The organism is Citrobacter sp. Ct235 (assembly GCF_030332305.1).
GTDB lineage: Bacteria > Pseudomonadota > Gammaproteobacteria > Enterobacterales > Enterobacteriaceae > Citrobacter_A > Citrobacter_A telavivensis.
Genome location: NZ_JAOWIC010000049.1, coordinates 565,261 through 622,931, shown reverse-complemented (window position 1 = coordinate 622,931; position 57,671 = coordinate 565,261). Strand labels below are relative to the sequence as shown.

Below are 57,671 nucleotides of genomic sequence, written 5' to 3'. Positions count from 1 at the left end.
CTGCGTCATGATCGAAAAGTAGACGCCCTTAATTTTCGAGCGGAAGGCAAAATAGCCGAAGATGAGCGCCAGCCCCCCCGGAACCAGCACCACCAGCGCCATTGCCCACGCAAAATGCTGGGTTCCCCACCAGAACCACGGCAATTCACTCCACGAAAGAAAGGACATAAACGCCGGCAACCCTTCGCCGGAGGCCTGGCGCATCAGATACATCCCCATCGCATAGCCGCCAAGCGCGAAGAAAAGCCCGTGTCCCAGCGACAGCATTCCGGCATAGCCCCAGACGAGATCCAGCGCCACAGCAACGACCGCATAGCAGAGAATTTTCCCGGCAAGTTGAAGCGTCCACACAGAAATGGCCAGCGGATGATCGGCGGGCAGCAAGGTGAGAAACGGCAGGATAATCAGCGTCAGCAGGATAATCGCCCCCAGCGCCCGGCTGACGCGCGGCGCTTTACGCGCCAGTGTTAAGGTCATTGGCATCGTCATGATTCGGTAACCCTCCCTTTCAGGGCAAACAGTCCCTGGGGTCGTTTCTGAATAAACAAAATGATCAACACCAGAATCACTATCTTCCCGAGAACCGCCCCCATCTGCGGCTCAAGAATTTTGTTGAACACGCCCAGACCAAACGCCGCCGCCACGCTGCCGGCAAGTTGACCCACGCCGCCCAGTACCACCACCAGGAAGGAGTCGATGATATAGCCCTGACCCAGTTCCGGGCCGACGTTACCCAGTTGCGACAAGGCGACACCGCCGAGGCCCGCAATCCCCGAACCGAGTCCGAAGGCCAGCATGTCCACACGTCCGGTCGGCACGCCACAGCAAGCCGCCATACTGCGGTTCTGGGTGACCGCGCGTACCCGCATGCCCAGTCGCGTTTTGTTCAGCAGCAGCCAGGTGAAGAACAGCACCAGCAGCGTGAAACCCAGTACCACAATGCGGTTCCACGGGAGTACCAGACTGGCGTAGACCTGCACGCCGCCGGAAAGCCACGCCGGATTCGCCACCTCCAGGTTTTGCGCGCCAAAGGTCATCCGCACGAGCTGAATCAGCATGAGGCTTATCCCCCACGTCGCCAGCAGCGTTTCCAGCGGACGTCCGTAGAGATGGCGGATCACCCCGCGTTCCAGAATCATTCCCGCGCCTGCGGTAAACAGAAAGGCGACTGGCAAGGCAACCAGTGGATAAAAGGCCAACCACTGCGGCATGAACTGCGCCATCGCCTGTTGCACCATCCACGTACAGTACGCCCCGAGCATCAACATTTCGCCGTGCGCCATGTTGATAACCCCCAGCAGACCATAGGTGATCGCCAGCCCCAGCGCCGCCAGCAGCAGTACCGATCCCAGCGAGAGCCCCATAAACGCCTGTCCAAGCAGATCGCCAATCGCCATCCGCTGCTGAATGCGCGCCAGGCTATCACTGGCCGCCGCACGCACGCTGGCATCCGGTTCATGCGCCTTGTCAGTAAAAGGCTGCAGGCGCGCCTGCATTTCCGGATCGCTGGATTCCCCCAACAGCGCGATCGCCTCGCGACGAATCTCAGCGGATGGACTGGTCAGTTGCAGATTAGCCAGCACGCGGGTCAGATGTGTTTTCACTTCCGCATCCGTTTCCTGTGCCAGGCGCTGTTGGATAAAAGGCAGCATGGCTGGCTGTGCGTCGCGCTGAAGCGTACGGGTTGCTGCCAGCCTTTGTGTGACACTGTCACTAATAAGCTGATGTGTCGCCAGCGCGCCAGCGACAAGAATACGTAGTCGGTTGGTCAGGCGCAGCGGTTTTAGCGCGCCCGTTGGACTGCTGGCACTCCCCAGGGCGACGACCTGCGATCCCTCTCGGGTAAAAGCCTGTTTTGAGCCGTCAGTGAGCACCGCCTCCCGGCTCAGTGCCGTCAGCAGCGGCAAACGTTGTGTTTCAGGTGCCGCTGCCCACTGTTCGAGCAGTTGCGCCTGCTCGCTGCGACTGGCGGCAACGAACACATCGGCATCGCTCGCCTGAACGAACCATGGCAGAAGCCCGAACGCCAGCAGCAAGCCGCGAATAAAGCCCATGGCTTTCATGTCGTGATCTCCAGAAGTCACCCTCCGCTGGAGGGATAAGAACGTTGACAAACCTTGCGACGCGTTCGCCGGATGACGGCTTGCGCCTTATCCGGCCTACATCTGCTTCCCCCTGCTCTGTCCAGGCCCAATAAGCTTGCGCCATCGGGCATCACGGCGTCTGCGCCCGCAGGAGGGCTTAACGTTAGTTGCTGGCTGTTTTCACCGGTTGTTCAGATTTTTTGTCATTACCGGCAATGAACGGGCTCCACGGTTGGGCTCGAACCGGCTCTTCGGTCTGCCACACGACGTTGAACTGACCGTTGCCTTCAATCTCGCCAATCATCACCGGCTTATGCAGATGATGGTTGGTGGCATCCATCGTCAGGGTAAAGCCAGACGGAGCCTTGAAGGACTGTCCGGCCATCGCCGCACGGACTTTATCCACATCCGTCGTCCCGGCTTTTTCAACGGCCTGCGCCCACATATGCAGGCCAACGTATGTCGCCTCCATCGGGTCGTTAGTCACAACGGTGTCGGCATTTGGCAGCTTATGGGCTTTGGCGTATGCGCGATAATCGGCGACAAATTTCTGATTAGTGGCGTTATCAACCGATTCGAAGTAGTTCCAGGCGGCAAGGTTACCCACCAGTGGTTTGGTATCAATCCCACGCAGTTCCTCTTCGCCCACGGAAAACGCGACCACCGGAACATCGGTGGCTTTCAGCCCCTGGTTTGCCAGCTCTTTATAAAACGGGACGTTAGAATCGCCATTGATGGTCGACACCACGGCCGTTTTACCCCCGGCGGAGAACTTTTTGATGTTGGCGACAATGGTCTGATAATCACTGTGACCAAACGGCGTGTAGACTTCTTCAATATCTTTATCGGCAATCCCTTTTGAATGCAGGAACGCACGCAGAATTTTGTTGGTCGTACGCGGATAAACGTAATCGGTGCCCAGCAGGAAGAAGCGTTTGGCGCTTCCACCGTCCTCACTCAGCAGGTACTCAACCGCCGGGATCGCCTGCTGGTTGGGTGCCGCGCCGGTGTAGAAGACGTTCGGCGACATCTCTTCCCCCTCGTACTGGACGGGGTAGAACAACAGGCCGTTCAGCTCTTCAAAAACCGGCAACACCGACTTACGCGACACGGAGGTCCAGCAGCCAAACACCACCGCCACCTTATCCTGGCTCAGCAACTGTCGTGCTTTCTCGGCAAACAGCGGCCAGTTTGAAGCCGGGTCAACCACCACCGGTTCCAGCTTCTTGCCTAATACGCCCCCTTTGGCGTTGATCTCATCAATCGTCATCAGAGCCACATCTTTCAGCGGCGTTTCGGAGATAGCCATCGTGCCGGAAAGTGAGTGCATAATGCCCACTTTGATGGTATCGGCGGCCTGAACGCTAAAACTGAAGCCCATGGCGGCAACCGAGGCCGAGAGGGCAAACGCTTTGAGTAAGGTACGACGCTGCATAATTTCACTCCTGAAAATAAAAATGCTGTGAGTTCTGGTGCGACCCGACAAACAACACGGCGCAAAAATGAGTTCAGGAGGAATAAGGCAAAAAGGATGCCAGAACGGGGATGAAGAGGAAAAAGTGTTAAAACGCACGACCAGACGGGCTTAGCGCGGAGGATGCTCCATCATGAACCCGCGTTGCATTATTAGTGTGCAACGCGGTGTGCATTATTGAGGCAACTTACCAGACCTGTTGGGCTATTTCGGTGATAAGTTTAATTTTGTTCCACTGCTGGGCTTCCGTGAGGGTGTTCCCCTCTTCCGTCGAAGCAAAACCGCACTGCGGGCTGAGACAAATTTGCGCTTTGTCGACATAGTGTGCCGCTTCCTGCAGGCGCGCTTTTACTCCCTCCGGGTTTTCCAGTTCACCATTTTTGGTGGTCACCAGTCCCAGCACCACCTGCTGGTGGCCAGGGCGGATAAAGCGCAGCGGCGCAAAGTCGCCGGAGCGATCGTTGTCGTATTCCAGGAAAAAGGCATCGACGTTGACGCTGCCGAACAGGATCTCCGCAACCGGTTCATAGCCGCCTTCGGAGATCCAGGTTGAGCGGAAGTTGCCGCGGCAGACGTGCAGGCCCACCGTCAGATCGGCCGGTTTATCCGCCAGCGCCCGGTTGATAACATCGGCATAAATCCGCGCCAGTTCGTCAGGGGAGTCCCCACGCTCGCGAATTTGCTGACGCTGGGCATCAGAGCAGAGATACGCCCATACCGTGTCATCCAGTTGCAGATAGCGACAGCCTGCGGCGTAGAAAGCGTGGATAGCATCGCGCCAGGTCGTCGCCAGATCGTCAAAATAGGCCTCAAGATCCGGATACACTGAGGCATCGATATCCTTACGCCCGCCGCGAAAGTGCAGCACGCTGGGGCTGGGAATGGTCATCTTCGGTTGCGCGTTACCGCTGATGCTCTTCAGATAGCGGAAATCCTCCAGCATTGGATGATCGCCGAAAGCCAGTTTGCCGGTAACCCGCACACCGTGCGCTTTGGTCTGCACACCATTAAACTGAATGCCCTGCTGTGAGTCATAACGCTCCACCCCTTGCAGACCGTCGAAGAAATCAAAATGCCACCAGGCGCGGCGGAACTCACCGTCCGTGACAACGTGCAAACCGCAGGCGCACTGCTGTTCGACCACCCGGCGAATCGCGTCGTCTTCGACGGCGCGTAACTGCAGTGCGGTTAACTCACCGCGCGAAAACTGTTGGCGGGCAACTTTGATGTCGTCGGGACGTAAAAAGCTGCCAACGACTTCTGCACGAAATGGGGCCTGTTGTCTTTGCATGTGATCTCCTTCGTCGTCAGGCAAAGGTTGCCTGACGTGATAGTTTCTTATTTAAACATTTAGACTTCTGGATGTCCATGCGTCCAAATTGACATGCAAGGGTCGTTCAGGCAAACGAGATAAATTCATGGATGATGAAAAAAATTCATCTTCAGTCTGCGGGACAGGCAAACGCGTAGCCTTCGTCTGCCCATCCGGTGATACCGCCAATCATCACCTTCACCGGTATGCCCAGCCTTGCAAGCTTCAGCGCCGCGCGGTCGGCACCGTTACAGTGAGGCCCGGCGCAGTAAACCACAAACAGGGTATCCGCAGGCCATTGCGCCATCCGTTCGGCGGTCATCATGGCATGCGGCAGATGAATAGCGCCCGGAATATGGCGATGTGCAAACGTCTCCGGTCTTCCCACTACGTGGAGTAAGACGAAATCCGGCTCCCCGCTATGGATACTTTCATAAACATCGGCGCAATCTGTTTCCAGACTCAAACGCGACAGGAAATGGTTGACCGCAAGGGCGGATGCGGCGGCTGGAAACTCAGTGACATGACTCATTCTGCTTTCTCCTCAGGGACGATTGTGTTTACAATAATTTAACCATCCCTGACCTCACATACCGCCTTCAACTATGCCAAAAAACGCCAGGATTATGCCAAAAACACCGCGCCCGCTGGTGGTCGTGCTCGCCTATGACGGACTGTGCACCTTCGAGTTTGGCGTGGCGGTCGAAATCTTTGGCCTGCCGCGCCCGGAACTGGGTGCTGACTGGTATCGTTTTGCCGTTGCGTCTGTCGATCCCGGTCCACTCTGCGCGACCGGCGGCGTGCGGATGATGGTGGATGGAGGGCTGGAACTGCTGGCTGAGGCGGATACCATTGTTATTCCCGGCTGGCGGGACAGCGACGCGCCGGTGCCGGAAGCCTTGTGTGTCGCACTGCGCACCGCACAGGCGCGAGGTTGCCGCCTGCTGTCGATCTGTTCCGGCGTGTTTGTACTGGCGGCGACCGGGTTGTTGGATGGGCGCAAAGCCACCACCCACTGGCGCTACACTGAGAAACTCCAGCAGCGTTTCCCGGCGGTCGAGGTGCTTGATGACGTTCTCTACCATGATGCGGGACGGTTGCTGACCTCAGCGGGCAGCGCGGCGGGTATCGACCTTTGTCTCTACCTGGTCAGAGAGGACTACGGCCTCGAGGTTGCCAACAGCGTTGCCCGACGACTGGTGGTGCAACCCCATCGCGACGGCGCGCAACCACAGCAACTGCTACGCCCCGTTGCCCGGCAGCGTGAAAGCCAGACGCTCGGCCCGTTGTTTGATTTTCTGCATCAGAATCTGACGATGAATCATGACACCGCCTCGCTGGCCAAACGCGCCGGAATGAGTTCGCGCACATTTTTGCGGCGTTTCACCGACTGTACGGGCACCACGCCTGCGCGTTGGATCCTCAACGAACGTTTATTACGGGCGCGCGATTACCTGGAAAATTCACCGCTCAGCGTGGAAATGATCGCGGAACAAACCGGTTTTGGCAGTGCGGCGCTATTTCGTCACCATTTTCGCCACGCTTATTGTCTGTCCCCGTCACAATACCGAAAGAAATTTACTTTTAATGTTAAATAATCACCTAATTCAGCTTTTGTTTAGGTTAACGCTGCTATTATCTCTTTCACCAACCGAAATTAAGGTAAGCGAGGAAAAACACAACCCGTCAAAGGAGGTAATTATGCTGGGTAATATGAACGTTTTCATGGCCGTTCTGGGAATTATTTTATTTTCTGGATTCCTGGCCGCTTATTTCAGCCACAAATGGGATGACTAATGAACGGAGAAAGTCCTGAACCGATAAGGCCCCTTGTCGCAACACTGCACAAGGGGCCATTTTTTTATCTCCGACAGGCAAAAAAAAACCGCCGGATAACCGACGGTGAATGCTTGCATGGATAGATTTGTATTTTACTTTTTCTATCATCCTGCCAATCCCGGCAGAGACAATAGACAGCCAATACCTTACCACGCCAATTCTCAATGAATGTTAAACGACAGGAACTAAGATTCCGGCGCGTCTCGTTTCCACTCTTTCTTACTCTGGCAACATGCAGTACGGGAAGACCACGGTTCAGCGGAACGTGTATTCTGTAAATCTTGCGATTCAGGACGGGAATTCCAGCGTTTTCTCTGTAATTTCTTGCGCATCAACAGCTGCATATGACCTCCGGGTTTCACTGTTTTAGTCCATTAATCAACTTGTTGACAGGAATTTAGCATATCGAGTGCAGACTTATGTCAGCTAACGGCCTGTTTTGTAAAGACCGCGTGAACGGGGGCGACGTTTACCACGTTGGTCATTCGTTGGTTCTTATCGATAAACATACAACGGTTTCTTCCCGTCTGTTTCCCCTCATACATGGCTTTGTCGGCACGACCTAATACGGTATTCAGGGACTCGCCCGGCCAGCCGCGGGTGATTCCGCCTGTTGCTGTGATATCCAGAGTCCCGCCAGGATAGTGAATCGTTGTGCTCGCAATGGCCTGACAAATGCGTAAACCGGCCTGTCGGGCTTCTTCATCCGATTTTGCCCGGATGACAATCACAAATTCCTCGCCGCCATAGCGGTAAGCCGTTTCATCGCTGCGCGTCCAGGCCGTCAGATTCGTCGCCAGCATACGTAGTACGATGTCCCCCACCAGGTGACCATAGCCATCATTAATCGATTTAAATCGGTCAATATCCAGCAACAAGAGATATAACTCCAGCGGCGCGGCGTCTTTAAGTTGTCTGTCAAACGTTTCATCCAGCATCCGACGTCCAGGAAGACCGGTTAATATATCCATATTGCTTCGCAGATTGACCAGAGATATTTTATATTCCATCACTTTCGCGGTGAAGCTTAATAAGCTGTCCTGAAAATGGTCAAAATGGGCACCGCGCCAACGCTTTTCAATGACCGCCAACATTAATTCACGACCCGATTCATGCATTTTAGCGTGTGCATATTCCATTTCGCGAAAATGTTCCCACTCCTCGTGACTGTGCACGACATGATTTTTTAACCAGTGGCCAAAATGGCATAAACAATGTGCGTTAGTAGCAATAATATCTGCCTGCGACGCATCCTCTGTGACCACACAGTGGAACATTTTGACTAACCACTGATAATGCGTATCAATAGACTGATTAAGCTCTAAGAGGATAGCATCAATTTCTACTGTCTTTTTAATCATCGCCACTCCTTCGCATCTGTTCCATTTCGAAAAATAGTGTAACGAGATAAAAGCAAGGTTATGTCAATTTATTAATAGAAGAGGATGGGATCAACGGTTCAGAGCAATATGCTGATTTAACCCCGACATAACGCCCTCAGAATGGCATGTTCTCCTGTTTGTCCAATTTTGTAAGAATGGTATGCCCCAGATAATTACTCCAGTTAAAACTATTTTGCAGCACCACCACCGCATTCTGATTCCGTTTGTCAAAACCAATATAACTGGAATATCCGCCAATATACCCTACCTGCCAGGTTATCTGGCGATCGGCTAAGGTATCCGTCACCCACGCAATATTCGCCGCTTCTTTTTGACGATAAAACTGGATGCGGGAAACATCCGCAAACGCGCGGGCGAGCACGGCGTTGTCCCCTGGCGCAAAATGGGCCCGTGCGTAGCCCGCCAGATCGCGCGCGCTGCTGTATAAACTCGCCGCCCCGACCATGTTGTGGCGGAACGTCCAGTCCGGCGTCAGTTCGCCGCGTTGAATGAGCTTCGGCTGATCTCCCGCGTGGCCTAATGCGCGATACGGATAGGCTTTGAGCGACGTCGGCACAAAACTGCTGTTGCTCATCTGTAGTGGCTGGAAGATCAGACGACGGGCCAACGCCGGGATCGACTCACCGGTTTGACGTTGCACGATGTAGCCAAGCAGCGCGTAACCGATATTGGAATAGCGCGGCACGCGCGCTTCAGGCGCGGTGAAGTCGGAGAGAAATGTCAGCACCGTGTCGTTATCCAGTTGGGTATAAAAATTTTCACCCGTACTGAAATAGTGCAGAAGATTTTCCAGAGTCAGCAAATCCATCGGTTGTCTGGGTAAACCGGAAGTATGCGTCGCCAGTTGCAGCAGGGTAATTTTTCTGGCGTCCTCGCTTAGCGGCGTACTGGCCGGTAGCAGTTGCGCCAGCGTGTCGTTCCACTGAAGCACGCCCTGATTCACCAGAACGGTAGTGACTTCCGCGGTCACCCCTTTACTCAGCGACCCCAGCGCAAATAGCGTGTCCGGCGTGATCGGATAACGATGCCTGCTGTCGGTCACACCGTAACTGTGGAACTCCACCGGCCCGTTGTGCTGAATAACCGCCACCACCATCCCGGGCACCTGCTTTTCCTGCATATACTGGCGGATCATCGGATCGATGCCGCGCGCGTAGTAACCCACCACCGCCTGCGCACGCTGTTCAGCCGGCATATTCATCTGCGATAAGGTGCTGTTGCCACAACCGGCCAGTAGCAGGACAGAGGAAAGAAGGAGGGGTGCGGATCCTTTCATGGGATGAAAATCACCTGAAGGGTATCAGCGCAGAAAGGGAGGAAAACAGGCATGTGCAATCGCGGACTCCGAAAAAAAGAAGTCCGCATTGTACATCAAGTTACCCGTATTGAGTTGTCAATCGTCTTATCCCGCCAGGCCACGGTGTCTGAGCATGTGGTCGATCTGCGGTTCATTTCCTCGCCAGGCCGGGTAAAGATGCTCTAAATCTTTACTGTTGCCCCGCGATAAGATCGCCTCGCGGAAACGCTGACCGTTCTCGCGCGTCAGCCCGCCCTGCTCCACAAACCACTGAAAGCCGTCATCCGCCAGCATCTGCGTCCAGAGATAGGCGTAATAGCCTGCCGCGTAACCCCCGCCAAAAATATGCGCAAAATAGCTGCTGCGATAGCGCGGCGGTACCGCCGGAAGACTGAGTTGCTCTGCCGCCAGCAGTTGCTTTTCAAACGACTCGACCGGCTGGCTCGATGCTTCAACAGACAGCCTGTGCCAGCCCATATCCAGCAGCGCGGCGCCGAGCAGTTCGCTCATGTCATAGCCTTTATTGAACAGGCTTGCCTTACGCATTTTGTCCTGTAGAGCCTCTGGCATTTTCTCGCCGGTAGCATAATGGCGGGCGTAGCGCCCAAATACCGCCGGGTGGCTCGCCCAGTGTTCGTTGATCTGCGATGGAAATTCAACGAAATCACGCGGCGTATTGGTGCCGGAGAGCGTGGCATAACGCTGTGAGGCAAACAGCCCGTGCAAGGTATGACCGAACTCATGGAACAGCGTGATGACATCATCCCAGAGTAACAGCGCGGGCTGTCCCGCCGCGGGCTTCTGATAATTGCAGACGTTGTAGATAACCGGTTGGGTTTCGTTGAGCGTCGACTGCTCGACAAAATTGCCCATCCAGGCACCGCCGCTTTTCGAATCACGGGCAAAGAAATCACCGTAATAAAGCGCCAGTCCGACGCCGTTATGATCGAAGATTTCCCAGACGCGCACATCCGGATGGTAGACCGGAATATCAAAGCGCTCGATGAATTTGATGCCAAAGAGTTGGTTGGCGGTCCAGAACACCCCTTCGTGCAGAACGGTATCCAGTTCAAAATAAGGTTTTAGCTGTGACTCATCTAACGCATATTTCGCGCGACGCACCTGCTCGGCATAAAACGACCAGTCCCAGGCCTGCGCGCTAAACCCGCCCTGTTCGTCATCAATGACCTGCTGAATATCGGCCAGTTCATTCAACGCCCGCTGACGTGCGGCAGGAACGATTGCGCGCATAAACGCCAGTGCGGCGTCTGGCGTTTTTGCCATCTGATCGGCGATTTTCCACGACGCGTAATCCGCAAAGCCCAACAGTTGCGCCTGACGGGCCCGAAGGGTGACCAGTCGCTGAATCAGCGCTCGCGTGTCATTGTCGTCCCCTTTCTCCGCGCGACGCCACCCGGCGTTAAACAGATTCTCCCGCGTCTGACGATCGCGCAGCACGCTTAACGCCGGCTGTTGGGTCGTATTCAGTAGCGGAATGAGCCATCCTTCGGCTAGCCCTTTTTCACTCGCCGCCTGACGCGCGCTGGCTACCTCTTCCGCACTGAGTCCCTCCAGCTGATGGGCATAGTCCACCACCAGACCACCGGATTTATTCGCCGCCAGCAGGCGCTGGTTAAACTGGCTGGTGAGCGTCGCCGCTTCGGTATTAAGTGCCCGGAGCTGCATTTTGTCGGCGTCGCTCAGCTGCGCACCAGCAAGGACAAAGCGCTGATGCGTCACCTCAATCAGACGCACGGATTCGCTGTCGAGCCCCAGCGCATCGCGATGCTGCCAGACGTGGTCGACGCGGGAAAATAGCGCACTGTTAAGCCAGATATCATTCGCCAGTTCCGCGAGCTCGGCGGAAAACGCCTCATCGAGACGCTGAAGTTGCTCATTGGTATGCGCGGCGGTCATGGCAAAGAAGACACTGGTAACGCGGGTCAACAGTTCACCGCTTTTCTCCAGCGCGAGAACGGTATTGGTAAAATCCGGCGCATCGCGGTTAGCGATAATCACGGCGATGTCCTCCCGCTTTTGCTTCATCCCTTCATCAAATGCGGGACGATAATGACTGACTTCAATCAGATCAAAACGGGGTGCCTGATACGGTAACAGGCTGTGGCTAAAGAACGGATTCGTTAACGACATCTTTCACTCCTGAAAACGATTTGTTCAATAGAGTAGGCTTCAGGGTAAAAGACCGCAATCCTGTAAAACCAGGATTACCCGCGTTGGCGGATCGCGTGCTATGGTAGTTAAACGTAAAAAGCGTTGAGGAACAGTGAGATGATCGTTTTAGTAACCGGAGCAACAGCAGGTTTTGGTGAATGCATTACACGTCGTTTTGTTGAGAACGGGCATAAAGTCATTGCCACTGGCCGTCGCCAGGAACGCCTGCAAGAGTTAAAAGCGTCGCTGGGTGATAACGTGCTGACCGCGCAACTGGATGTCCGCAACCGCGCGGCCATTGAGGAGATGCTGGCGTCATTGCCTGCCGGGTGGCGTGATATCGACCTGCTGGTCAATAACGCCGGTCTGGCGCTGGGCCTGGAACCTGCGCATAAAGCCAGTGTGGAAGACTGGGAAACCATGATCGATACCAACAACAAAGGGCTGGTTTACATGACCCGCGCCGTCCTGCCGGGCATGGTAGAGCGTAACCGGGGTCATATCATCAATATTGGCTCTACGGCAGGCAGTTGGCCTTATGCCGGCGGTAACGTCTATGGCGCGACCAAAGCGTTTGTTCGTCAGTTTAGCCTGAATCTGCGTACCGATCTGCACGGTACGGCGGTTCGCGTCACGGATATCGAACCGGGTCTGGTGGGCGGTACTGAGTTTTCCAACGTGCGCTTTAAAGGCGATGACAACAAAGCGGGCAAAACCTATGAGAACACCACGGCGCTGACGCCGGAAGATGTGACCGAAGCAGTCTGGTGGGTTGCCACCCTGCCTGCCCATGTGAACATCAATACGGTAGAAATGATGCCTGTGACGCAGTCATTTGCCGGACTGAGCGTTCACCGCGGTTAATTTTGCCTCCCGGCCTGCGGGCCGGGTATAGCTCGCGATAAAAAAGTGGTAGAATTTGTGGGTTAACTTTTTAAAAAGTAAGAGCGAATGACCGTCGAAACGCAACTCAACCCTACACAGCCCGTAAATCAGCAGATTTATCGCATTCTTCGCCGTGACATCGTGCACTGCCTCATTGCGCCAGGTACGCCGCTGTCCGAAAAAGAGGTGTCTGTTCGCTTCGATGTCTCTCGTCAACCGGTGCGCGAAGCGTTTATTAAGCTCGCGGAAAACGGATTGATCCAGATCCGTCCGCAGCGCGGCAGCTACGTCAACAAGATCTCCCTCTCGCAGGTGCGAAACGGCTGTTTTGTCCGTCAGGCTATCGAATGCGCAGTGGCGCGGCGGGCCGCAGCCCAAATCACCGACAGTCAGTGCTATCAGCTTGAGCAGAATCTCAATCAACAACGGATTGCCATTGAACGCAAACAGCTGAACGATTTCTTCGAGCTGGATGACAATTTCCACCAGAAGCTGGCAACCATTGCCGACTGTCAGCTGGCATGGGACACCATCGAAAATATCAAGGCCACTATCGACCGCGTGCGTTACATGAGCCTTGATCACGTTTCCCCGCCGGAAATGTTACTCCGTCAGCACCTCGATATTTTTGCCGCGCTGGAAAAGCACGACGCCGCTGCCGTCGAGCAGGCAATGACCCAACATCTGCAAGAAATTGGCGAATCGGTCCTGTTAATCCGCCAGGAAAACAGTGACTGGTTCAGCGAAGAGTAATTCCCCCACCTCATCTCCTGTGAGATGAGGTTTCCTCGTTTTCTTCCCTGCATGTCCGCATCAAAAAAGATGTGAGATTGATCAAAAACAAAAAAATTCCTGACTGATAAGCGTATTTATATAGCGCCCGTTACGTGGGACCTGAGCCCACGGGCTTTGACGGTAAGTTAGAAAGGAGAAAATACCATGATGACATACGATCGTAACCGTAACGCAATCACCACAGGTAGCCGTGTGATGATCAGTGGCACCGGCCATACCGGTCGCATCAAAGCGATTGATACCGAGGGCCGGGATGCGGCGCAAATTCGTCGTGAAAAAACAGTCGAAGTGGAAGGCTGTGAAGGCAAATTTGCCCCGGTAGAACTGATTCGGCTCGGCATGAACTAATGGTGTGAGTGCCGGATAATGCCTTGATTATCCGGCAGTCCTGAGGCAGTTACTTCACTTTTGCCGCATATTTTGCCACGGTGGCTTTCGCCCCATCCGCCAACAACGTCCGATACGCCTCTTTCACCGCCTGCGTGAACAACGCCACTTGCGGCAGTTCGTTACCAAAGATCGCGTCAATACCCAGCAGTGCCTCAACGCGGCTTTCACCTTCCGCACTGTTTTGTACCGCCTTTTGGATCACCGGCAGAAGCGGATCGTTCACTTCAATGGCATTTCCCTGCTCGTCCACGCCGCCGACATAGCGCATCCAGCCCGCCACGCCCAGCGCCAGTAAATCAAAACGGCTGTTATGCGCCAGATGCCAGCGCACAGAATCCAACATCCGCTGAGGTAATTTCTGGCTACCGTCCATCGCAATCTGCCAGGTACGGTGACGCAGCGCCGGGTTGCTGTAGCGTTCGATGAGGAGATCGGCATAATGCGTGAGATCCACCCCCTGCACTTTCAGCGTCGGCGCCTGCTCGTTAAGCATCAGCGCGCGGGCCGCCACGCGGTAATTTTCATCCCCCATGCAGTCGTTGATATGCTGATACCCTGCAAGATAACCCAGATAAGCGAGGAATGAGTGGCTGCCGTTAAGCATACGCAGTTTCATCTCTTCAAACGGGATCACGTCAGAGACCAGTTCTGCCCCCGCTTTTTCCCACTGCGGGCGACCGGCAACAAAATTATCTTCAATCACCCACTGGCGGAACGGCTCGCAGGCCACGCCCGCCGGATCGCGCACACCGGTCAGTTTTTCGATTTTATCCAGCGTGTCGGCGGTGACGGCCGGAACGATACGGTCAACCATCGTCGACGGGAACGTGACGTGTTGTTCGATCCAGGCGGCCAGTTCGGCATCCACTGCGCGTGCATAGGCGGTGACCACGTTACGCATCACGTGACCGTTTTCCGGCATGTTGTCGCAGGACATCACGGTAAAGGCCGCTAAACCCGCGGCTTTACGACGCGCCAGCGCTTCAACCACCACGCCTGGCGCAGATTTCGGCTGATGAGGGTTTTGCAGATCGGCGGCGATCATTGGATGATCCAGCATCAGTTGTCCGGTTGCCGGGGAGTGGCAATACCCTTTCTCAGTAATCGTCAGTGAAACAATGGCAACCTGCGGTTCACACATCGCCGCCAGCACGCTCTCCAGCCCATCAACCTGAGCATGCAGCGCCTTTTTCACCACGCCCACGACTCTTGCCGTCCAGGCATCGGCAGACATTTCCGCCACGGTATAGAGATTATCCTGCTGCTTGAGATCGGCGATTTGTTGCTCGCCGCCGATTAGGTTTACTTCGCAGTATCCCCAGTCGCTGTTGTGCTCTGCTGCCAGAATATCGGTATAGACGCCCTGGTGCGCACGGTGGAAAGCACCAAAACCAAGATGAACAATACGCGGGATCAGTCGGTTGCGATCGTAGTCAGGAAGCGTCGCCTTTGCCGTTAAGAGCTTGTTTTGCATTGTATGACCTACTTTGAATGAAATCAGGACGGTCCCAGAGTAACGCCTGTATGGTTGTATGTTTTGATTTGAATTAATATTTTGCTAATTGGTATAACATCATTTAGAAGTTATGTGACAGGATGTCTTTCCTGATACCGGAGCAGACGCCCTGGTTGAGATCCGTGGGCTGAAAGTTGGCTGCATCCATGCAGCCATTCCGGGAGGACTCGTTTCTTAATCGTGTTTATGCCACTCCTGATATTCACGTTTGAGTCGCAGAGGTGCCGTTTCAGGCATCATGAGCAAGCCGATAATAGAAATGATGCCGAGAACAATCACATAGCTTGCTAACCCGTAGTAGTGCCCACCGGTCATCTGCAAAATCTTCACTGCCACCAGTCCCAGCACCCCGCTGCCAATCAGTGAACCCAATTGCCAGATTAAGGCGATGCCACTGCAACGAATGTGCGTTGGGAACAGTTCCGGGAAGAATGATGCCTGCGGTGCATAGCACATGCTGTGACCAAAGCTAATGACGATAATCATCACTAGTTGTGTCAACCAGAAATTGTCCTGATTAATGGCCAGGAAGAACGGAATAATCATAATGACCTGAATCAGCGCCCCCATGATATACACCGGCTTGCGACCAATTTTGTCGCAGAGCGCCCCCATCATTGGTATGGCAAAGACTTCTATCACCACTGCAATAATCATGGTTTCCATTAAGATATTGGCGTCCAGATTATTGGCTTTGCCATATGCCAGGACAATCACTGTGAACATCGCGAAAGTACAGGCTTCAATCAGTTTTGCGCAGACGCCTTTCACCACAATGCCAGGAAAATCACGGATGACTTCAATCAATGGACGGGATTCTTCCGCTTTCGTCTCGCGAATCTGTGCAAAGACAGGAGACTCATCGATTCTCAGGCGAATGAACAGACCGACGATTACCAGCAACAGACTGAGCAGGAATGGAATACGCCAGCCGTAATCCATCATCGCTTCAGGGGATAAAGTGGCATTAAGCAGCGCAAACAGCGCCATTGGTAACAGGAAGCCGACCGGCGCCCCGATTTGCACCCAACTGGCAAAGAATCCCCGACGTTTAGGTTCTGCATATTCAGCCGTCATCAATACAGCCCCGGCCTGCTCACCGCCGACACCAAATCCCTGGAGTACGCGAATGAAGATCAACAGAACAGGTGCCCAAACACCGATTTTTTCGTACGTCGGTAATAAGCCAATACAGAATGTCCCGAGCCCGACAATCAGGATCGTGATAACCAGCGCTTTTTTACGACCCACTTTATCGCCGATATGACCAAAGACAATTCCGCCCAGCGGCCTTGCCAGGAAGCCCACGGCATAGGTGGCAAATGCCGCCAGCGTACTAATTAGCGGATCGTCACTGGGGAAGAACAGATGTCCAAAAAATAGTACCGCCGCGGTGCCATAGGCAAAAAAGTCATAGTATTCGGCTGCCGTACCAATCGCCGAGGCAGAAGCGACACGACGAACTACAGGTTTGCTATCAACATCATTTTTAATATCAACGGAACTAACCATAAATAATTACCTTCGTTGGTTCAGAGGTGAACAACATCCATGTCGTATAAATTTTAACTTACCAATTCCACAAGGTGCCATCTTCAAGCCGGGCAACCGGCAAATAGGCGGGGTCATAGGGATATTTCGCGGCCAGCTTTTCATCGAACTCGATACCCAGTCCCGGCTTCTCGCCCGGATGCATATAGCCGTTGTCAAAGGTCCAGTTGTGCGGGAACACTTCCAGCATCTGCTCGGAATAGCCCATGTACTCCTGAACGCCAAAGTTCGGAACCCACAGGTCAAAGTGCAGCGCAGCGGCCATACAGACCGGAGAAAGATCGGACGGTCCGTGCGATCCTGTACGTACCTGATACAGGGAGGCGAAGTCGGCGATACGACGCATGCCGGTAATCCCGCCCGCGTGGGTGATCGTGGCCCGGATGTAATCGATGAGCTGTTCTTCAATAAGCTGCTTGCAGTCCCAGATGCTGTTAAAGACTTCACCGACGGCAATCGGGGTCACCGTATGCTGACGAATCAGTCGGAAGCACTCCTGATTCTCAGCAGGCGTCGGATCTTCCATCCAGAAAAGACGATAATCTTCGATGCTTTTCCCAAAGCGCGCCGCTTCTATGGGCGTCAGACGGTGGTGCATGTCGTGCAACAGGTGTTCGTTAAAGCCGAACGTATTGCGCACCGCCTCGAACAGTTTCGGCGTGAAATCGAGATATTTTTCGGTTGACCACAGTTGTTCTTCCGGCCACTGCCCTTTAGTCGCCGGTTCATAAGCCTGCCCTTTCCCCTTCGCCATGCCGTAGGTGGTTTTCATGCCCGGCACGCCGCACTGTACGCGAATGGCTTTGAATCCCATCTCTTTGTGACGCGCATAGTCTTCCAGCACATCATCAACGGTATGACCCGTGGTGTGGCAGTAAACCATCACGCCTTCGCGCGATGCGCCACCGAGCAACTGATACAGCGGCATGTTGGCGGCTTTGGCTTTGATATCCCACAGCGCCATGTCGACGGCGGAGATGGCAGACATGGTCACCGGTCCGCGACGCCAGTACGCCCCCTTATAAAAGAACTGCCAGATATCTTCGATGCGATGGGCATCACGGCCGATTAACTGCGGGCAAAGATGATCTTTCAGGTACGACGCGACGGACAGCTCACGTCCATTCAGCGTTGCGTCTCCCAAACCGGTGATGCCGTCCTCGGTCGTAATCTTCAACGTGACAAAGTTACGCCCCGGACAGGTGATAAAAACCTCAGCCCCTACAATCTTCATTTTTTCTTCCTGGTTCTGTGTGGTGATGGAGAGAATCTACGCAATTCACATACTACCATACAAGTATAAATGATCTGTTTTTCTGAGCAGATCACAAAACTCGCGGGTTATGTCATGGAATGCTGAATTCAGAAAGGGTGAAAAGACGGCCCTGAAGGACAGGAACCGTCACTATTTAAGGAGGTCAGACGCGACTGGCTGTCGCAGAACGCCGTTTCCCGGTCACCGACTGCGCGGCGTCTTCCGGTATCCGCAAATCGCGGTCGCACACTTCTGGCATCAGGAATGCAGAGAGCAGACCAATCAGGGAATAAATCACGATCATCACCAGAATTGGCAGCCAGTTTCCCGTCATGTTGCAGAAAATCCCTGCCAGCACCGGTCCAAAGCCGACCGCCACCAGTCCCCCTGCTTCTTTGGCGATTGCCATGCGGGTAAAGCGATTACGTGAGCCAAATATTTCAGCCATCGTAATGTTTTCCAGAGCAAATAATCCCAGTACCGCGACGTTATGAATGACGATCAGAGCCGTCATAATCACGCCCGGTTGGTAAGCGTTATCCACCACGATGGATAACATTGGGTATGCGAGAATAATCGCCGAGATATTCAGCACGATATACGGTAAACGACGGCCAAATTTGTCGGATAACCATCCCAGTAGCGGGATAGTGATAAAACCAATCACCGAACTTATCATCAGCGCATCCGTCGGGATGGCCTTATTGAACAGCAGCGTCTGCACCAGATATCCGGCAAGAAACGTCTGGATCAGCCCCGAGTTACCGGCCTGACCAAAGCGTAATCCCGTTGCCAGCCAGAAAGATTTACTGGTAAACATCGTTCCTACTGAAATCGCCTCTTGTGAGGCTGTCGCCGGTGCGTCCCCTTCATTGACCTGCTCGAAGACGGGACTTTCTTTCAGATTCAACCGCAGCCAGATCGCAAAAATCATGACGACGACGCTCGCCAGAAATGGGATACGCCAACCCCATGCCAGCAAGGCTTCACGATCGAGCGCAAAGAACATCACCGCCCAAATCGCGGTCGCGCTGAGCGTGCCGCAGTTTGTTCCCATAGCGACCAGTGATGAAATAATTCCCCGCCTACCGACTGGCGCATATTCTGCGAGCATGGTTCCGGCTCCGGATATTTCCGCCCCGGCCCCGAGTCCCTGAATAATACGTAATGTCACCAACAGCACGGGTGCAAAAATGCCTATCTGCGCATAAGTCGGAAGTATACCGATTAAGGTCGTACACATTCCCATTAACGTGATGGTAATAAACAGCACCTTCTTACGCCCGATCCTGTCCCCCATTTTGCCAAAAAAGAAGGCCCCGATAATGCGGGCGATATAGCCTGCGCCGTAAGTTCCCATTGCGAGAATTAACGCCATTGCCGCCGATTGCTCCGGGAAAAATATTTCATGGAAAACCAGTGCGGCACCCAGAGAATATAACTGAAAGTCCATAAATTCTAATGCGGTGCCTAACCAACCGGAAACCGCGGCGCGCACCAGATCCCGGGTGCTTCTTTCATGCTTTGTTGTATTCATATCGTCTGTCTCTACAGAGTAAATGCGTACCACGGAATACCCGAATCGTCAGGCATCCATCGCATGAATTAATTTTAAGCGGAAAAGGTGAGCAATACTTTACAACAGCTCTGCTGATCGGTTTCGAATAGCGTTATTGCGTCGATGACCTGTCGATAGTCAAACTGATGCGTGATTAATTTATCAGGGTCGATTAATTTATTTTGCATCCACTCAATAACGGTTGGAAATTTATGCGCGTTCAGTCGGGATGAGAAAATCGTGAGCTCTTTTCCGGTAATCCCCTGTTGGATTATCTGACAAGGGTCACTGGAAAAACCCATTATCACAATACGCGCCGCAGGTGATGCCAGGCCAATGGCTTCAGACAGAATGGTGGGATGGCAGGCCGCATCGATAATCAGCGTCGGTCTGATGCCCTTCTGTGCCAGATATTCCGCTAATGACCGCCGGGCATTATTCATCGTTTCATCGGCCCCGCACGCTTTCGCCATTGCCAGGCGCGCGTCAATCCGGTCAACAACAATCACCGTTTTGACCTGATATACCCCTTTAAGCGCCTGGACGGTGGTTAACCCCATCGGACCGGCGCCGTAAATTAAGGCAATATCATTTTCTGTTGGCGCAATCTGCCCCGTGACATTCGCGGCAATCGTAAAGGGTTCAACCATTACCGCCTGTCGGTCGCTAATCGAATCCGGAATACAATAAACATTACTTTCCGGAACCGTGACATATTCACTGAAGCCACCATCCCGATGAACACCTAATACCGTTAAAGAGGTACAAACATTGGGTTTGCCAACAGTGCAGGGATAGCAGACACCGCAACTTATTACGGGATCCACCACCACACGTTCGCCAGCGCGTTTATTCTCCACGCCCTCGCCGACTGCATCAATAATGCCATAGAACTCATGACCAATGACGCGAGGATATTGCGCAAAAGGATTATGTCCACGATATATATGACTATCCGACCCGCAGATCCCTGCTATTTTTACCTTAATCCTCACGTCTCCAGGTTTTGGTAAAGGTAATGGCCGCTGTTCAATGCATAATTTATTTGGCTGTTGAATCACTATACTTTCCATGCGTTTTCCTTACATCAAATTAGTGATGCAAGAAATTTATTCTCTCTATAACTACCATACAAGTATAATGATCAAAAAATCACCAGGCGATCACAAAAAAGAGACGCTTATCCGCGTCCCCATCCCGCCACAATAATCAGCATTCCGCTGAGCGCGATGAGCGCCCCGCTCCAGTCATACACGCTGAGCTTTACGCCATCCACCACGCGCAGCCAGATAAGCGCAGTACAAACATAAACGCCGCCATACGCAGCATACACCCGACCACTGGCGGCAGGATGCAGCGTCAACAGCCAGACAAACAGCGCCAGCGCAACGCCCGCGGGTAACAGCAGCCAGGCGGTAGCCCCCCGCTTTAGCCAGAGCCAGGGGAGAAAGCAGCCGATAATTTCGCAAAGTGCGGTGGAAAAAAAAAGCAGCGTCGTTTTGATCATCTGTATCGTTCATTTACCTGAGGTTAAGGCATGATACGTCATAATTGCCCGAACTTATCCATAACCTTCCGGCGGGTATGCCCTGTGCGAGGAATGGTGTAGAATTTGCCTGTCAATGATGCTTTTTGCGTCGCTCATAAAAGGAACTTGCCATGAACATTACGCTTCGCAAACGCCTGTGCCTGACGGCAATGCTGCTGCTGAGTGCCGTCGTCTACACCGCGACCGCGCAGGCTGAGACCAGTCGACTGGTGATCGAATCCGGTGACAGCGCCCTGAGCCGTCAGCAGGCAGCCATGCAAAAAGAGCAATGGGATGACACACGTAGCCTGCGTCAGAAAATTAACAAGCGCGCGGAAAAAGAGTGGGATAAAGCGGATGCCGCTTTTGATAACCGCGATAGCTGCGAACAGAGTGCCAATCTGAATGCGTACTGGGAGCCGAACACCCTGCGCTGTCTGGATCGTCGCACCGGTCGCGTGGTTGCCCCCTGATACAGAGAACTAAACGAGACGTTAAGGATTTGGTATGACAAGCGCCCTCAGTGTCAAGCTACGCCCGCTGGAGCGTGAAGATTTACGTTTTGTCCATCAACTCGATAACAATGCCAGCGTGATGCGCTACTGGTTTGAAGAGCCTTATGAGGCCTTCGTCGAGTTGTCCGATCTTTACGATAAGCACATTCACGATCAGAGCGAACGCCGTTTCGTTGTCGAATGCGACGGTGAAAAAGCGGGACTGGTCGAACTGGTTGAAATCAACCATGTCCATCGTCGGGCCGAATTTCAGATCATTATTTCCCCGGAGTATCAGGGAAAAGGTCTCGCCTCACGTGCCGCCAGGCTGGCGATGGACTACGGATTTACCGTACTTAACCTCTATAAGCTGTACCTCATCGTTGATAAAGAGAACGAAAAAGCGATCCACATCTACCGCAAGCTGGGCTTTATGGTTGAAGGTGAACTGATTCATGAATTCTTTATTAACGGTGAATACCGCAATACTATCCGGATGTGTATCTTCCAGCATCAGTACCTGGCGGAACATCGGTCGCCCGGTACGGCGATGTTGAAACCTACCGCGCAGTAATCGCTGCGCGGTCATCTTAGTAGTAATCGATGGTATTTTTGATCGTGTAATTGTGCTCGACCGCGGGCTTGACGCTTTCATCAACGATCACCAGCGTACAGTCCGTGGGATTGGCATGACGGTCATAATCACAGGTTTGCTTAACGTTCCCCAGAGGGCGATCGTTAAGCAGACTTACCGCCGTATAATCAAGCTTCTTACGCGGATCGGTTGAGGGTTTTGCGCTGACGGATAGCGTCTGGTCCTTGCTGACGGTGGTCTTGCCGAGCGGATAACCTTCGGCATCATAGCGATACTGGACTTTCATCTCTTTTCCGGTCGCCGCGATCACAAAGCCATTATCATCGGTATCCCAGACGACGCCGGCTGAAGGCAGTTCCGCGAGCTGACATTTCCCCTGCAGGCGCACCTTTTTCTCCAGCGTTTCGGCATCACGATAAAAATTCGCGTCCAGCACCAGCGCCACGCCGGTATTGTTTTCAAGATCGTGCAGCTCCAGCGAGTCAAAACAGCCTTCCTCAGACAGCGTACCGTTGACGCGCTTCGCCACTTCGCCCTTCTCATTGAGCAACGTCTGGCTGAAGTCCTTAACCGGCCCGCGCAAAGGGTCAAAATCAAACTCATTAGAGAAACTGGCCATTTCCGGCGTAAAGGAGAGCGGTACCGTACCGTTGTCACATCCCACCAGCAAAGTACCGAGCACGAAAAGAAATATCTGTTTTTTCACAGCTTCCCCGAAAGAAAAGGATGATCTCCAGTCATATTAGCAAAGACTGTCGTTTACACGACAGCAAAGCAAAAAAAACCGTTGAGTGCCAACGGGCACATAGCGTCTGGTGGCAAACTTCTACGCAAAACGCGCCCGGACTTTACTTATCTCAACTGCGAGGTTTGATCGAAATCAAGCTATCATGTATTAGATTTCCGCAAATGTCCTAAATCACCACGCTCACGCATTTAAGCAATGATTGCCTGACAAATGACTAGCAGGTTAGTCATTCGCTCTATAATAAAAATCACTCATCCTCCACGCCTATTATCTCATTGTATAAGGGAAATTATTTGCACTAATCCTAATATTTTAAATGGCCTTAATAAGATACATTGCTGGCAAAAAAAACACTTAAGATCTTATATAAGAAAATTAAAGATATATTAAATAGATGAAACCTATTGAACAACACAATAATTAGTAGATAAAACCATTTCTCAATTTAAAATCATGCAATAAAATACGCCTTAAGAAAAAATTTATTTTTACAAATTGTATTTTTGTTCATCACCATGCACTAAGGGATTGTTCTTCAATACAAAATTTATTTCGTACACCAGGCACTCTCTTATGGAAGAGACAATTATGAATATTAAAAAATCGCACTACCCAAAATCAATACTGGCAATCGCTATTGCCTTCGCAGTACAAACTGCCGCCGCAGCGAATGTGGATAATATCAATCTGTTAACCGTGACGCCTCCGACGGACATCACGAGCGATCTCATTATCGATAATAATGACTCTCTCACCCTTTCCTCAACCGAAAATACCGGCAGTAACTGGAATCAGGTTCGCGCAGCAAGCGTTGGGAGTACCGGCGTCGGTACATTGATTATTGATGGCCGGGATATCCTCGTTGCCGAAGGGGCTATCATTGGTTACGGGGGGACCGGTATCGTTACCTTGACCAATGGCGCCACCTGGAGAACGAATAACTGGCATATCCAGCTTGGAATGGGTAATGGTTCCGGCACGCTGAATGTGCTTAACGGCAGTAAAATAACTGGACTTGATAATTTGCGCATTGGTGAAGCATACGAAGATGCCCAGGGAGTGGTAAACATTGACGGCGCTAATTCTTCAATTGAAACCAGTTGGACCGTCGTCGGCGATCAGGGACATGGTCAATTATTCATTACCAACGGCGGTAAGCTCTCAACGACCAGTCACATGAGTATTGGCCTCGTCGGAGTGACGGTTAATACCGATGCTAAAGGCTTTGGTGAAACCCGGGTCGATGGGGCTAATTCAATGCTGGACGTTGCTGCGGCCATCAATCTGGGCGGGTTCTTAACCGTAAATAATACCGCCAAAGGGATCCTCACCGTCAGCAATGGCGCAACCGTTAAGTCCGGCACGTTGATCCGCCTGGCCTATGGCAACGGCAGTACCGGGATTTTAAATATCGGCGGCGCGCAGGGAGAAGCCGAACAGGCGGCAGGCAACATTGAGGCGTCACGAATTTATCTGATGAATAACAGCGGTCAGAACACCGCCATTCTGAACTTCAACCATTCCAGTCAGGACTTCGTGCTGGCATCGCGAATTTACGGCAATGGTGAAGTCAACCACGTTGGTTCGGGGGTGACCACGCTGACGGGAGCCAATACCTACAGCGGCAACACGCTTGTCTCCAGAGGGACGCTTCGTGCCGGCGCGGAAAATACCTTTAGCGACGCGTCAGATTACATCGTCAACGACGGTGCCAGTCTGGATCTTAATGGCTATTCGCAAACCCTGAACTCGCTGGAACTGGCAGGCACGACGACGCTCTCCTCCCCACCGCGAGTGAAAGCGGCCTTTAGCCCGACCACGTTAACCATCAACGGCAATTACACGGGCAACAACGGTCTGCTGGCCTTACGCACCGTATTAGGCGATGACCTTTCGGCGACCGATAAGCTGGTTGTTCGTGGTGATACCAGCGGCACCACGCGTGTCAGCGTCACCAACGCTGGCGGCGGCGGTTCGCAGACGGTAGAAGGCATCCCGGTTGTGGAAGTGGAAGGTGCCTCTAACGGTACCTTTGTAAAAGAAGGCCGTATCGTCGCAGGCGCTTACGACTACAGCATCATCAAAAAGAACAACCAGAACTGGCATCTGACCAGCGAGGTAATTCCCGATCCGTTACCGCCAGATGAGCCCGCGCCAGCATCACCGGAACAGCCGGTTCCGGAGACTCCTGCCGCCCCGGAAGGTAAACACCAGTATCGCCCGGAAACCGGCAGCTATCTGGCAAACACCCTTGCCGCCAACACGCTGTTTACCACCCGCCTCCACGATCGTCTGGGTGAAACGCAGTATACCGACGCGTTAACCGGCGAACAGAAGGTAACTAGTCTGTGGATGCGCCACATCGGCGGCCATAACCGCTTCAAGGACGGTTCCGGGCAGATAAGCACCCAGAGCAACCGCTATGTGATGCAACTGGGCGGCGACATTGCGCAATGGAGCACCGACGGTCTGGATCGCTGGCATCTGGGTCTGATGGCCGGTTACGCCAACAGCAAGAGCCGCAGCCATTCCAGTCTGACCGGATACACCTCTCGTGGGGAAATCAGCGGCTACAGCGCCGGTCTGTACGGCACCTGGTATGCCAACGACGCCGATAAAACCGGGGCTTATGTTGATGGCTGGATGCTTTACAACTGGTTTGACAACACCGTCTCCGGACAGGGACTGGCCTCCGAAGAGTATGACTCAGACGGGATCACCGCCTCTGTCGAAACGGGTTATACCTGGAAACTGGCTGAATTCAGCGAACGTAACGCGCTGTACATTCAACCTAAAGTCCAGGTGACCTGGATGGACGTGCAGGCCGATACCCACATCGAGAAAAACGGTACCCGGGTGGTGGATAAAACCGACGGCAATCTGCAAACCCGCCTGGGTGTGAAAGCGTACCTGCAGGGGCATAACGCGATGGATGACGGTAAAGACCGCACCTTCCAGCCGTTTGTCGAAGCCAACTGGATCCACAACACGCAGAATTACAGCGTGCAGATGGATGACATCAACAGCGAAGTGAAAGGCAGCCGCAACATAGCTGAACTGAAAGCCGGTGTTGAAGGTCAACTGACGAAAAATGTCACCCTGTGGGGCAACGTCGCCCAACAGATTGGCGACAATGGCTACAGCGATACGCAAGGTATGCTGGGGCTGAAATACAGCTTCTGACCCTTCCTCCCGTGGCAACACGGGGGATTTCTCATAAACCCTGACACCGTCGGGGTTTTTGCTTTTGGGGAAAAGAGAGAGCTTTCCGATTCTTCAACAGGTTGCTGGCAATGACAATTGCTTACACTAGCAATGCTATGCTTATTCTGTGCATCTCAACAATGGAGCTGATGATGAAATTTTCCCGAGGAATACTGACATGTGTACTGCTGAGCGCCTCCCCGCTGGTGTTCGCCGTCCCTGACTCCTGCGAACGTGTCAGGAGTGATATTGAGCAGCGCATCATCAATAACGGCGTGCCGGAGGCCAATTTCACCCTGAGCATCGTGCCAAACGATCAGGCCGATCAGCCTGACTCACAGGTTGTCGGTCACTGTGCCAACGACACGCATAAAATTCTCTACACCCGAACCAGCAGTGGTAATGCACCTACCAGCACCACGCCTTCTCAGGAAGGTGCCAACACCGAGCCGCAGTAATTCCGCCTGTTTTTCGCCCTCCGGCAACGGAGGGTTTCCCTCACTTTGATATGGATTAATAACCCCTACTCATTAAGGGGTAAAATTCATTCCTCTTTAATATGTCTCTGATATCGCTATAGAAATAAATATACAACGATCTGTTTAACGGTGTGGCATAAGCACAACACCGCCTGCACCACACCGTTCAATACGGAAAACAAAGGAATGGCTGTTCCCGAAAACAGGGACGCAACCAGGTCAGTTTTTGACATTAGCAAAGTGAGCAACCATGAAAATCACCACGCCTGAGGCCCTCATGACGGCCAATATCAGTCGCCGTAGTCTGGTGAAATCATCCGCTATTGGCAGCCTTGCGCTTGCCAGCAGCGCTTTCACCCTCCCTTTCACCCGAATCGCGCGCGCCGCAGACGGCATGACGCCTGCGCCAGTCGAAGAAAAAGCGGTCTGGAGTTCCTGTACCGTTAACTGCGGAAGCCGTTGCCTTCTGCGTCTGCACGTCAAAGATGACACAGTTTATTGGGTGGAGTCTGACACCACCGGCAACGATGAGTATGGCAACCATCAGGTTCGCGCCTGCTTGCGCGGTCGCTCGATACGTCGACGCATGAATCACCCGGACAGGCTGAAATACCCGATGAAACGCGTCGGCAAACGCGGTGAAGGCAAGTTTGAACGCATCACCTGGGACGAAGCGCTGGATATCGTCGGCGACAACCTGAAGCGGATCCTCAAAGAGTATGGCAACGAGGCGGTCCACGTGCTGTACGGCACCGGCGTCGACGGCGGAAACATTACCAACTCCAATGTCCCTTACCGTCTGATGAACTCCTGCGGCGGCTACCTTAGCCGTTACGGCAGTTACAGCACCGCGCAGATCAGCGCCGCCATGAGCTACATGTTTGGCAGCAACGATGGCAACAGCCCTGATGACATTGCTAATACGAAACTGGTGGTGATGTTTGGTAACAACCCTGCGGAAACCCGTATGAGCGGCGGCGGCGTCACTTACTACGTCGAACAGGCGCGTGAACGTTCCAATGCGCGAATGATCGTTATCGATCCGCGTTATAACGACACCGCCGCCGGACGCGAAGATGAATGGCTGCCCATCCGTCCCGGCACGGACGGCGCGCTGGCGGCAGCAATCGCCTGGGTGTTGATTACTGAAGATCTGGTCGATAAGCCGTTTCTCGACAAATATTGCGTCGGTTACGATGAAAGCACCCTGCCTGCCGGTGCGCCACGTAACGCGCACTACAAGGCGTACATCCTCGGCGAAGGTCCGGACGGCATAGCCAAAACCCCGGAGTGGGCGTCCCGCATCACCAGTATTCCGGCGGATAAAATCATCCAGTTGGCCCGTGAAATTGGCTCGGCGAAACCGGCCTATATTTGCCAGGGCTGGGGACCTCAGCGTCACTCCAACGGCGAGCAAACTGCACGGGCTATCGCCATGCTGTCGGTGCTCACCGGCAACGTCGGCATCAACGGCGGTAACTCAGGCGTACGTGAAGGCTCCTGGGATCTCGGCGTGGAGTGGTTTTCGATGCTCGATAACCCGGTGAAAACGCAAATCTCCGTGTTCACCTGGACTGACGCTATCGATCATGGCACCGAAATGACCGCCACGCGCGACGGCATACGCGGCAAAGAGAAACTGGATGTTCCTATCAAGTTCATGTGGTGCTACGCCAGTAATACGCTGATTAACCAGCACGGGAATATCGCCCATACTCATGAGGTGCTACAGGACGACAGCAAGTGCGAAATGATTGTCGGCATTGAACATTTCATGACGGCCTCGGCGAAGTACTGCGACATCCTGCTGCCAGATTTAATGCCAACGGAGCAGGAAGATCTGATCTCCCACGAATCTGCGGGCAACATGGGCTATGTAATCCTCGGCCAGCCCGCGACCTCAGCGAAATTTGAAAGAAAGCCTATTTACTGGATGCTCAGCGAAATCGCCCGCCGACTTGGGCCTGACGTATACCAGACGTTCACCGAAGGACGCTCGCAGCATGAATGGGTGAAATACCTGCATGCGAAAACCAAAGAGCGCAATCCGGAAATGCCGGATTACGAAGAGATGAAGCAAACCGGTATCTTCAAGAAAAAATGTCCGGAAGAGCACTACGTCGCCTTCCGCGCGTTCCGTGAAGATCCAAACGCTAACCCGCTGAAAACGCCGTCAGGGAAAATTGAAATTTACTCTGCGCGGCTGGCCACTCTCGCCGAGACCTGGGAACTGAAGGCGGATGAGGTAATCCATCCTCTGCCCGCCTATGCTCCCGGTTTTGACGGCTGGGACGATCCGATCCGCAAAACATACCCGCTGCAACTCACCGGATTCCACTATAAGGCGCGCACCCACTCCAGCTATGGCAACATTGACGTCCTGCAACAGGCCTGCCCGCAGGAGATCTGGATTAACCCGATTGATGCCAACGTGCGCGGGATTCAACACGGTGACACCGTCCGGGTATTTAACAATAACGGTCAGATGCTGATCCCCGCCAAGGTAACGCCACGCATTCTGCCCGGCGTCACGGCCATCGGTCAGGGGGCGTGGCTCAAGGCCGATATGTTTGGCGACCAGGTAGACCACGGTGGCTCCATCAACATCCTGACGTCACACCGCCCTTCGCCGTTGGCAAAAGGGAATCCTTCGCACAGTAATCTCGTTCAGGTTGAAAAGGTTTAAGGAGTAACCGATGACAACTCAGTATGGATTTTTTATCGATTCCAGCCGTTGCACCGGGTGCAAAACCTGCGAACTGGCCTGCAAGGACTACAAGGATTTAACCCCGGATGTCAGCTTTCGCCGCATTTATGAATACGCGGGCGGAGACTGGCAGGAAGACAACGGCGTCTGGCATCAGAACGTTTTTGCCTACTATCTCTCTATTGCCTGCAACCACTGCGAAGATCCGGCCTGTACCAGGGTCTGCCCGAGCGGAGCGATGCACAAGCGGGAAGACGGTTTTGTCGTCGTGGATGAAGATATCTGCATCGGCTGCCGCTACTGCCATATGGCCTGCCCGTACGGCGCGCCACAGTACAATGCCGCTAAGGGTCACATGACCAAGTGCGATGGCTGTCATGACCGCGTGGCAGAGGGTAAGAAACCGATCTGTGTCGAATCTTGTCCACTGCGCGCGCTGGATTTCGGCCCCATCGACGAACTGCGTAAGAAACACGGTGAACTGGCTGCCGTTGCGCCACTGCCGGGTGCGCACTTCACGAAGCCGAGTATTGTGATCAAACCGAATGCCAACAGCCGTCCGACCGGGGATACCACCGGTTATCTGGCAAATCCGAAGGAGGTATAAAATGGGAAGTGGATGGCATGAATGGCCGCTGGTGCTGTTTACGGTACTCGGCCAGTGCGTCGTGGGCGCGCTGATTGTCAGTGGGCTTGGCTGGTTTGCGATGAAAGACGATGCCGCCGCCCGGCAACGCCTGGTTCGCAGCATGTTTTTCATCTGGCTGGTGATGGGGCTGGGATTCCTGGCGTCGATCGTGCATCTCGGGTCGCCGATGCGGGCATTCAACTCACTCAACCGCATTGGCGCATCCGGGTTGAGCAATGAAATCGCCGCTGGCTCAGTCTTTTTCGCCGTGGGTGGTATCTGGTGGCTGGTCGCCGTACTGGGTAAAATGCCGCCCGCGCTGGGAAAACTCTGGCTGCTGATCGGCATGGTGCTGGGGATCGTCTTCGTCTGGGCAATGACCCGTGTTTACCTGATCGATACCGTACCGACCTGGTATACTGGCTATACGACGCTGGCGTTCTTCATGACGGTATTGCTCAGCGGCCCCCTGTTCGCGGCATTACTGCTGCGGGCGTCCCGCGTCACCTTTAGCGGAACCGTGTTCGCCAGTATCAGCGTACTGGCGCTGCTGGTCAGCGTGGGTGTCATTGTCCTGCAAGGCATGTCGCTGGCGACGATTCACAGTTCGGTTCAGCAGGCCTCTGCGCTGGTGCCGGATTATGCCTCCCTGCAGGTATGGCGTGTGGTGTTGCTTGCCGCCGGACTGGGCTGCTGGATCTGCCCGCTGGTACGCCGTAAAGAGCCGCATGTCGCCGGGTTGCTACTGGGGTTACTCCTCGTGCTTGGTGGCGAAATAATAGGTCGTGGCCTGTTTTATGGCCTGCATATGACCGTCGGTATGGCGGTAGCAGGTTAACAAATCCGTGCGGGGAAACCCGCACTTTTCAGGATGTTTCAGATGACTGATTTTACTCAACGTGATGATTTTGCGATGACGGCACGCGTGCTGGGGGCCCTGTTTTATTACGCGCCCGACAGCGCCGAGGCCGCCCCTCTGGTATCAGCGTTAACCGCAGATGACTGGCAGACTCAGTGGCCGCTGGCAGCGGAAATACTGGCTCCGCTGGCGACGGATTTTAAACGCGTCAGCGATGAATCACTTCCCGAGGCGTTTCAGCGCCTGTTCGTGGGGCCGTATGCGTTACCGTCGCCACCCTGGGGTTCCGTCTGGTTAGATCGCGAAAATGTCCTGTTTGGCGAGTCCACTCTGGCCCTGCGTCAGTGGATGCGCGACAACGGCATTCACGTCGAGGCAACGCAAAATGAACCCGAAGATCATTTCGGTTCGTTATTGCTGATGGCGGCGTGGCTGGCTGAAAGTGGCCGACACACTGAATGCGAACAGCTGCTGGCGTGGCATCTGTTCCCGTGGTCATCCCGCTTCCTGGACATATTTATTGATAACGCCGGTCATCCTTTTTATCGGGCTCTCGGCGAACTGGCCCGCCACACCCTGGCGCAGTGGCAGTCTCAGTTACTGACTCCGGTCGCGGAAAAACCGTTATTCCGCTAACCCTCTGAAGGCAGGTTTTTCCTGCCTTTTCTGATACCTGCATTTTTCTTTGTTGTTACAGTGTCACTTCCGATTAGCGTTTTTAAGACAATTCTTTACATACCCTGCTTATCCTTTACGGCATAAGGCCAAATCGCGTTTAGCGATTAATAGTCTGCGAATCTAATTTGCCTTCACGCTGGAATCCTTCCCACCCTGTTGCTATAGCTCAAAACACCCTGCCGATACATGGCATAACAACATGCGACGATTATTCGCCGCCATAACGCATGCAAACAGGGAGACACACTGCAATGCACACTTCCACGTTAAAACACGTGCTGGGCTTTAGTTTCGTCATCATTGTGCTACTGGCACTGCTGATCTGGGGAATTGGCGTCGAAACGCTCAAATCACGTCAGGTCGATTTGCTCTATCTCGGCCAACAGCACCTGATTTTAGTCCTTACCTCAATGTTCTTCGCCCTGCTGGTCGGTATTCCAAGCGGTATCCTGCTCAGCCGCCCCGCAGCAAAGGGGATTGCTGAATATGCCATGCAGATCTTCAACATTGGCAACACGCTACCTCCGCTGGCCGTTCTCGCGCTGGCGATGGTCATTATCGGCATTGGCGACCTGCCCGCTATTGTTGCGCTGTTTCTGGCGTCACTGTTGCCGATTGTGCGTAACACCTATGCCGGACTGATTTCTGTCCCACCGTCGCTGATTGAAGCGGCAAACGGCATCGGTATGACGAAATGGCAGCGGCTTCGTCAGGTGGAAATCCCCAACGCCTGGCCGGTGATGCTTTCCGGGATCCGCATTGCCACAGCGATTAACGTCGGGACCGCCCCGCTGGCGTTTCTGATTGGCGCCAGCAGCTACGGCGAGCTGATTTTCCCCGGCATCTATCTTAACGACTTCCCGACATTGATTTTGGGGGCGACCGCCACCGCACTTTTCGCCCTGATCCTCGACAGTCTGCTCGCCTGGATTGGGCGCGCCCTGAGCCCGCACACGGCCTGATGACAATGATAAAAACAAGGAGCGCTAAATGAATCTCAAGAATACATGGCTGGGATGGCTCGCCGCCGCGCTGTTGATGAGCACGCAGGCCCAGGCCGCCCCCATTATCCTCGCCACCAAGAGCTTTACCGAACAGCACATTCTCTCGGCCATGACCGTTCAGTATCTGCAAAAAAAGGGATTTCAGGTTCAGCCGCAGACCAATATCGCCACGGTCATCTCACGGAATGCGATGATCAATAAACAGATTGATATGACATGGGAATACACCGGTACCTCGTTGATTATTTTCAACCATATCAATGAGCGCATGAGCCCGCAGGCGTCGTATGACACGGTGAAGCGCCTTGATGCCAGGCTGGGGCTGGTATGGCTGAAACCGGCAGATATGAACAACACCTACGCGTTCGCCATGCAACGTAAGCGCGCCGAAGCGGAAAACATCAACACCATGTCGGAGATGGTGGCGAAAATTGAGCACATCCGCCAGACCGATCCCGACAACAACTGGTTGCTGGGGCTCGACCTGGAATTTGCCGGGCGCAGCGACGGAATGAAGCCGCTACAGCAGGCCTATCAGATGGAGCTTGACCGACCGCAAATCCGCCAGATGGATCCCGGACTGGTCTACAACGCCGTGCGTGATGGCTTTGTTGACGCCGGCCTTATCTATACCACTGACGGTCGTGTGAAGGGTTTTGATCTCAAGGTGCTGGAAGATGATAAGGGCTTCTTCCCAAGTTACGCTGTCACGCCTGTGGTGCGTAAAGATACGCTGGAGGCCAACCCAGGGCTTGCCGAGGCGCTCAATACCCTCTCGGAGCAGTTAAATAATGACGTGATCAGTTCATTGAATGCGAAGGTTGATATCGATCACCAGTCACCTCAGCAGGTTGCTCGTGAATTCCTGCAACAAAAGAACCTGCTGTAAGGAGCGCATATGGATACGATTCACTACATGATCGATAACGCAGGTTATCTGGCGACGCTCACTTTTCAGCATCTGTGGCTGGTGGCGCTGGCGGTTGGTCTGGCGATTGTGACTGGCGTACCGCTCGGGATCCTGATTGTCCGCCACAAATGGCTGGCAACGCCCGTACTGAGCGCCGCCACGCTGCTATTGACGATTCCATCTATTGCCCTCTTCGGGCTGATGATCCCTCTGTTTTCGCTGATCGGTCACGGAATTGGCGCACTGCCCGCCATTACCGCCGTGTTCCTCTACTCGCTGCTGCCTATCGTGCGCAACACCCATACCGCGCTGGACAGCATCCCACCGGGCTTACGCGAAGCGGGTCGCGGGATAGGCATGACGTTCTGGCAGCGTTTGCGCTGGGTTGAGATCCCAATGGCTTTACCGGTGATTTTCGGCGGGATCCGCACCGCCGTGGTCATGAACATCGGCGTGATGGCGATTGCCGCAGTGATTGGCGCAGGCGGCCTGGGATTACTGTTACTGAATGGTATCGGCGGCAGCGACATTCGCATGCTGATTGCCGGCGCATTGATGATTTGTCTTTTAGCGATTGTACTTGACTGGCTGTTACACCGCCTGCAAGTCGTCCTGACACCGAAGGGGATACGATAATGATAAAACTGGAAAACCTCACCAAACAATTTTCGCAGAAAAACGGTCAGCCGCTTAAGGCCGTCGATAACGTCAATCTGAACGTGCCAGAGGGAGAAATGTGCGTTCTGCTGGGGCCGTCGGGCTGCGGCAAGACCACTACCCTGAAGATGATTAACCGCCTGATTACCCCGAGCAGCGGCAACATCCTGATTAACGGTGAAAATACCGGCGAGATGGATACCGTGACCCTGCGCCGCAACATTGGCTATGTGATCCAGCAGATTGGTCTGTTCCCTAACATGACGATTGAAGAAAACATTACGGTCGTCCCCCGCATGCTGGGCTGGGATAAAGCCCGCTGTAAAAGCCGTGCCGAAGAGTTGATGGAGATGGTAGCAATGGATGCGAAGAAGTTTCTGCATCGCTATCCAAAAGAGATGTCCGGCGGCCAGCAACAGCGTATTGGCGTCATTCGCGCCCTGGCGGCGGATCCGCCGGTTCTGCTGATGGATGAACCGTTTGGCGCCGTCGACCCAATCAACCGCGAAGTGATCCAGAACCAGTTCCTCGACATGCAGCGCGCGTTGAAGAAAACGGTGATGTTGGTAAGTCATGATATTGATGAAGCGTTGAAACTCGGCGATCGTATTGCCGTATTCCGCCAGGGACGCATTGTCCAGTGCGCCAGCCCGGATGAATTGTTGGCCAAACCGGCCAACGACTTTGTCGGTTCATTCGTCGGTCAGGACCGTACGCTCAAGCGCCTGCTGCTGGTCTCGGCGGGCGACGTGACCGACCAGCAGCCAACGCTGACCGCGCAACCGTCTACGTCGCTGAATGAAGCCTTTGGCATTATGGATGACAACGACATTCGTGCGATTACGGTGGTGGATGGCGAAGGTAAACCGCTGGGCTTTGTGAAACGTCGCGAGGCGCGTCAGGCCACCGGCACCTGCGCAGACATCATTCATCCCTTCCGTATTACCGGCAAGGCCGAAGACAACCTGCGTATTGTACTGTCCAAGCTGTATGAAAGTAATACCAGTTGGATGCCGATTGTGGACGAGGATGGTCGCTACAACGGCGAGATCTCACAGGATTACATCGCCGATTATCTCAGTTCTGGACGTACCCGCCGGGCGCTGAACATTCACGAAATCAGCTAAGACCGGTTTTGACGGTATAAAAAAACCGGGGAGCGCGTTGGCTCCCCGGTTTCATCATTATGATGTGTAAGGTCGTGAATCAGGCCATGATTCTATCGACTGACAGCACGCTACCCAGCATTGACAGGCGAATGTACTGTCCAAGATCGCGCTGCTCGGCGCGCGGTAAATAAGGCAGTTCGCCGATCAACGGCGCAGGCAATTTTTTGCTCAGGACATCGATAATTTCCGCATAGTGTGCCAGACCCGGATTGATACGGTTGGCGACCCAACCGATCAGCGGTAAGCCGTCGTTGGCGATCGCCTGAGCAGTCAGCAGCGCATGGTTAATACAGCCTTCCTGAATGCCTACCACCATCAGTACCGGTAACTGCTCCTGCACCACCCATTCAGACAACGGACGCAGATCGTTCATCAGACTGCGCCAGCCGCCGGTGCCTTCAACCACCACGTGATCGACTTTCTCTGACAGGCTCGCCAGACCGTTAGAAAGTAAGGTGTAATTGATCGGGCAACTGTGGGCCACACTACTTTCATCTTCGCTCAGGGCGATGGGGTTAACGGCCTCATAGGGCAATTCCAGCGTCGATACGCTTTGCAGCACCAGTGCATCCCGGTTGCGCAACCCTTCAGGGGTCTCTTTGCTGCTCTTCGCGACCGGTTTATATCCCGCAACGCTTTTACCCCCCGACGCTAACGCTTGTAGCAATGCGCGGGAAACAACCGTCTTCCCAACAGAAGTGTCTGTACCTGTAATAAAGAAACGCTTCAGCATCACCAACTCCACCGTTATGCTTCGAAAATATAAGCCAGGAAAATAATACAGTAGAGAAAGTCTAAGGTATGCCAGGTAGAATCAGCTTGAGTTAGCGCAATTTTTGGTAGAACAGTTAAAAAATGTTAACCCTGTAATAGACGAATCAACAAAGAACCATTATACATCGCGTCTTTTGCCAGCGCGGCCCCCGCCATTGTCCCCTGATTAGAAAACTGCGTGCTCTCAACGACCATATTTTTGCTGTAGGCCGGTAGCGCCTGCTGGCGAATGCTGTCCGCAATCGCCGGGAACAACACGTCCGCCGCTTTACTGAGCGGCGATCCGATCAGTATTTTTTGCGGGTTAAACAGATTGACCATAATGGCGAGGATACGACCAACGTGAGTTCCCACGCCGCTGATAATGTCTTTAGCCAGCAGATCGCCCTGCATCGCCGCCTGACACAACGAATCAACCGTCAGCGGCTGGCCATGTAGCGACGAGCTCATGGATTGCGCCAGCCGCAGTTGCGCCAGTTCCAGCACACTTTCGACGCTGGCAATGGTTTCCAGACAGCCGTGGTTGCCGCAGTAACAGCGTTTACCGTAAGGATCAACCTGGGTGTGGCCAATCTCCACCAGGCTGCTGCTGCCCGCATGCAGTAAGTGACCGTCGGTAATCACCCCGGCCCCAACGTTATGATCGATAACCACCTGAATCACATCACGCGCCCCACGGGACGCGCCAAACAGCGCCTCTGCCATTGTCCAGGCGCTGATATCATGCTGAATGTAGACCGGTACACCGGTGTGCTGCGACAGCGTATCGCCAAGTGGCATCTCTTTCACATCGGCATAAAACGGCATGCGATGCACGATCCCATTCTCGGTATCGATAATACCGGGTAAGGTAATGGCGATGGAGGTCAGACGTTCGAGCTTCTGCTGATGGCGAATAAAAAACTGATCGACCAGCGTGACAATCCGCGCCAGCAGCGGCGTTTCATCGTTCAGCGGCAACTCAAGACACTCTTCCACCACCAGTTTGCTGCTGAGATCGCGCAGGGCGAGAAATATTTCCCCACGACTGATACGAAGAGACAAATAGTGCCAGGCTTCTGTTTCCACCACCAGTCCCACCGCAGGGCGTCCGCGACTACCGGCTTCTTTAATTTCCAGTTCCTGGACCAGGTGCGCTTCAAGCATTTCGCGCACTATCTTCGTGATACTGGCAGGCGCCAGCTGCGCAAGACGCGAAAGATCAATACGCGATACCGGCCCCAACTGATCAATCAGGCGATAAACTGCACCCGCATTGGTCTGCTTTATTTGATCGATGTGCCCAGGCTGACTATCAGCAACCACCTCTGACTCCCTTTATTTTCGCGCTCCGAAATAATCTGCGGGCTATGGTGAAGTACTTCAATACACGACGTCAACTTTTTACTTAGCCGTGTGATTAACTGCACATTTTCAGCCGTTATTAAATTAATTTAAGCGCTCCTGACGGCCTGAATTAACTGCTGACGAAAGCGTAGCGCCGCCTGGCTCTGTTCATGATGTGCCGACCAGACCAGCCACATTTCCGAGACCGCATCCTCTTCCGCAATCGGCACCCAACACATCTCATTGAGCTGCACTTTTTTAAAGGATGCCGGAAGTATCGACACGCCTAAGCCGGCAGCGACCAGCCCAATGATCGTCATTGCCTCGCCGACCTCCTGGGTAATCACAGGCGACAACTGGTAACGACGCATCATGCCGAGGATATCGTCGTAAAGACCGGTTCCGACGTGGGGGTCAAAGAAAACAAACGGTTCTTTCGCCAGTTCAGCCAGCGTCACTACCGGCTTTTGCGCCAGCGGGTACACCCGGGGGATCATCGCCATCAGCGGTTCATGCAAGATAACCGCATGATGTAAGCTCTCCGGCAACGGGGTATTGCGCATCAGACCCAGATCCAGCGCCCCTTCACTCAGCGGTGCCAGTTGTTCGCGGGTATTCATCTCGCGGGTCTGCAAATGCATATCCGGGTAATTCTGCCGGAACAACGACAGCGTATCGGAGACCGCGCGTATAAACGGCGCCGACGAGGTAAAGCCGATGCGCAGTTCACCGGCCTCCCCCAGGTGCAGACGCTCCGCGCGGGCGGCGGCATCATTAACCAGCCCGAGGATCTGCCGACTGTCGGCAAGAAATTGCTTGCCTGCGGCGGTCAGCGCGACGCTACGGTTCGTTCGCGCGAGCAGGCGCGCGCCGACCTGTTGCTCAAGCATCTGAATTTGCTGGCTCAACGGCGGCTGCGAAATGTTCAGTCGGGCCGCAGCACGCCCAAAATGCAGTTCTTCCGCTACGGCAACAAAGTAGCGAAGATGACGAAGTTCAATATTCATATTTTTAAAGTATTATTTGAGACTATTAATATATTAGACAGAATAATGAGTTTTTCCTACTCTACTCAACAAGGTTATGCCCGTCCCCTCAAAACACGGGTTTGTTGCGCAAGGATTTCCAGTGAGTCGTACTACTACAGTCAATGACGCGACGGCGAGCGATATTGACGACCAACGCATTTCTCAGCCGGTTCAGTTTATTCAACGCGGTACCTCTGCCTTCATGCGCGTCACGCTGGCGCTATTTTCCGCCGGACTGGCGACCTTCGCCCTGCTGTACTGCGTCCAGCCTATTCTGCCAGTGCTGTCCCATGAATTTGGCGTATCGCCTGCCAGTAGCAGTATTTCATTGTCGATTTCCACAGGAATGTTAGCCGTTGGCCTGCTGTTTACCGGCCCGCTGTCGGATGCCATCGGCCGCAAGCCGGTGATGGTGACCGCGCTGCTGCTCGCCTCCTGCTGTACGTTGCTTTCGACGATGATGACCAGTTGGCACGGTATACTGGTGATGCGCGCGCTGATTGGCCTCTCGCTCAGCGGCGTAGCGGCCGTCGGAATGACCTATCTGAGCGAGGAAATCCACCCCAGCTTTGTCGCGTTCTCAATGGGGCTGTATATCAGCGGCAACTCGATTGGCGGAATGAGCGGACGTCTGATTAGCGGCGTGTTTACTGATTTCTTTAGCTGGCGCATTGCGCTGGCGGCCATTGGCTGCTTCGCACTGGCGTCGGCCCTGATGTTCTGGAAAATTCTGCCTGAATCACGCCACTTCCGTCCCACGTCGCTGCGCCCCAAAACGTTGTTCATTAACTTTCGACTCCACTGGCGCGACCAGGGGCTGCCGCTGTTGTTTGCGGAAGGTTTTCTGCTGATGGGGTCGTTCGTCACGCTGTTTAACTACATCGGTTATCGCCTGATGCTTTCACCGTGGGAGCTCAGCCAGGCGGTGGTCGGCCTGCTTTCCGTCGCCTATCTGACCGGGACCTGGAGTTCACCGAAAGCCGGTTCGATGACGGTGCGCTACGGGCGCGGCCCGGTGATGCTCTTCTCTACCGCCGTGATGCTTGTCGGTCTGCTAATGACCCTATTCAGCTCGCTATGGCTGATTTTCACCGGCATGCTGCTCTTCTCGGCGGGATTCTTTGGCGCCCACTCCGTCGCCAGTAGCTGGATCGGCCCGCGCGCGCGGCGCGCCAAAGGCCAGGCCTCTTCGCTGTATCTGTTCAGCTACTATCTGGGATCCAGTATCGCCGGTACGCTCGGCGGCGTGTTCTGGCATAACTATGGCTGGAATGGCGTGGGGGGATTTATCGCGATTATGCTGATACTGGCCATTCTGGTCGGCACACGACTGCATCATCGTCTTCACGTCTAGTCTGAAAGAAAAGCCCGGGTTTCACCGGGCTTCTCGCCTCTCGACCAACAGTGGTTACCAAATTCCTAAGATTGATGAATACCCCATCAATTCTCTGACGGCATCCAGTGCCAGAAGAGCAAAGACAACCCAGTGAAGTGGATTCATTTTGCTGTGTGTGTTTATTGTTATTGGACGGGCACGATGTTCCCGGCAGCTACTATAAAAAAGGTCATCGACAAACATAACTACCCATTATGGTGGGGCATTAGCGAATGTCATCACCCGTCTGCTGGGCAGCGCTATGAGCAGAGATAGCGCCCCATAAATAACTGCCCGCAGTCGTAGAACGTTTACGCGACGTTGAGTGAATATACCGCAGGCACCGCTCCAGCCGAACTCACCAACTCAATCATGATTTTTGAAATCCTCATGGGTCTCTCCAGCGTATGCTGACAGACTGAGTGGTGATTGTTTTCCACCTCAGCAATCAGCACATCATCCATCCACAGACGATAGTGAGTGGCGCAATGCGGCGTAAGGGCTTCGATGTGCCCCATCTGCACCGTTTCCATCGCGTTATCAAAGTCGTTATCCAGCATTAGGGTCAGTGATTGCACAATCTGTGGCGTATCCCATTCCCAGGTCAGCCGCGGCGCGGCATCATCGAGTGCGGGAGCCCAGCCGTTAATCTGCTGTTCCGGACGCAGGCGACCGTTAAGCAGATTCTGCACATCGTAACAGCGCAGCGGCGTGGCGAAGCGTACCGCCGGCATCACCTGGTATGGGCGTCGTCGCGGTACCCAGAAGTCAAATTCCTCAACGCCGAAGTCACCATCCGCCACCTGCCGTGGATGCTTCGTCACGCGAGCATTCTGGCTATTGAATACCGTCATCACGCCAGGCAGGGCCAGGTCGCTCAACGCGATTTCGACTTCGCTATTGCTCTCAAAGGCGATAAACAGATAGCGATCGGTGTCGCTCAGCCAGTCAAATTCAACCCGGTACTCACCAGCCTCTTGCACCGTCAGGGTCCGCTTGTCGAGCATTGTGTCGGCGCAGTAATTAGTGGCTTTCTGGCTGCTCAACACGCTTATGCTCACGGGCTGAGCGGTGGCGGCGCGCAGGGTAAAATGCATGGCTGGCAAAGCTTCCCCCGCCTTCACTGGCAGTAATAGTGCCATCCGTTCGTCCAGCGACATCCAGCGACCGCTGGCAGGCAGGACGCTCAGCGCCAGTTCGCTACTGGCAGAGACGCGTGCGCCATACGCCGGATCGTGCAATTTCTGGCGAGGAATATAGCAGCCGTTGTGCTGTAAATGCTGTTGTAGCTTACTGATATGCTCCGCCTGCGCCAGTTGCGGTGCGTTCAGTCGGTTCTTCTGACACAGGGCTGCCGCCCGGCCCACCACCTCGCCGAGCAGGCCGCAGGTACACATAACGCGGGCGCTGCCGAAAGCAACGTGCGAGGCGGAAATCAGACGACCGGTTAGGAACAGATTCTCCAGTGAGCGACTGTAAAGACTGCGATAAGGAATGGTGTAGGTCCCTTTGCTGTGAAACTGGCGACAACCATCATGCTTACTGTAGACGCCGTCCGCCGGGTGCAGGTCAATAGACCAACCGCCGTAGCCCACAGCATCGTAATGGTCGCGCTGTTCGATAATGTCCTGCTGGCAGAGCAGATGCTCGCCGATAAAACGGCGGCTCTCACGCTTACCTGGAATCGACCCGACCCATTCAATGGTCAGATTCTCAGCCTCCGGAAATTCGCCAGAATTTTTAATGTAATTCCAGACGCCCCACACAATTTTCCACAGTTCCCATTTGATCTGCTCGCTGTCATGCACCGTGTCGAGGCGGCCACCCCATTCCAGCCACCACAGATCACAACCGTTGAGCGTCGACGTCAGACGCTTATAGCGTGGAATGGTTTCAATATTCTGCAAGGCAAACGAAGGCGGCACGAAATTCACCGGCTTGCTGCTCTTGCGGGTATAGAAGTAGATCGAGTGACCAAGCTTGTGCCCGAAGTTGTCGCCAGGGGCCATTTTTTCCCCCCGTTCTTCTGCATCCTCCGCGCCAACGCGATACTCGGCTCCTGCCAGATATCCCAGCACACCGTCCCCCGTCGCGTCGCAAAACTGTTCAGCCTGGATATGGTAGAAGGTCTCGTTAACCGCGTTAAAACCGGTCGCTTGCGTAATGCGCAAACCTTCCCGGTTGACTGCGTAGATGGCCGTGTTCAGCAACAGGGTGAGATTCTTTTCGCACTGCGCCATATCCAGCAGCAGCAGGTCGAACAACATCGGGTTGCCCTCTTTATTACGCCACAGATTCTCTTCGAGGATCTCGCCCATAATGCCACCCTCGCGTGACCAGCGGTTGTTGTTACCCATATGCGAAGTAGCGCCGTTGGCCCACAGGCGTACTTCACTGGATGCGTTACCGCCCAATACCGGGCGGTCCTGCACCAGCACGACCTGCAAACCGTCACGGGCGGCAGCAAGCGCGGCACATAGCCCCGCCAGACCGCCACCGGCGACCAGCAGATCGGTTTGCAGGGCCTGGTGAGGAAAATCACGTTCATGAGTTTGCTGAAAAATTTGCATAAATTGTAATTCCTGCCTTTCTGGCGATAAAATAATGCTCTTTAAAAACGGGAGCCCGCTATGTCGTCTCAACCTAATCAAAGCCTTATCGACGGTATTCGCTGCCTGCAATATCTGGTGTCCAGCGATCGGGCTATCGGTTGTCGCGAACTGGCGCGCCTGATGGATATCAACCCCACCCGCGTTAACCGACTGCTGATGACCATGGCGGCCATCGGTTTGACCACGCAGGATGAGCAGCGTCGCTACCTGCCTGGCCCCGGTATCCACGCGCTGGCCGCGCAGGCAATCCGCGGTTCAACGCTGTTTTCAAAAGCCCTTCCGCTGCTGGAAACCTACGCCCCGAAAGATATTGTGGTGGCGATGGGTGTCCTGTGGGAGGACCAGGTTATCTATATCTTCCACTCCCGCCCTGGCAGCCATATCAGCCAGGCGCTGGCGGGTTTTCACATGATGCCTGCCTGTCAGTCGGTCATCGGTATGGCGCTACTGGCAGCCGAGAGCGACGAGGTGCTGGCCCAACGTTTCAGTGCCGATGAGATGTCTCGCATCGCGCCATTCCTTCAGCAGCAGCGCCAGCAAGGTCACGTGGTCTGGCAGCACGATGACGGCGAACTCTCTCTTTCCCAGCCGATTCAGTTCGGCTCGCACAAGGCCGCGCTGGCCTTTGCTGGAATGTATGACGCCACACCGGAACAGACGACGTCCCGACTAGCCGAACTCATCACACTTTGCGACCAACTGACGGCATAGTTTTCTCGCCGTCGAGGTCTATCCTGCCAACCACGAAGAGATAAGAGCAGATCCCAAGACAAGCCAGCACGGCAATAAAGCCCAGCGCTGGCGCGAAGTTGTGCCCATCAATCAGCGCGCCGATAGCAATGGGCACCACGATGGAGGAGAGTGCGCCAGTAAAGTTAAAAACTCCGCCCGCGAGGCCGATCAGATGACGCGGCGCCAGCGCGGTGACAAACACCCAGGTGATAGTTGCCAGGCCATTACCGAAGAAGGCAATAGACATAAACACGATGATCAACGTCGGGTTTTCGGTGTAGTTAGCCCCAAGGATGAACAGCGTCAGAGCCATGCCCAGGATCACCGGCGCTTTACGGGCGAAACTGGTGGAGACCCCCCGGCGGATCAGGCGGTCGGAAACAAATCCCGCCAGCAGCACGCCGACGAAAGCGGCCAGGTAAGGAACTGAAGCGACGTAGCCGGACTTAATAAAATCCATATGGCGATACTGCACCAGATAGGTCGGGAACCAGGTCAGAAAGAACCAGAAAGTGGCAGAGATGGTGAACTGGCCGAAATAGATGCCGATAAGCTTACGACTTTTGAACATCAGGCCCAGATCCTGCCAACTGAACGGACGTTTCGCGGCGCTTTCGCGACTCTCCATAACCGCCCCGCCCCGATGCAGGTGATCCAGTTCAGCACGGGATACTGTTTTGTGATCCAGTGGGTCGCGATACACGCAGTACCACAACACTCCCCAGAACATCCCCACTACGCCCGTAATCAAAAACAGTCCACGCCAGCCGAAGATCTCCTGAATATGGAACAGCACTGGGGTCATCAGCGCCATGCCGACAAACTGCGCCGAGGAATAGATACCGATTGCGGTAGCGCGCTCCTGCTCAGGAAACCAACTTGAGATTACACGGTTATTTGATGGCATCACCGGCGCTTCAAACGCGCCGACGCCCAGACGCAAACCCACCAGTGCGCCAAAACTGTTAGCAACGGCATGCAATGCCGTAATCAGCGACCAGAGAAACAAGCCCAGACCGTACACCAGGCGAGAGCCGAGACGGTCAATCAGAAAGCCGCCGGGGATCTGTAGCGCTGCATAGATCCAGCCAAACGCCGAAAAAATCAGACCCATTTGCAGTGGAGTGAACTGCATCTCGCCCGACATTTGGGTTGCCGCTACTGAAAGGTTAGTTCGGTCCATGTAGTTGATAATGATATTAATAAATACTAAACCCAGCACAAAGAAGCGTACCCGCCCGGTCGAACGAGTGGCAGGGTCTGTTATCGGTTGTTCTGACATAAGGGTATTCTCATTTTTTTTATGTTTTAACAAATACGAGGCGTATTTCTCCTCACCGTTATTGTTTCTTTTATAGAAACACACACCGGGATGCAAAGTGCGATATGAAGAAGTGTGATCGGGATCCAACCCATCAACTCAGGGCATAGGCCGAATGAAGTAAAGTCTCAATCCACAGTGACTCAACCGTGGCAATATTGTCTCCTCCTGAGAAATATACCCGGGTTGCGTCAGCTTTCTTTAACAAAATGACTAAGATGGATGCATGTATCGTGCAGGAGTCACGGTAAACTCCCTGAAACATTCCCAACCGAACGAGAACAAGAATCATGCATGAAAATAAATATTATCAACAAATTGCACGTACCTTCCTGCGGCTGTCCCGCTTCTCTCACCTTTCCGCCATCGCCAGTTGGGATATGTTCGCCATGATGCCGCCAGGCGGCAGCGCGGCGCGCGGTGAAGCGCTGGCTGAGCTGAGCGTGCTGGAACATCAAATTCTGACCGAACCGAAAGTGGCGCAATGGCTTGCCGCTGCCGCCCAGGAGGATCTCAATGATGTGGAACAGGCCAATCTGCGGGAAATGACGCGGCTGCATACCCAGGCCGCATTGTTACCTGAGTCGCTGGTGGAGGCTAAATCGCTCGCTGGAAGTCGCTGCGAGCACGCCTGGCGCAGTCAGCGTCCCGCCAACGACTGGCAGGGATTTTCGGCGAATTTGCGAGAGGTGGTGAAACTGAGTCGCGAGGAGGCCAGGCTGCGTGCGCAGGTCAAAGGCGGCTCGCCGTATGACGCGCTGCTGGATATTTATGAGCCAGAAATGACCAGTGCACAACTGGACGGACTGTTTGCCGATCTCAAATCGTGGCTGCCGGATCTCCTCAACCGCGTGGTTGTCCGGCAGTCACAGCAGTCGCTGGTTGCCCCCGTTGGCCCTTTCCCGACTGCCGTTCAGCGAGAACTGGGGCTGGAGACGATGTCTGTACTCGGTTTCGATTTCAATGCCGGTCGCCTGGATATTAGCGCTCATCCGTTCTGCGGCGGCGTGCCGGAAGATGTGCGTATCACGACGCGCTATGACGAAAACGAGTTACTCAGCGCCCTGTTTGGCGTTATCCACGAAACCGGACACGCCCGCTATGAGCAAAACCTGCCGCGTAACTGGCTGGGTCAGCCGGTAGCGCTAGCCCGTTCCACCGCGATCCACGAATCCCAGAGTCTGTTTTTTGAAATGCAGGTGGGCCGCAGCAATGCGTTTTTACGGCGACTGCTACCCGCCGTAAAGCGTCATTTTGGCTCTCAGGCTGCCTTTGAAGAGCAAAACTTCATCGCCTGGAACCAGCGGGTTAAACCCGGTTTTATCCGCGTGGATGCGGATGAAGTCAGCTACCCGGCGCACGTCATTCTGCGCTATGAGATTGAGCGAGCGTTAATCAATGGCGACATCGAGGTGGAAGATATTCCGGCGCTGTGGGACGAAAAAATGCAGGCATGGCTGGGACTGTCGACAAAAGGGAATTATCGCGACGGCTGTATGCAGGATATTCACTGGACCGACGGCGGGTTTGGTTACTTCCCTTCTTACACGTTGGGCGCGATGTACGCCGCGCAGTTGTTCAGCGCCGCGAACCGCGCGTTGCCGGGTCTCAACCAACAAATTGCTGGCGGTGATTTCAGCGCGCTGTTTGACTGGCTGCGACAGAACATCTGGCAACACGGCAGCCGCTTTACTACGGAGCAGTTGATCACCCAGGCCACCGGAGAAACGCTCAACAGCCGCCATTTCCGCACCCACCTTGAATCTCGCTATCTGTAAACCGCCTTGCCGGGCCGTTGCGCCCGGCATTGTACATATCGTTACACGCCGAAACCAATGACTCACGGAAGCACACATAATCCAGCGATATAGTTATTTCAACGGCCCCGCAGTGGGGTTGAATGAAAAACCAAATCGAGGGTATGAGAATGAAAAAAGTATTAGCTCTGGTTGTTGCCGCTGCTATGGGTCTGTCTTCTGCCGCATTTGCTGCTGACACTACGACAACTGCACCGGCTGCCGCACCTGTCGCAAAAGCGGCTCCGGCAAAAACCATGCACCACAAAAAACATCACAAAGCGACCACCCAGAAAGCGCCAGAGCAAAAAGCGCAGGCCGCTAAAAAACACCCAAAAAAAGCCAAAGCCACGACTGAACAGAAAGCGCCAGAACAAAAAGCGCAAGCCGCTAAAAAGCACGCCAAGAAACACACCAAGCAACCGGCTGCTAAGCCTGCCGCTCAACCGGCAGCTTAAGTCCTGAATCTGTAAACTGGCGCGCCCCCTCGCGCCATTACTTAACGGCGCTGAACGCTTTCCCGGTTTAGCGCCGTCTTTTTCGGAGGGTAACATGGTGCGCCGTTATCGCTTTGAGTTCATCCTTATCACGCTTATTTTATGTGCACTCATTGCTGCCCGCTTTTATCTTTCCTGATCGTAGTACTCTGATTTTGCTCTCACTTTCCCGCCGTTACGTCTATAGTATTTACTGAGGGTTTTCTTTTAATAATCATAATTACCCACACAGAGTGTGATATGCGTAAAACCGTTGCTGTATTACTGGGGTCGTTGTGCTTTTCATCGGGTATTGCGCATGCGGATAAGCCTGACGCGGATAGCGAGACCAGTGAAGTCAAAACGTTATTTTTTGGTCAGGACGATCGCGCGCCGGTAAGCGATCCTACGCAATCGCCGTGGGATGCTATCGGACAACTGGAAACCGCCAGCGGTAACTTGTGTACTGCGACGCTGATCTCCCCGCATCTGGCGCTTACCGCCGGACATTGCTTATTAACCCCACCTAAAGGGAAACAGGATAAAGCCGTGGTCCTGCGTTTTGTCGCTAAAAAAGGTCTCTGGCGTTATGAAATCCACGGAATTGAAGGACGCGTCGATCCCGGTCTGGGAAAACGACTGAAGCCCGATGGCGATGGCTGGATTGTGCCGCCGGCTGCCGCGCCGTGGGATTTTGGTCTGGTCGTCCTGCGCTATCCGCCTTCCGGCATCACGCCGTTGCCGCTCTTTGAAGGGGATAAAGCCGCACTGACCGCCGCACTCAAGGATGCCGGGCGCAAGGTCACACAGTCGGGATATCCGGAAGACCATCTTGATACGCTCTATTCTCATCAGGATTGCATTGTCACCGGCTGGGCGCAGAATTCGGTGTTGTCCCATCAGTGTGACACCCTGCCGGGCGACAGCGGTTCGCCGCTGATGTTGAAAACCGAGGCGGGATGGCAGTTAATCGGCGTTCAGAGTTCTGCCCCGGCGGCAAAAGATCGCTGGCGCGCAGACAACCGGGCTATCTCGGTGACCGGTTTTCGTGAAAAACTGGATGCACTGGCCGGGGAACAATAAGGCTCATCGTGCTGCCCGCAGGAAGCGGGCAGCGGAACATCAGGCAAGTTTAATCATCACCATTCCGGCCAGCAGCAGAACAACGCCAATCCAGCCCTTATGATTCAGGCGCTGACCAAACAGTATCCATCCGGCGGCCAGCGTCGCGGCGATACCAAACCCACCCCACAGCGCATAGGCAACGGACAGATCAATGCCTTTTACCGCCTGAGACAGCGCGCTGAACGCGGCGAGTACCGCGACCAGCGAGAGGATGCCGTACCATTTGCGCCGAAAGCCGTCAGAGAATTTTAAAAAGACGTTGGCGATAATTTCCAGAACGATCGCCCCTCCCAACCACGCAGCGTGAACCCACTCAAACTGTTGCATGCGTCACCTCTTTCGCACTCTGACGCGACTTGCGGGTACCAGACTTGATCAACACAATTCCCAGTACCAGCGTCGCCAGACCGGCAATTTTCATGGCCGACAGCGACTCATCAAATAACAGCACGCTAAACAGCGTAATAAATAAAATACCGATACCTTCCCACAGGGCGTAAGCTACGCCGAGGGCGATTTTTTTAACGGCGAAAGAGAGAAAAATATACGAGGTCGCGATCATCACCAGCATTAAAATAAATCCGCTGTTGCCATCGCTCACGCTTGCCCATTTCATCGACAGTGTGCCGGTAATTTCGGCGGCAATCGCCAGGCCTAATAAAATCCAGTAAAACATGGTGCTTCTCCTGCTTGAGAATATAATCCTTTGGGCTTGCACAAAGCGGCAAACCAGAAAATAAAATCAGTTAGCCAGACGCATGGCGTCAGCTCGAACAGAAGAAGGGACTACAGCGCGTTGCGCCAGTGCTGCTCACCTGCAAGCAAGAAAGAGGAGGAAGTGCGAAGAAGAGTCTGTGTAGAAAAAAACGTCCTGAACATATTGTCCATAATATTACAATTATCCGCAGTGTTGCTTCTCGTCATCGCGGATGATAATTGTCCTCGGTAGTTGAACACGCCTGATTTGTATCATAGGCCAGGAATTAACTCAAAACCTTTTCACTTCTTTACCCGAATCGTTTGATTTTTTCCAGGACACCTCGACAGGAATCACATTATTATACGCGGCAATCAGAAAAATACAGGACACCCCATGGCAAAACCCATCATCACGCTGAACGGTCTCAAGATAGTCATTATGCTGGGAATGCTGGTGATCATTCTTACCGGTATCCGCTTTGCGGCGGATATTATTGTTCCCTTTATTCTGGCCTTATTTATTGCCGTTGTCCTTAGCCCACTGGTACAGCGGATGGTGAAACTGCGCGTTCCACGCGTGCTGGCGATCTCCCTGCTGGTTATCATCATCGTTATGGCGATGGTCCTGCTGCTGGCCTACCTTGGAACGTCCCTCAACGAACTGGCACGCACCCTGCCCCAGTATCGTTCGTCACTGGTCATTCCCCTGAAAAATCTGGAGCCCTGGCTGGTTCGCTTAGGCATCGGCGTCTCCGTGGATGAGATGGTGAAGTACATCGATCCCAACGCGGCCATGACGCTTATCACCAATTTGCTGACGCAGTTAACCAATGCCATGTCGTCGATATTTTTACTGCTGCTGACGGTGGTCTTCATGCTGCTGGAAGTGCCGCAGCTTCCCACTAAATTCCAGCAGATTATGGTCCGCCCGGTTGAGGGGATGGCGGCCATTCAGCGCGCCATCGACAGCGTGTCACACTATCTGGTGCTGAAAACGGCCATCAGTCTCGTCACGGGTCTGGTGGTCTGGGGGATGCTGGCAGCGCTGGATGTCCGTTTCGCCTTCATCTGGGGGCTTCTGGCCTTTGCGCTGAACTACATTCCGAACATAGGCTCGGTGCTGGCTGCAATCCCCCCTATCATTCAGGTACTGGCGTTTGGCGGCCTGTACGACGCGCTGGTGGTACTTGCTGGCTATCTGATTATCAACCTGGTGTTCGGTAATATCCTTGAGCCACGCATCATGGGACGCGGTCTGGGGCTCTCTACGCTGGTGGTGTTTCTGTCGTTGATCTTTTGGGGATGGCTGCTGGGACCGGTCGGGATGCTGCTTTCAGTACCATTGACCATTATCGTCAAGATTGCGCTGGAACAATCCGTTGGCGGGCAAAGTATCGCCATTCTGTTAGGCGACGCGAACAACACATAACTGACGTAAAAACGGCCTCCGCAGAGGCCGTTTTGAACGAACAACCGATTACAGCGCTTTCAGAATCGCATCCACGCTGGCCTTGGCATCGCCAAACAGCATATGGGTGTTCTCTTTAAAGAACAGCGGGTTCTGCACACCGGCATAACCGGTATTCATCGAACGTTTAAAGACGATAACGTTCTGCGCTTTCCACACTTCCAGTACCGGCATACCGGCAATAGGACTGTTCGGATCGTCCTGCGCCGCCGGGTTCACCGTGTCGTTCGCGCCAATAACCAGCACGGTGTCGGTATCGGCGAAATCATCGTTGATCTCGTCCATTTCCAGCACGATGTCGTAAGGCACTTTCGCTTCCGCCAGCAGTACGTTCATATGGCCCGGCAAACGCCCGGCAACCGGGTGGATGCCGAAACGCACTTTGATGCCACGCGCGCGCAGTTTCTCGGTAATTTCCGCAACCGGATACTGTGCCTGCGCCACCGCCATGCCATAGCCCGGGGTGATGATCACCGTATGCGAGTTTTTCAGCATATCGGCAGTATCTTCCGCACTGATCTCACGGTGTTCACCCACTTCTTCATCACCGCTGGACGCCGTACCATCGGTCCCGAAGCCCCCCGCAATGACGCTGATGAACGAGCGGTTCATCGCCTTACACATGATGTAAGACAGAATCGCACCGGAAGAACCGACCAGCGCACCGGTCACGATCAGCAGGTCGTTGCTCAGCATGAAGCCTGCCGCCGCCGCCGCCCAACCGGAATAGGAGTTCAGCATGGAGACCACGACCGGCATATCCGCCCCGCCGATGGAGGCCACCAGGTGCCAGCCAAACGCCAGCGCGATGATAGTCATCACCAGCAGCGCCAGAACCTGCAGGCCAACGCTTTCGGTACGCACAAAAACCACCAGCAGCAGGAAAGAAACCACCAGCGCCGCGAGGTTCATTTTATGGCGGTTCGGCAGCATCAGCGGTTTAGACGAGATCTTGCCGCGCAGTTTACCAAACGCCACCACTGAGCCGGTGAAGGTCACCGCACCGATGAAGATGCCAAGGAACACTTCGGTCAGGTGAATATTGACCAGAATCGGCTCGAGGCCCGCTTCGTGATACAGATAGCTGTTAAAGCCGACCAGTACCGCAGCCAGACCGACGAAGCTGTGCAGAATCGCCACCAGCTCCGGCATTTCCGTCATTTCGACTTTCTTCGCCAGACGAATACCAATCGCGCCGCCGATGATCATTGCCACCAGGATCCAGGCAACGTTGCCGGTATCCGGGCCAAAAATCGTGGCAATCAGCGCAATCGCCATCCCGGCGATACCAAAGTTGTTACCCTGCTGAGACGTTTCATGCTTTGAAAGTCCCGCCAGGCTGAAAATAAACAGGATCGCGGCAACAATGTATGCAGCTGTAACTAATCCTCCAGACATGTGTTACCCCTTAGTTTTTCCGGAACATTTTCAGCATGCGCTGAGTCACGGTGAAGCCACCGAAAATATTGATGCTGGCAATCAGTACCGCGATGAAGCTCAGGAAGCTAACCCAGCCACCCTGGCCAATCTGCAATAGCGCGCCAACCACGATGATCCCTGAAATGGCGTTGGTCACGGACATCAGCGGCGTATGCAGAGCATGAGAGACGTTCCAGACCACGTAATAACCCACCACGCAGGACAGGGCGAATACCGTAAAGTGCCCGAGGAACTCTTTTGGCGCGACATCAGCCAGCCAGCCGAACAGAATGATCGCCAGCGCCATCAGCGCATATTTACGCCACGGCGATGTGGGTTTTGCCGGTTCTTTTGCTGCCGGCGCGGCTTTCGCGGCGGCCTGCGGTTGTGCAGACACCTGAATCGGCGGCGCAGGCCAGGTAATTTCACCGTCACGCACCACCGTTACGCCGCGCACGACCACGTCGTCGAAATCAACGGTGATATTACCGTCTTTCTCTTTGCACAGCAGTTTGAGCAGATTAACAAGGTTAGTGCCGTACAGTTGGGAAGACTGCGTCGGCAGACGCCCTGGCAAGTCGGTATAGCCGATCACTTTGACGCCATTTGCCGTGGTCGTGACCTGATTGGCGACCGTGTATTCACAGTTGCCACCGTTTTGCGCGGCCAGATCGACAATCACGCTGCCCGCTTTCATGGAGTCAACCATTTCACGGGTGATCAGTTTCGGTGCTGGTTTGCCGGGGATCAGCGCAGTGGTGACAATAATGTCGACCTCTTTTGCCTGCGCGGCAAACAGCGCCATTTCCGCTTTGATAAACGCTTCAGACATCACTTTGGCGTAGCCGTCGCCGCTGCCTGCTTCCTCTTTGAAATCCAGTTCGAGGAATTCAGCGCCCATACTCTGGACCTGTTCTTTCACTTCCGGACGGGTGTCAAAGGCACGTACAATCGCGCCCAGGCTGTTCGCCGCACCAATGGCAGCCAGACCGGCAACACCGGCGCCAATCACCATCACTTTGGCAGGAGGGACTTTGCCCGCTGCGGTAATTTGCCCGGTAAAGAAACGGCCGAACTCGTGCGCCGCTTCCACGATCGCCCGATAACCGGCAATGTTTGCCATGGAGCTCAATGCATCCAGCGACTGCGCACGTGAAATACGCGGTACGCTATCCATTGCCATCACCGTCACATTACGCTCGGCGAGCTTTTGCATTAACTCTGGATTCTGCGCAGGCCAGATGAAGCTGACCAGCGTGGTGCCCGGATTGAGTAACGGAATTTCCTCATCTTCCGGTGCGTTGACCTTCAGAATGATCTCTGATTGCCAGACAGCGCTGCTATCGACAATTTCCGCGCCCGCTTCTACAAAAGCTTTATCGTCAAAACTCGCCAGTCCACCCGCGCCGCTCTCTACCGCGACGGTGAAACCCAGCTTCAGCAGTTGCTCAACCGTTTTTGGCGTCGCTGCTACGCGGGTTTCATTGGTAAACCGTTCTTTTGGTATGCCAATTCGCATAATGTTCCCTTCCATCGGTATTTTTGATGATGGTTTGTCAGTGATCGTGGAATCGCGTAAGCAATTTCACGCAGGAGGTATAGGTTACCCCGGAAAAATAAAACAGTAACAAACTCTCTATAACGTACTGAAAATAGCGCCTGTGATCTAGCGCCAAAAAACAGTATTTGTCGGATTATCAGCAAAACAGGAACGATTCAGCCCTCTGTCCGGGATAATGACCTTCAATTCCTTGAGAAAGGCCAATAAATCGCTCAGACGAAGCGGCAAAACATGATTAAGCGCCACGGCAGATCAACTAATTAACATTAAATTAACTTATAAAATTCAGCACGTTCATCAGTTTTTACTGTGAAATGACCATTTTTTCGACATATCATAATTTGTTATCGACCTTGTGACGTCATCTGCCATGCTGATTGAAAAATGACGCAGACAGTCACCGGGTTTAAATGCAATAATCAGCCACGTTTCTAGTCAATAACAATACCAGTACCTGGTTTGCGCAAGGCGAAGGATTATTTTTATGAAGCTTAAGAACACTCTCCTGGCGTCCGCACTTCTTTCTGCGACGGCTTTTTCCGTAAACGCAGCAACAGAATTGACGCCGGAGCAAGCGGCAGCACTGAAACCTTACGACCGTGTCACGGTCACAGGCCGTTTTAATGCGATTGGCGACGCGGTGAAGGCCGTTAACCGCCGCGCAGATAAAGAAGGCGCTGCCTCATTTTATGTCGTTGATACATCTGATTTTGGCAACAGTGGTAACTGGCGTGTTGTTGCAGACTTCTACAAAGCCGACGCCGAAAAAGCGGAAGCCAGCAAAAACCGCGTGATCAATGGCGTGGTTGAATTACCGAAGTCTGAAGCCGTCATGCTGGAACCGTTTGATACCGTCACGGTACAGGGTTTCTACCGCAGCCAGCCGGAAGTGAATGACGCCATCACTAAAGCCGCACGTGAAAAAGGAGCTTACTCCTTCTATATCGTACGTCAGATTGATGCGAACCAGGGTGGCAACCAGCGTATCACCGCCTTTATCTATAAAGAAGATGCGAAGAAACGCGTGGTGCAGAGCCCTGACGCGATCCCGGCAGACTCCGATGCTGGTCGCGCAGCGCTCGCTGCTGGCGGCGAGGCGGCGAAGAACGTCGAAATCCCGGGCGTAGCCACTACCGCATCCCCGAGCTCTGACGTGGGCCGCTTCTTCGAAACGCAATCCACTAAAGGTGGACGTTACACTGTCACCCTTCCAGATGGCACGAAAGTCGAAGAGCTGAACAAAGCCACGGCGGCTATGATGGTGCCGTTCGACAGCATCAAGTTCACCGGCAACTACAGCAGCATGACCGAAGTCTCTTATCAGGTCGCCAAACGTGCGGCGAAGCAAGGGGCCAAGTATTACCACATTACTCGCCAGTGGCAGGAACGTGGTAACAACATGACCATCAGCGCCGATCTGTATAAATAACGATCTCCGGTAGCAAAATAAGGCGGCTTTATGCCGCCTTTCGTTTTATTAGTCACAAATTTTTCTCTGATCATTGCATGCAGTCTCTTCTCTCCGTAAAATCCCGCGCCTTAGTGGCTTTCACCATTTTTATGCGTTTTGCCACAATAATTATTCTTCATCGTTCGTTTTTACCACGGGATAACCATGGAAAAGAAACTGGGACTGAGCGCACTCACCGCGCTGGTTTTAAGCTCAATGCTTGGCGCAGGTGTTTTCAGTCTGCCGCAGAACATGGCCGCGGTTGCCAGTCCGTCGGCACTACTCATCGGCTGGGCGATCACCGGAGCCGGGATATTGCTGCTGGCGTTTGCCATGTTGATTCTGACCCGTATCCGTCCCGAACTGGATGGCGGCATCTTCACCTATGCTCGTGAAGGATTCGGGGAGCTGATCGGTTTCTGCTCTGCCTGGGGCTACTGGTTATGCGCGGTGATTGCCAACGTCTCCTACCTCGTCATTGTCTTCTCTGCCCTCAGCTTCTTTACCGACACGCCCGCGCTGCGTCTGTTTGGCGACGGGAACACCTGGCAGGCGATCGTTGGCGCTTCGGTTCTGCTGTGGGTGGTGCACTTTCTGGTACTGCGCGGCGTACAAACGGCGGCCAGCATTAATCTGGTGGCGACGCTGGCAAAATTGTTGCCGCTCGGACTGTTTATCGTGCTGGCCTTTATGGCGTTTAAACTGGAGGTCTTCAGCCTCGATTTTACCGGCCTCGCGCTGGGAGTCCCGGTCTGGGAACAGGTTAAGAACACGATGCTCATCACCTTATGGGTGTTCATCGGTGTGGAAGGCGCGGTGGTGGTCTCGGCGCGGGCGCGTAATAAGCACGATGTGGGTCGCGCCACGCTGTTAGCGGTACTCTCTGCACTTGCCGTTTATCTGCTGGTTACCCTGCTCTCACTTGGCGTGGTTGCCCGTCCTGAACTGGCGGAAATCCGTAACCCGTCAATGGCCGGTCTGATGGTCAAAATGATGGGACCGTGGGGTGAGATTATCATTGCGGCGGGCCTGATTGTCTCTGTCTGCGGAGCGTATCTGAGTTGGACGATTATGGCGGCGGAAGTGCCGTTTCTCGCCTCAACGCATAAAGCCTTTCCGCGGATTTTCGCCCGTCAGAATGCACAAGGGGCGCCATCGGCTTCGCTGTGGCTCACCAACCTCTGCGTCCAGGTCTGCCTGGTGCTTATCTGGCTTACCGGTTCAGATTACAACACGCTGCTGACCATCGCCTCAGAGATGATTCTGGTGCCTTATTTCCTCGTCGGTGCCTTTCTGCTGAAAATTGCCACCCGCCCGCTTCACCAGGCGGTAGGTGTCGGTGCGTGCATTTATGGCTTATGGTTATTGTATGCCTCCGGGCCAATGCACCTGCTGCTCTCGGTAGTGCTGTATGCGCCGGGTCTGCTGGTGTTCCTGTATGCACGCAAGACGCATACGCATGATAACGTTCTGAATCGTCAGGAGATGGTTCTGATAGGTCTGTTACTGGTTGCCGCCGTACCGGCGACCTGGTTGCTGGTGGGGTAAACGCATCCCATCGTTTGACGCTAATTGCCTGATTCGCAGGCGCATAAGGAGTTTTTCGATGGGAACCCAACATCCTCTGCCCATTTTAGTGACCGGTGGAGGTCGCCGCATCGGTCTCGCCATTGCCTGGCACTTTCTCAATCAGAAACAGCCGGTGATCGTCAGCTACCGCACGCATTATCCGGCCATTGATGGGCTGACCGAGGCAGGAGCCCTGTGCATTCAGGCCGATTTCTCTACCGATGAAGGCATTCTGGCCTTTGCCGATAACGTTAAAGCGTGTACCAGCGGCCTGCGCGCCATCGTGCACAACGCCAGCGCATGGATGGCAGAGAAACCCGGAACGCCGCTCTCTGATGTACTGGCCTGTATGATGCAAATCCATGTTAATGCCCCCTATCTGCTTAATCATGCGCTGGAAGGCATGCTGTGCGGGCACGGGCACGCCGCCGGTGACATCATTCACTTTACCGATTACGTTGTGGAGAAAGGCAGCGACAAGCATATCGCCTATGCGGCCAGTAAGGCGGCGCTGGATAATATGACCCGATCATTCGCCCGTAAGCTCGCGCCAGAGGTGAAGGTTAACGCTATCGCCCCTTCGTTGATTCTGTTTAACGAAGCTGACGATGCCGAGTACCGTCAGCAGGCACTGAACAAATCGCTGATGAAAACGGCTCCGGGCGAAAAAGAGGTAATTGATTTAATCGATTATCTGCTGACCAGCTGCTTTGTGACCGGCCGCAGTTTCGCCGTGGACGGTGGTCGTCACCTGCGTTAGTGAAGTTTGACCCAGCAAAAGATCAGCAGCCAGGCGCTCAGGCACCAGCAGATCACCGCCCCGCCCAGCGCCACCGGCAGCTTCAGAAAACCGGTGAAGTACCACAGCGAAGCGAGATAGACAAAATAGGGAATAATTGACCACATGCTGAACACGATGGTCGTTCGCAGCGCGTCAATACCCCGTTCGCTGGCCACGATGTAATGTGCAATCAGCGCGAATGTCGGGAACAGCGGGATTAACCCTGCGATGTAGTAATTCTTCGTTTTTGCCAACAACCCAATCAACACCACTACCAGCGCACCCAGCGCGGCTTTAATCACGAGTCCCATTACCTTGCCTTTACACATCAATAACATCGGCAACCAGCATAACGGAAGCGTCCCCGTTTAGGAAAGATTAATGGAAGGCAACGCCCCGGCGGTGTATGTTGACGTTTTCTGATCGGCAATCAAGACGATGAACACGATTGTATTTGTTGAAGACGATCCTGAGGTCGGTGCGCTCATTGCGGCCTATCTGGCAAAACATGACTTCGAGGTGGTCGTCGAACCGCGTGGCGATCTGGCGGAAGCGCGGATATTAGAGGTTCAACCGGACCTGGTGCTGCTGGATATTATGCTCCCCGGCAAAGACGGCATGACCCTTTGTCGTGACCTGCAGGGGCAATGGCAGGGTCCCGTCGTCCTGCTCACTTCGCTTGACAGCGACATGAACCACATCCTGGCGCTGGAAATGGGCGCCTGCGACTACATTCTGAAGACCACACCGCCAGCGGTGCTGCTGGCCCGCCTGCGGCTGCACCTGCGTCAGAGCGATCAATCTGGCCATAGCAAAGGGTTTCAGCCTGCCACCGTCACGCCGCATAAAACCCTGCGCTTTGGTTCCCTGTCCATCGACCCCATCAACCGTGTCGTATTGCTCAGCGGTGAGCAGGTCATACTGTCCACCGCCGATTTCGAACTGTTATGGGAACTCGCCACCCATGC

The 57,671-nt window shown here is 54.0% G+C and carries 55 protein-coding genes (2 of these 55 only partly in view); 28 read left to right on the top strand and 27 right to left on the bottom strand.

The window, feature by feature from the left end; translation table 11 throughout:
• From urtC to OGY35_RS20105, 5 genes are all read right to left on the bottom strand, one after another.
• On the bottom strand, positions 1-489 hold the start of the coding sequence (gene urtC / locus OGY35_RS20125) for an urea ABC transporter permease subunit UrtC (protein WP_286633242.1). Its footprint begins 585 nt before the window's first position; 489 of the gene's 1,074 nt are visible here — the first part of the coding sequence; the start codon lies at positions 487-489; its stop codon lies beyond the left edge, outside the window.
• The gene (gene urtB / locus OGY35_RS20120; protein WP_286633241.1) at positions 486-2,063 is read right to left on the bottom strand and encodes an urea ABC transporter permease subunit UrtB; all 1,578 of its coding nucleotides are present in this window, start codon (positions 2,061-2,063) and stop codon (positions 486-488) included. The genes urtC and urtB overlap by 4 nt, the downstream gene beginning before the upstream one ends.
• Before the next feature lie 184 nt (positions 2,064-2,247).
• Positions 2,248-3,519: an urea ABC transporter substrate-binding protein gene (gene urtA, locus OGY35_RS20115; RefSeq protein WP_286633240.1), complete on the bottom strand. Its 1,272-nt coding sequence runs from the start codon at positions 3,517-3,519 to the stop codon at positions 2,248-2,250.
• A gap of 226 nt (positions 3,520-3,745) precedes the next feature.
• A complete protein-coding gene (locus tag OGY35_RS20110; protein WP_286633239.1) occupies positions 3,746-4,849 on the bottom strand; it encodes a cobalamin-independent methionine synthase II family protein in 1,104 nt (367 codons plus the stop codon).
• A 151-nt stretch (positions 4,850-5,000) separates the two neighbouring features.
• Positions 5,001-5,402, bottom strand: a complete 402-nt coding sequence (locus OGY35_RS20105) for a rhodanese-like domain-containing protein (RefSeq protein ID WP_286633238.1) — start codon at positions 5,400-5,402, stop codon at positions 5,001-5,003.
• 73 nt (positions 5,403-5,475) lie between these two features.
• On the opposite strand from OGY35_RS20105, the gene ftrA reads away from it, so the two are divergent.
• Together ftrA and mgtS are read left to right on the top strand one after the other, a co-directional pair.
• On the top strand, positions 5,476-6,468 hold the full coding sequence (gene ftrA, locus OGY35_RS20100) for a transcriptional regulator FtrA (protein ID WP_286633237.1): 993 nt from the start codon (positions 5,476-5,478) through the stop codon (positions 6,466-6,468).
• 103 nt (positions 6,469-6,571) lie between these two features.
• Positions 6,572-6,667, top strand: coding sequence for a protein MgtS (mgtS, locus tag OGY35_RS20095; protein WP_000901367.1), 96 nt, complete (start codon positions 6,572-6,574; stop codon positions 6,665-6,667).
• Between the two features lie 464 nt (positions 6,668-7,131).
• Here mgtS and OGY35_RS20090 read toward each other — a convergent pair whose 3' ends face one another.
• The 3 genes from OGY35_RS20090 to dcp form a co-directional block, all read right to left on the bottom strand.
• Positions 7,132-8,070, bottom strand: a complete 939-nt coding sequence (locus tag OGY35_RS20090) for a diguanylate cyclase (protein WP_286633713.1) — start codon at positions 8,068-8,070, stop codon at positions 7,132-7,134.
• Between the two features lie 136 nt (positions 8,071-8,206).
• Complete coding sequence (locus OGY35_RS20085; protein ID WP_286633236.1) at positions 8,207-9,388, bottom strand: serine hydrolase domain-containing protein; 1,182 nt, start codon at positions 9,386-9,388, stop codon at positions 8,207-8,209.
• Between the two features lie 126 nt (positions 9,389-9,514).
• A complete protein-coding gene (dcp, locus tag OGY35_RS20080; RefSeq protein WP_286633235.1) occupies positions 9,515-11,560 on the bottom strand; it encodes a peptidyl-dipeptidase Dcp in 2,046 nt (681 codons plus the stop codon).
• Between the two features lie 138 nt (positions 11,561-11,698).
• Between dcp and ydfG the strand changes: the two genes are divergently transcribed.
• From ydfG to ydfZ, 3 genes are all read left to right on the top strand, one after another.
• Positions 11,699-12,445 (top strand): bifunctional NADP-dependent 3-hydroxy acid dehydrogenase/3-hydroxypropionate dehydrogenase YdfG, encoded by a 747-nt coding sequence (gene ydfG, locus OGY35_RS20075; protein ID WP_178825104.1) that lies wholly within the window; start codon positions 11,699-11,701, stop codon positions 12,443-12,445.
• A gap of 87 nt (positions 12,446-12,532) precedes the next feature.
• The gene (locus OGY35_RS20070; protein ID WP_286633233.1) at positions 12,533-13,219 is read left to right on the top strand and encodes a GntR family transcriptional regulator; all 687 of its coding nucleotides are present in this window, start codon (positions 12,533-12,535) and stop codon (positions 13,217-13,219) included.
• A gap of 186 nt (positions 13,220-13,405) precedes the next feature.
• Complete coding sequence (gene ydfZ, locus OGY35_RS20065) at positions 13,406-13,609, top strand: putative selenium delivery protein YdfZ (RefSeq protein WP_046480602.1); 204 nt, start codon at positions 13,406-13,408, stop codon at positions 13,607-13,609.
• A 49-nt stretch (positions 13,610-13,658) separates the two neighbouring features.
• Here the strand turns inward: ydfZ and OGY35_RS20060 are convergent, their stop codons facing one another.
• The 6 genes from OGY35_RS20060 to OGY35_RS20035 all read right to left on the bottom strand — a co-directional run bounded on the left by OGY35_RS20060 (position 13,659) and on the right by OGY35_RS20035 (position 21,038).
• Positions 13,659-15,125 (bottom strand): mannitol dehydrogenase family protein, encoded by a 1,467-nt coding sequence (locus OGY35_RS20060; RefSeq protein WP_286633232.1) that lies wholly within the window; start codon positions 15,123-15,125, stop codon positions 13,659-13,661.
• Positions 15,126-15,341: 216 nt separating this feature from the next.
• Positions 15,342-16,679 (bottom strand): MFS transporter, encoded by a 1,338-nt coding sequence (locus tag OGY35_RS20055; RefSeq protein ID WP_286633231.1) that lies wholly within the window; start codon positions 16,677-16,679, stop codon positions 15,342-15,344.
• Positions 16,680-16,737: 58 nt separating this feature from the next.
• On the bottom strand, positions 16,738-17,952 hold the full coding sequence (rspA, locus tag OGY35_RS20050) for a starvation-sensing protein RspA (RefSeq protein ID WP_152404772.1): 1,215 nt from the start codon (positions 17,950-17,952) through the stop codon (positions 16,738-16,740).
• A gap of 184 nt (positions 17,953-18,136) precedes the next feature.
• Positions 18,137-19,510 (bottom strand): MFS transporter, encoded by a 1,374-nt coding sequence (locus OGY35_RS20045; protein WP_178824286.1) that lies wholly within the window; start codon positions 19,508-19,510, stop codon positions 18,137-18,139.
• A gap of 74 nt (positions 19,511-19,584) precedes the next feature.
• Positions 19,585-20,604 (bottom strand): Zn-dependent oxidoreductase, encoded by a 1,020-nt coding sequence (locus OGY35_RS20040; RefSeq protein WP_286633229.1) that lies wholly within the window; start codon positions 20,602-20,604, stop codon positions 19,585-19,587.
• Between the two features lie 107 nt (positions 20,605-20,711).
• Positions 20,712-21,038 carry a YnfA family protein gene (locus OGY35_RS20035; protein WP_286633228.1) on the bottom strand — a complete coding sequence of 109 codons (327 nt, stop codon included), beginning with the start codon at positions 21,036-21,038 and terminating at the stop codon, positions 20,712-20,714.
• Positions 21,039-21,190: 152 nt separating this feature from the next.
• Here OGY35_RS20035 and OGY35_RS20030 point away from each other — a divergent pair, with 152 nt between their 5' ends.
• The gene (locus tag OGY35_RS20030; protein WP_152404776.1) at positions 21,191-21,532 is read left to right on the top strand and encodes a DUF1283 family protein; all 342 of its coding nucleotides are present in this window, start codon (positions 21,191-21,193) and stop codon (positions 21,530-21,532) included.
• Between the two features lie 34 nt (positions 21,533-21,566).
• Positions 21,567-22,127, top strand: coding sequence for a spermidine N1-acetyltransferase (gene speG / locus OGY35_RS20025; protein ID WP_152404777.1), 561 nt, complete (start codon positions 21,567-21,569; stop codon positions 22,125-22,127).
• A gap of 16 nt (positions 22,128-22,143) precedes the next feature.
• Here the strand turns inward: speG and OGY35_RS20020 are convergent, their stop codons facing one another.
• Positions 22,144-22,854 (bottom strand): YnfC family lipoprotein, encoded by a 711-nt coding sequence (locus OGY35_RS20020; RefSeq protein ID WP_502872706.1) that lies wholly within the window; start codon positions 22,852-22,854, stop codon positions 22,144-22,146.
• A gap of 630 nt (positions 22,855-23,484) precedes the next feature.
• Between OGY35_RS20020 and OGY35_RS20015 the strand changes: the two genes are divergently transcribed.
• The 10 genes from OGY35_RS20015 to osmV all read left to right on the top strand — a co-directional run bounded on the left by OGY35_RS20015 (position 23,485) and on the right by osmV (position 35,149).
• On the top strand, positions 23,485-26,079 hold the full coding sequence (locus OGY35_RS20015; RefSeq protein ID WP_286633226.1) for an autotransporter outer membrane beta-barrel domain-containing protein: 2,595 nt from the start codon (positions 23,485-23,487) through the stop codon (positions 26,077-26,079).
• 173 nt (positions 26,080-26,252) lie between these two features.
• Entirely contained in the window at positions 26,253-26,558 is a 306-nt protein-coding gene (locus OGY35_RS20010; protein WP_286633711.1) for a DUF1161 domain-containing protein, read from the top strand.
• Positions 26,559-26,829: 271 nt separating this feature from the next.
• Entirely contained in the window at positions 26,830-29,265 is a 2,436-nt protein-coding gene (ynfF, locus tag OGY35_RS20005) for a selenate/tellurate reductase subunit YnfF (RefSeq protein WP_286633225.1), read from the top strand.
• A 10-nt stretch (positions 29,266-29,275) separates the two neighbouring features.
• On the top strand, positions 29,276-29,893 hold the full coding sequence (gene dmsB / locus OGY35_RS20000; protein WP_286633224.1) for a dimethylsulfoxide reductase iron-sulfur subunit DmsB: 618 nt from the start codon (positions 29,276-29,278) through the stop codon (positions 29,891-29,893).
• Between the two features lies 1 nt (position 29,894).
• Positions 29,895-30,752, top strand: a complete 858-nt coding sequence (locus OGY35_RS19995) for a dimethyl sulfoxide reductase anchor subunit family protein (protein ID WP_286633223.1) — start codon at positions 29,895-29,897, stop codon at positions 30,750-30,752.
• A 42-nt stretch (positions 30,753-30,794) separates the two neighbouring features.
• On the top strand, positions 30,795-31,409 hold the full coding sequence (gene dmsD / locus OGY35_RS19990) for a Tat proofreading chaperone DmsD (protein WP_152404784.1): 615 nt from the start codon (positions 30,795-30,797) through the stop codon (positions 31,407-31,409).
• 293 nt (positions 31,410-31,702) lie between these two features.
• Positions 31,703-32,413: an osmoprotectant ABC transporter permease OsmY gene (gene osmY / locus OGY35_RS19985; RefSeq protein ID WP_286633222.1), complete on the top strand. Its 711-nt coding sequence runs from the start codon at positions 31,703-31,705 to the stop codon at positions 32,411-32,413.
• Between the two features lie 28 nt (positions 32,414-32,441).
• Positions 32,442-33,344, top strand: a complete 903-nt coding sequence (osmX, locus tag OGY35_RS19980) for an osmoprotectant ABC transporter substrate-binding protein OsmX (RefSeq protein WP_286633221.1) — start codon at positions 32,442-32,444, stop codon at positions 33,342-33,344.
• Positions 33,345-33,353: 9 nt separating this feature from the next.
• Positions 33,354-34,001: an osmoprotectant ABC transporter permease OsmW gene (gene osmW, locus OGY35_RS19975; protein WP_046480576.1), complete on the top strand. Its 648-nt coding sequence runs from the start codon at positions 33,354-33,356 to the stop codon at positions 33,999-34,001.
• Entirely contained in the window at positions 34,001-35,149 is a 1,149-nt protein-coding gene (gene osmV, locus OGY35_RS19970; protein WP_286633220.1) for an osmoprotectant ABC transporter ATP-binding protein OsmV, read from the top strand. The genes osmW and osmV overlap by 1 nt, the downstream gene beginning before the upstream one ends.
• Before the next feature lie 79 nt (positions 35,150-35,228).
• Here osmV and bioD read toward each other — a convergent pair whose 3' ends face one another.
• The 3 genes from bioD to ynfL form a co-directional block, all read right to left on the bottom strand.
• Positions 35,229-35,924 (bottom strand): dethiobiotin synthase, encoded by a 696-nt coding sequence (gene bioD, locus OGY35_RS19965; RefSeq protein WP_152404788.1) that lies wholly within the window; start codon positions 35,922-35,924, stop codon positions 35,229-35,231.
• A 125-nt stretch (positions 35,925-36,049) separates the two neighbouring features.
• The gene (gene mlc / locus OGY35_RS19960) at positions 36,050-37,270 is read right to left on the bottom strand and encodes a sugar metabolism global transcriptional regulator Mlc (RefSeq protein ID WP_286633219.1); all 1,221 of its coding nucleotides are present in this window, start codon (positions 37,268-37,270) and stop codon (positions 36,050-36,052) included.
• A 128-nt stretch (positions 37,271-37,398) separates the two neighbouring features.
• On the bottom strand, positions 37,399-38,298 hold the full coding sequence (gene ynfL, locus OGY35_RS19955) for a multidrug efflux transcriptional activator YnfL/SxtR(Kp) (protein ID WP_178825153.1): 900 nt from the start codon (positions 38,296-38,298) through the stop codon (positions 37,399-37,401).
• Positions 38,299-38,419: 121 nt separating this feature from the next.
• Here ynfL and ynfM point away from each other — a divergent pair, with 121 nt between their 5' ends.
• On the top strand, positions 38,420-39,673 hold the full coding sequence (ynfM, locus tag OGY35_RS19950; RefSeq protein ID WP_152404791.1) for a multidrug efflux MFS transporter YnfM/SxtP(Kp): 1,254 nt from the start codon (positions 38,420-38,422) through the stop codon (positions 39,671-39,673).
• Between the two features lie 54 nt (positions 39,674-39,727).
• Here the strand turns inward: ynfM and OGY35_RS24455 are convergent, their stop codons facing one another.
• Positions 39,728-39,820, bottom strand: coding sequence for a KPN_01571 family protein (locus OGY35_RS24455; RefSeq protein ID WP_216525544.1), 93 nt, complete (start codon positions 39,818-39,820; stop codon positions 39,728-39,730).
• A 185-nt stretch (positions 39,821-40,005) separates the two neighbouring features.
• Positions 40,006-42,264 carry an FAD-dependent oxidoreductase gene (locus OGY35_RS19945; RefSeq protein ID WP_286633218.1) on the bottom strand — a complete coding sequence of 753 codons (2,259 nt, stop codon included), beginning with the start codon at positions 42,262-42,264 and terminating at the stop codon, positions 40,006-40,008.
• A 60-nt stretch (positions 42,265-42,324) separates the two neighbouring features.
• Between OGY35_RS19945 and OGY35_RS19940 the strand changes: the two genes are divergently transcribed.
• On the top strand, positions 42,325-43,017 hold the full coding sequence (locus OGY35_RS19940) for an IclR family transcriptional regulator (protein ID WP_286633217.1): 693 nt from the start codon (positions 42,325-42,327) through the stop codon (positions 43,015-43,017).
• On the opposite strand, the gene OGY35_RS19935 is transcribed toward OGY35_RS19940, so the two are convergent.
• Positions 42,989-44,320 carry an MFS transporter gene (locus tag OGY35_RS19935; protein WP_178824256.1) on the bottom strand — a complete coding sequence of 444 codons (1,332 nt, stop codon included), beginning with the start codon at positions 44,318-44,320 and terminating at the stop codon, positions 42,989-42,991. The two genes, OGY35_RS19940 and OGY35_RS19935, sit on opposite strands and share 29 nt — an antisense overlap.
• Before the next feature lie 329 nt (positions 44,321-44,649).
• Here OGY35_RS19935 and OGY35_RS19930 point away from each other — a divergent pair, with 329 nt between their 5' ends.
• From OGY35_RS19930 to OGY35_RS19915, 4 genes are all read left to right on the top strand, one after another.
• Positions 44,650-46,137 carry a carboxypeptidase M32 gene (locus OGY35_RS19930; RefSeq protein ID WP_286633216.1) on the top strand — a complete coding sequence of 496 codons (1,488 nt, stop codon included), beginning with the start codon at positions 44,650-44,652 and terminating at the stop codon, positions 46,135-46,137.
• A 149-nt stretch (positions 46,138-46,286) separates the two neighbouring features.
• Positions 46,287-46,613, top strand: a complete 327-nt coding sequence (gene asr, locus OGY35_RS19925) for an acid resistance repetitive basic protein Asr (RefSeq protein WP_152406333.1) — start codon at positions 46,287-46,289, stop codon at positions 46,611-46,613.
• A gap of 94 nt (positions 46,614-46,707) precedes the next feature.
• Positions 46,708-46,791, top strand: coding sequence for a small membrane protein YdgU (gene ydgU, locus OGY35_RS19920; RefSeq protein ID WP_099434124.1), 84 nt, complete (start codon positions 46,708-46,710; stop codon positions 46,789-46,791).
• Positions 46,792-46,892: 101 nt separating this feature from the next.
• Positions 46,893-47,714 (top strand): trypsin-like serine peptidase, encoded by an 822-nt coding sequence (locus OGY35_RS19915; protein ID WP_286633215.1) that lies wholly within the window; start codon positions 46,893-46,895, stop codon positions 47,712-47,714.
• A 39-nt stretch (positions 47,715-47,753) separates the two neighbouring features.
• Here OGY35_RS19915 and mdtI read toward each other — a convergent pair whose 3' ends face one another.
• From mdtI to OGY35_RS24610, 3 genes are all read right to left on the bottom strand, one after another.
• A complete protein-coding gene (mdtI, locus tag OGY35_RS19910; protein ID WP_152404794.1) occupies positions 47,754-48,083 on the bottom strand; it encodes a multidrug/spermidine efflux SMR transporter subunit MdtI in 330 nt (109 codons plus the stop codon).
• Positions 48,070-48,432, bottom strand: a complete 363-nt coding sequence (gene mdtJ, locus OGY35_RS19905; RefSeq protein ID WP_152404795.1) for a multidrug/spermidine efflux SMR transporter subunit MdtJ — start codon at positions 48,430-48,432, stop codon at positions 48,070-48,072. Before mdtJ ends, mdtI begins: the two co-directional genes overlap by 14 nt.
• A gap of 110 nt (positions 48,433-48,542) precedes the next feature.
• Positions 48,543-48,713 (bottom strand): protein YdgV, encoded by a 171-nt coding sequence (locus tag OGY35_RS24610; protein ID WP_080949895.1) that lies wholly within the window; start codon positions 48,711-48,713, stop codon positions 48,543-48,545.
• 136 nt (positions 48,714-48,849) lie between these two features.
• Here OGY35_RS24610 and OGY35_RS19900 point away from each other — a divergent pair, with 136 nt between their 5' ends.
• A complete protein-coding gene (locus OGY35_RS19900; RefSeq protein WP_286633214.1) occupies positions 48,850-49,884 on the top strand; it encodes an AI-2E family transporter in 1,035 nt (344 codons plus the stop codon).
• 48 nt (positions 49,885-49,932) lie between these two features.
• Here the strand turns inward: OGY35_RS19900 and pntB are convergent, their stop codons facing one another.
• Together pntB and pntA are read right to left on the bottom strand one after the other, a co-directional pair.
• Positions 49,933-51,321 (bottom strand): Re/Si-specific NAD(P)(+) transhydrogenase subunit beta, encoded by a 1,389-nt coding sequence (gene pntB, locus OGY35_RS19895; protein WP_046480558.1) that lies wholly within the window; start codon positions 51,319-51,321, stop codon positions 49,933-49,935.
• 10 nt (positions 51,322-51,331) lie between these two features.
• Positions 51,332-52,861, bottom strand: a complete 1,530-nt coding sequence (gene pntA / locus OGY35_RS19890) for a Re/Si-specific NAD(P)(+) transhydrogenase subunit alpha (protein ID WP_152404797.1) — start codon at positions 52,859-52,861, stop codon at positions 51,332-51,334.
• Positions 52,862-53,387: 526 nt separating this feature from the next.
• Between pntA and ydgH the strand changes: the two genes are divergently transcribed.
• The 3 genes from ydgH to folM all read left to right on the top strand — a co-directional run bounded on the left by ydgH (position 53,388) and on the right by folM (position 56,682).
• On the top strand, positions 53,388-54,332 hold the full coding sequence (ydgH, locus tag OGY35_RS19880) for a DUF1471 family protein YdgH (RefSeq protein ID WP_152404798.1): 945 nt from the start codon (positions 53,388-53,390) through the stop codon (positions 54,330-54,332).
• Positions 54,333-54,518: 186 nt separating this feature from the next.
• Positions 54,519-55,901: an amino acid permease gene (locus OGY35_RS19875; protein WP_152404799.1), complete on the top strand. Its 1,383-nt coding sequence runs from the start codon at positions 54,519-54,521 to the stop codon at positions 55,899-55,901.
• Between the two features lie 58 nt (positions 55,902-55,959).
• Positions 55,960-56,682 (top strand): dihydromonapterin reductase, encoded by a 723-nt coding sequence (gene folM, locus OGY35_RS19870; protein ID WP_286633213.1) that lies wholly within the window; start codon positions 55,960-55,962, stop codon positions 56,680-56,682.
• Here folM and OGY35_RS19865 read toward each other — a convergent pair.
• The gene (locus tag OGY35_RS19865) at positions 56,679-57,014 is read right to left on the bottom strand and encodes a GlpM family protein (protein WP_286633212.1); all 336 of its coding nucleotides are present in this window, start codon (positions 57,012-57,014) and stop codon (positions 56,679-56,681) included. The genes folM and OGY35_RS19865 overlap by 4 nt on opposite strands.
• A gap of 127 nt (positions 57,015-57,141) precedes the next feature.
• Here OGY35_RS19865 and rstA point away from each other — a divergent pair, with 127 nt between their 5' ends.
• Positions 57,142-57,671 carry the 5' portion of a two-component system response regulator RstA gene (rstA, locus tag OGY35_RS19860; protein WP_286633211.1) on the top strand. The gene runs 205 nt beyond the window's last position, so the window shows 530 of its 735 coding nt (coding positions 1-530); it begins with the start codon at positions 57,142-57,144; its stop codon lies beyond the right edge, outside the window.

Bases quoted from the DNA above. Each gene is read 5' to 3' on its own strand.
- urtB (WP_286633241.1), bottom strand. From the start codon at position 2,063: ATGAAAGCCATGGGCTTTATTCGCGGCTTGCTGCTGGCGTTCGGGCTT.
- urtA (WP_286633240.1), bottom strand. From the start codon at position 3,519: ATGCAGCGTCGTACCTTACTCAAAGCGTTTGCCCTCTCGGCCTCGGTT.
- OGY35_RS20110 (WP_286633239.1), bottom strand. From the start codon at position 4,849: ATGCAAAGACAACAGGCCCCATTTCGTGCAGAAGTCGTTGGCAGCTTT.
- OGY35_RS20105 (WP_286633238.1), bottom strand. From the start codon at position 5,402: ATGAGTCATGTCACTGAGTTTCCAGCCGCCGCATCCGCCCTTGCGGTC.
- ftrA (WP_286633237.1), top strand. From the start codon at position 5,476: ATGCCAAAAAACGCCAGGATTATGCCAAAAACACCGCGCCCGCTGGTG.
- mgtS (WP_000901367.1), top strand. From the start codon at position 6,572: ATGCTGGGTAATATGAACGTTTTCATGGCCGTTCTGGGAATTATTTTA.
- OGY35_RS20090 (WP_286633713.1), bottom strand. From the start codon at position 8,070: ATGATTAAAAAGACAGTAGAAATTGATGCTATCCTCTTAGAGCTTAAT.
- OGY35_RS20085 (WP_286633236.1), bottom strand. From the start codon at position 9,388: ATGAAAGGATCCGCACCCCTCCTTCTTTCCTCTGTCCTGCTACTGGCC.
- dcp (WP_286633235.1), bottom strand. From the start codon at position 11,560: ATGTCGTTAACGAATCCGTTCTTTAGCCACAGCCTGTTACCGTATCAG.
- ydfG (WP_178825104.1), top strand. From the start codon at position 11,699: ATGATCGTTTTAGTAACCGGAGCAACAGCAGGTTTTGGTGAATGCATT.
- OGY35_RS20070 (WP_286633233.1), top strand. From the start codon at position 12,533: ATGACCGTCGAAACGCAACTCAACCCTACACAGCCCGTAAATCAGCAG.
- ydfZ (WP_046480602.1), top strand. From the start codon at position 13,406: ATGATGACATACGATCGTAACCGTAACGCAATCACCACAGGTAGCCGT.
- OGY35_RS20060 (WP_286633232.1), bottom strand. From the start codon at position 15,125: ATGCAAAACAAGCTCTTAACGGCAAAGGCGACGCTTCCTGACTACGAT.
- OGY35_RS20055 (WP_286633231.1), bottom strand. From the start codon at position 16,679: ATGGTTAGTTCCGTTGATATTAAAAATGATGTTGATAGCAAACCTGTA.
- rspA (WP_152404772.1), bottom strand. From the start codon at position 17,952: ATGAAGATTGTAGGGGCTGAGGTTTTTATCACCTGTCCGGGGCGTAAC.
- OGY35_RS20045 (WP_178824286.1), bottom strand. From the start codon at position 19,510: ATGAATACAACAAAGCATGAAAGAAGCACCCGGGATCTGGTGCGCGCC.
- OGY35_RS20040 (WP_286633229.1), bottom strand. From the start codon at position 20,604: ATGGAAAGTATAGTGATTCAACAGCCAAATAAATTATGCATTGAACAG.
- OGY35_RS20035 (WP_286633228.1), bottom strand. From the start codon at position 21,038: ATGATCAAAACGACGCTGCTTTTTTTTTCCACCGCACTTTGCGAAATT.
- OGY35_RS20030 (WP_152404776.1), top strand. From the start codon at position 21,191: ATGAACATTACGCTTCGCAAACGCCTGTGCCTGACGGCAATGCTGCTG.
- speG (WP_152404777.1), top strand. From the start codon at position 21,567: ATGACAAGCGCCCTCAGTGTCAAGCTACGCCCGCTGGAGCGTGAAGAT.
- OGY35_RS20015 (WP_286633226.1), top strand. From the start codon at position 23,485: ATGAATATTAAAAAATCGCACTACCCAAAATCAATACTGGCAATCGCT.
- OGY35_RS20010 (WP_286633711.1), top strand. From the start codon at position 26,253: ATGAAATTTTCCCGAGGAATACTGACATGTGTACTGCTGAGCGCCTCC.
- ynfF (WP_286633225.1), top strand. From the start codon at position 26,830: ATGAAAATCACCACGCCTGAGGCCCTCATGACGGCCAATATCAGTCGC.
- dmsB (WP_286633224.1), top strand. From the start codon at position 29,276: ATGACAACTCAGTATGGATTTTTTATCGATTCCAGCCGTTGCACCGGG.
- OGY35_RS19995 (WP_286633223.1), top strand. From the start codon at position 29,895: ATGGGAAGTGGATGGCATGAATGGCCGCTGGTGCTGTTTACGGTACTC.
- dmsD (WP_152404784.1), top strand. From the start codon at position 30,795: ATGACTGATTTTACTCAACGTGATGATTTTGCGATGACGGCACGCGTG.
- osmY (WP_286633222.1), top strand. From the start codon at position 31,703: ATGCACACTTCCACGTTAAAACACGTGCTGGGCTTTAGTTTCGTCATC.
- osmX (WP_286633221.1), top strand. From the start codon at position 32,442: ATGAATCTCAAGAATACATGGCTGGGATGGCTCGCCGCCGCGCTGTTG.
- osmW (WP_046480576.1), top strand. From the start codon at position 33,354: ATGGATACGATTCACTACATGATCGATAACGCAGGTTATCTGGCGACG.
- osmV (WP_286633220.1), top strand. From the start codon at position 34,001: ATGATAAAACTGGAAAACCTCACCAAACAATTTTCGCAGAAAAACGGT.
- bioD (WP_152404788.1), bottom strand. From the start codon at position 35,924: ATGCTGAAGCGTTTCTTTATTACAGGTACAGACACTTCTGTTGGGAAG.
- ynfL (WP_178825153.1), bottom strand. From the start codon at position 38,298: ATGAATATTGAACTTCGTCATCTTCGCTACTTTGTTGCCGTAGCGGAA.
- OGY35_RS24455 (WP_216525544.1), bottom strand. From the start codon at position 39,820: ATGAATCCACTTCACTGGGTTGTCTTTGCTCTTCTGGCACTGGATGCC.
- OGY35_RS19945 (WP_286633218.1), bottom strand. From the start codon at position 42,264: ATGCAAATTTTTCAGCAAACTCATGAACGTGATTTTCCTCACCAGGCC.
- OGY35_RS19940 (WP_286633217.1), top strand. From the start codon at position 42,325: ATGTCGTCTCAACCTAATCAAAGCCTTATCGACGGTATTCGCTGCCTG.
- OGY35_RS19935 (WP_178824256.1), bottom strand. From the start codon at position 44,320: ATGTCAGAACAACCGATAACAGACCCTGCCACTCGTTCGACCGGGCGG.
- OGY35_RS19930 (WP_286633216.1), top strand. From the start codon at position 44,650: ATGCATGAAAATAAATATTATCAACAAATTGCACGTACCTTCCTGCGG.
- asr (WP_152406333.1), top strand. From the start codon at position 46,287: ATGAAAAAAGTATTAGCTCTGGTTGTTGCCGCTGCTATGGGTCTGTCT.
- ydgU (WP_099434124.1), top strand. From the start codon at position 46,708: ATGGTGCGCCGTTATCGCTTTGAGTTCATCCTTATCACGCTTATTTTA.
- OGY35_RS19915 (WP_286633215.1), top strand. From the start codon at position 46,893: ATGCGTAAAACCGTTGCTGTATTACTGGGGTCGTTGTGCTTTTCATCG.
- mdtI (WP_152404794.1), bottom strand. From the start codon at position 48,083: ATGCAACAGTTTGAGTGGGTTCACGCTGCGTGGTTGGGAGGGGCGATC.
- mdtJ (WP_152404795.1), bottom strand. From the start codon at position 48,432: ATGTTTTACTGGATTTTATTAGGCCTGGCGATTGCCGCCGAAATTACC.
- OGY35_RS19900 (WP_286633214.1), top strand. From the start codon at position 48,850: ATGGCAAAACCCATCATCACGCTGAACGGTCTCAAGATAGTCATTATG.
- pntB (WP_046480558.1), bottom strand. From the start codon at position 51,321: ATGTCTGGAGGATTAGTTACAGCTGCATACATTGTTGCCGCGATCCTG.
- pntA (WP_152404797.1), bottom strand. From the start codon at position 52,861: ATGCGAATTGGCATACCAAAAGAACGGTTTACCAATGAAACCCGCGTA.
- ydgH (WP_152404798.1), top strand. From the start codon at position 53,388: ATGAAGCTTAAGAACACTCTCCTGGCGTCCGCACTTCTTTCTGCGACG.
- OGY35_RS19875 (WP_152404799.1), top strand. From the start codon at position 54,519: ATGGAAAAGAAACTGGGACTGAGCGCACTCACCGCGCTGGTTTTAAGC.
- folM (WP_286633213.1), top strand. From the start codon at position 55,960: ATGGGAACCCAACATCCTCTGCCCATTTTAGTGACCGGTGGAGGTCGC.
- OGY35_RS19865 (WP_286633212.1), bottom strand. From the start codon at position 57,014: ATGGGACTCGTGATTAAAGCCGCGCTGGGTGCGCTGGTAGTGGTGTTG.